The 56,690-nt window shown below is 67.9% G+C and carries 52 protein-coding genes and 3 tRNA genes (1 of these 55 running past the window's edge); 21 read left to right on the forward strand and 34 right to left on the reverse strand.

The window, feature by feature from the left end; translation table 11 throughout:
- The 14 genes from GZ67_RS0116510 to GZ67_RS0116575 all read right to left on the reverse strand — a co-directional run.
- Positions 1-1,686 (reverse strand): PH domain-containing protein (locus GZ67_RS0116510; protein WP_036330451.1); only part of this gene is annotated, 1,686 nt, incomplete at its 3' end.
- On the reverse strand, positions 1,683-2,264 hold the full coding sequence (locus GZ67_RS0116515) for a PH domain-containing protein (RefSeq protein ID WP_029262837.1): 582 nt from the start codon (positions 2,262-2,264) through the stop codon (positions 1,683-1,685). The genes GZ67_RS0116510 and GZ67_RS0116515, both read right to left, overlap by 4 nt.
- The gene (locus tag GZ67_RS0116520) at positions 2,215-2,697 is read right to left on the reverse strand and encodes a DUF3180 domain-containing protein (protein ID WP_029262838.1); all 483 of its coding nucleotides are present in this window, start codon (positions 2,695-2,697) and stop codon (positions 2,215-2,217) included. The genes GZ67_RS0116515 and GZ67_RS0116520 overlap by 50 nt, the downstream gene beginning before the upstream one ends.
- Positions 2,694-3,233: a 2-amino-4-hydroxy-6-hydroxymethyldihydropteridine diphosphokinase gene (folK, locus tag GZ67_RS0116525; RefSeq protein ID WP_029262839.1), complete on the reverse strand. Its 540-nt coding sequence runs from the start codon at positions 3,231-3,233 to the stop codon at positions 2,694-2,696. Before folK ends, GZ67_RS0116520 begins: the two co-directional genes overlap by 4 nt.
- Positions 3,230-3,625, reverse strand: coding sequence for a dihydroneopterin aldolase (gene folB, locus GZ67_RS0116530; protein WP_029262840.1), 396 nt, complete (start codon positions 3,623-3,625; stop codon positions 3,230-3,232). The genes folK and folB overlap by 4 nt, the downstream gene beginning before the upstream one ends.
- 44 nt (positions 3,626-3,669) lie before the next feature.
- Positions 3,670-4,479: a dihydropteroate synthase gene (gene folP, locus GZ67_RS0116535; RefSeq protein ID WP_029262841.1), complete on the reverse strand. Its 810-nt coding sequence runs from the start codon at positions 4,477-4,479 to the stop codon at positions 3,670-3,672.
- Positions 4,479-5,084 (reverse strand): GTP cyclohydrolase I, encoded by a 606-nt coding sequence (folE, locus tag GZ67_RS0116540; protein WP_029262842.1) that lies wholly within the window; start codon positions 5,082-5,084, stop codon positions 4,479-4,481. The genes folP and folE overlap by 1 nt, the downstream gene beginning before the upstream one ends.
- Position 5,085: 1 nt before the next feature.
- Positions 5,086-7,086 carry an ATP-dependent zinc metalloprotease FtsH gene (gene ftsH, locus GZ67_RS0116545; protein ID WP_029262843.1) on the reverse strand — a complete coding sequence of 667 codons (2,001 nt, stop codon included), beginning with the start codon at positions 7,084-7,086 and terminating at the stop codon, positions 5,086-5,088.
- Between the two features lie 71 nt (positions 7,087-7,157).
- Positions 7,158-7,709 carry a hypoxanthine phosphoribosyltransferase gene (gene hpt, locus GZ67_RS0116550; protein ID WP_029262844.1) on the reverse strand — a complete coding sequence of 184 codons (552 nt, stop codon included), beginning with the start codon at positions 7,707-7,709 and terminating at the stop codon, positions 7,158-7,160.
- Between the two features lie 56 nt (positions 7,710-7,765).
- Positions 7,766-8,149: a hypothetical protein gene (locus GZ67_RS0116555; protein WP_136044118.1), complete on the reverse strand. Its 384-nt coding sequence runs from the start codon at positions 8,147-8,149 to the stop codon at positions 7,766-7,768.
- A gap of 217 nt (positions 8,150-8,366) precedes the next feature.
- Positions 8,367-8,870, reverse strand: coding sequence for a hypothetical protein (locus GZ67_RS0116560; protein WP_231481839.1), 504 nt, complete (start codon positions 8,868-8,870; stop codon positions 8,367-8,369).
- A gap of 26 nt (positions 8,871-8,896) precedes the next feature.
- Entirely contained in the window at positions 8,897-9,340 is a 444-nt protein-coding gene (locus tag GZ67_RS0116565) for a hypothetical protein (protein ID WP_136025628.1), read from the reverse strand.
- A gap of 62 nt (positions 9,341-9,402) precedes the next feature.
- Positions 9,403-11,298, reverse strand: a complete 1,896-nt coding sequence (locus tag GZ67_RS0116570) for an alpha/beta hydrolase (protein ID WP_029262848.1) — start codon at positions 11,296-11,298, stop codon at positions 9,403-9,405.
- Entirely contained in the window at positions 11,295-11,564 is a 270-nt protein-coding gene (locus GZ67_RS0116575; RefSeq protein WP_029262849.1) for a hypothetical protein, read from the reverse strand. Before GZ67_RS0116575 ends, GZ67_RS0116570 begins: the two co-directional genes overlap by 4 nt.
- Before the next feature lie 138 nt (positions 11,565-11,702).
- On the opposite strand from GZ67_RS0116575, the gene GZ67_RS0116580 reads away from it, so the two are divergent.
- Positions 11,703-12,305: a DUF937 domain-containing protein gene (locus tag GZ67_RS0116580; RefSeq protein ID WP_029262850.1), complete on the forward strand. Its 603-nt coding sequence runs from the start codon at positions 11,703-11,705 to the stop codon at positions 12,303-12,305.
- A 51-nt stretch (positions 12,306-12,356) separates the two neighbouring features.
- Here GZ67_RS0116580 and tilS read toward each other — a convergent pair whose 3' ends face one another.
- Positions 12,357-13,349: a tRNA lysidine(34) synthetase TilS gene (tilS, locus tag GZ67_RS0116585; RefSeq protein ID WP_029262851.1), complete on the reverse strand. Its 993-nt coding sequence runs from the start codon at positions 13,347-13,349 to the stop codon at positions 12,357-12,359.
- Between the two features lie 65 nt (positions 13,350-13,414).
- Here tilS and GZ67_RS0116590 point away from each other — a divergent pair, with 65 nt between their 5' ends.
- Together GZ67_RS0116590 and GZ67_RS0116595 are read left to right on the forward strand one after the other, a co-directional pair.
- Positions 13,415-14,062, forward strand: coding sequence for a TMEM175 family protein (locus GZ67_RS0116590; RefSeq protein ID WP_231481840.1), 648 nt, complete (start codon positions 13,415-13,417; stop codon positions 14,060-14,062).
- A gap of 40 nt (positions 14,063-14,102) precedes the next feature.
- Positions 14,103-14,594, forward strand: coding sequence for an inorganic diphosphatase (locus tag GZ67_RS0116595; protein WP_029262853.1), 492 nt, complete (start codon positions 14,103-14,105; stop codon positions 14,592-14,594).
- Between the two features lie 81 nt (positions 14,595-14,675).
- On the opposite strand, the gene GZ67_RS0116600 is transcribed toward GZ67_RS0116595, so the two are convergent.
- Positions 14,676-16,052, reverse strand: a complete 1,377-nt coding sequence (locus GZ67_RS0116600; RefSeq protein ID WP_051662600.1) for a M23 family metallopeptidase — start codon at positions 16,050-16,052, stop codon at positions 14,676-14,678.
- Between the two features lie 210 nt (positions 16,053-16,262).
- Here GZ67_RS0116600 and GZ67_RS0116605 point away from each other — a divergent pair.
- From GZ67_RS0116605 to GZ67_RS0116620, 4 genes are all read left to right on the forward strand, one after another.
- Positions 16,263-16,335, forward strand: a tRNA-Glu gene (locus GZ67_RS0116605).
- Positions 16,336-16,364: 29 nt separating this feature from the next.
- A tRNA-Asp gene (locus GZ67_RS0116610) sits at positions 16,365-16,438 on the forward strand.
- A gap of 72 nt (positions 16,439-16,510) precedes the next feature.
- A tRNA-Phe gene (locus GZ67_RS0116615) sits at positions 16,511-16,583 on the forward strand.
- A gap of 88 nt (positions 16,584-16,671) precedes the next feature.
- Positions 16,672-17,004, forward strand: coding sequence for a hypothetical protein (locus GZ67_RS0116620; RefSeq protein ID WP_231481841.1), 333 nt, complete (start codon positions 16,672-16,674; stop codon positions 17,002-17,004).
- Positions 17,005-17,022: 18 nt separating this feature from the next.
- On the opposite strand, the gene GZ67_RS0116625 is transcribed toward GZ67_RS0116620, so the two are convergent.
- Together GZ67_RS0116625 and GZ67_RS0116630 are read right to left on the reverse strand one after the other, a co-directional pair.
- Positions 17,023-17,868 carry a hypothetical protein gene (locus GZ67_RS0116625; protein WP_029262856.1) on the reverse strand — a complete coding sequence of 282 codons (846 nt, stop codon included), beginning with the start codon at positions 17,866-17,868 and terminating at the stop codon, positions 17,023-17,025.
- 51 nt (positions 17,869-17,919) lie between these two features.
- Entirely contained in the window at positions 17,920-19,245 is a 1,326-nt protein-coding gene (locus GZ67_RS0116630) for a VCBS repeat domain-containing M23 family metallopeptidase (RefSeq protein WP_029262857.1), read from the reverse strand.
- Between the two features lie 330 nt (positions 19,246-19,575).
- Here GZ67_RS0116630 and GZ67_RS0116635 point away from each other — a divergent pair, with 330 nt between their 5' ends.
- Positions 19,576-20,967 (forward strand): hypothetical protein, encoded by a 1,392-nt coding sequence (locus GZ67_RS0116635; RefSeq protein ID WP_029262858.1) that lies wholly within the window; start codon positions 19,576-19,578, stop codon positions 20,965-20,967.
- A gap of 86 nt (positions 20,968-21,053) precedes the next feature.
- On the opposite strand, the gene GZ67_RS0116640 is transcribed toward GZ67_RS0116635, so the two are convergent.
- The 4 genes from GZ67_RS0116640 to GZ67_RS0116655 form a co-directional block, all read right to left on the reverse strand.
- Positions 21,054-22,172, reverse strand: a complete 1,119-nt coding sequence (locus tag GZ67_RS0116640) for a fatty acid desaturase family protein (protein WP_231481849.1) — start codon at positions 22,170-22,172, stop codon at positions 21,054-21,056.
- Positions 22,173-22,320: 148 nt separating this feature from the next.
- Positions 22,321-22,605 carry a hypothetical protein gene (locus GZ67_RS0116645; RefSeq protein WP_136025630.1) on the reverse strand — a complete coding sequence of 95 codons (285 nt, stop codon included), beginning with the start codon at positions 22,603-22,605 and terminating at the stop codon, positions 22,321-22,323.
- Positions 22,606-22,806: 201 nt separating this feature from the next.
- Positions 22,807-23,775 (reverse strand): dioxygenase family protein, encoded by a 969-nt coding sequence (locus GZ67_RS0116650; RefSeq protein ID WP_029262861.1) that lies wholly within the window; start codon positions 23,773-23,775, stop codon positions 22,807-22,809.
- A 79-nt stretch (positions 23,776-23,854) separates the two neighbouring features.
- Positions 23,855-24,997: a low temperature requirement protein A gene (locus tag GZ67_RS0116655; protein ID WP_029262862.1), complete on the reverse strand. Its 1,143-nt coding sequence runs from the start codon at positions 24,995-24,997 to the stop codon at positions 23,855-23,857.
- Between the two features lie 351 nt (positions 24,998-25,348).
- Here GZ67_RS0116655 and GZ67_RS0116660 point away from each other — a divergent pair, with 351 nt between their 5' ends.
- From GZ67_RS0116660 to GZ67_RS0116670, 3 genes are read left to right on the forward strand one after another with little or no spacing between them, the layout of a single operon-like run.
- Entirely contained in the window at positions 25,349-26,875 is a 1,527-nt protein-coding gene (locus GZ67_RS0116660; RefSeq protein ID WP_029262863.1) for a sugar transferase, read from the forward strand.
- A gap of 4 nt (positions 26,876-26,879) precedes the next feature.
- Positions 26,880-28,076 carry a DUF1972 domain-containing protein gene (locus GZ67_RS0116665; protein WP_036303775.1) on the forward strand — a complete coding sequence of 399 codons (1,197 nt, stop codon included), beginning with the start codon at positions 26,880-26,882 and terminating at the stop codon, positions 28,074-28,076.
- On the forward strand, positions 28,073-29,209 hold the full coding sequence (locus tag GZ67_RS0116670) for a glycosyltransferase family 4 protein (protein ID WP_029262865.1): 1,137 nt from the start codon (positions 28,073-28,075) through the stop codon (positions 29,207-29,209). The genes GZ67_RS0116665 and GZ67_RS0116670 overlap by 4 nt, the downstream gene beginning before the upstream one ends.
- Before the next feature lie 28 nt (positions 29,210-29,237).
- On the opposite strand, the gene GZ67_RS0116675 is transcribed toward GZ67_RS0116670, so the two are convergent.
- From GZ67_RS0116675 to GZ67_RS0116720, 9 genes are all read right to left on the reverse strand, one after another.
- The gene (locus tag GZ67_RS0116675) at positions 29,238-30,572 is read right to left on the reverse strand and encodes a lipopolysaccharide biosynthesis protein (protein ID WP_029262866.1); all 1,335 of its coding nucleotides are present in this window, start codon (positions 30,570-30,572) and stop codon (positions 29,238-29,240) included.
- 10 nt (positions 30,573-30,582) lie between these two features.
- Positions 30,583-33,120 carry a right-handed parallel beta-helix repeat-containing protein gene (locus GZ67_RS0116680; protein WP_231481844.1) on the reverse strand — a complete coding sequence of 846 codons (2,538 nt, stop codon included), beginning with the start codon at positions 33,118-33,120 and terminating at the stop codon, positions 30,583-30,585.
- A 281-nt stretch (positions 33,121-33,401) separates the two neighbouring features.
- Positions 33,402-34,754, reverse strand: a complete 1,353-nt coding sequence (locus tag GZ67_RS0116685; RefSeq protein ID WP_029262868.1) for a polysaccharide biosynthesis tyrosine autokinase — start codon at positions 34,752-34,754, stop codon at positions 33,402-33,404.
- 55 nt (positions 34,755-34,809) lie between these two features.
- Positions 34,810-36,120, reverse strand: coding sequence for a hypothetical protein (locus GZ67_RS0116690; RefSeq protein WP_051662601.1), 1,311 nt, complete (start codon positions 36,118-36,120; stop codon positions 34,810-34,812).
- Between the two features lie 207 nt (positions 36,121-36,327).
- Positions 36,328-41,037 (reverse strand): PKD domain-containing protein, encoded by a 4,710-nt coding sequence (locus GZ67_RS0116695; protein WP_051662602.1) that lies wholly within the window; start codon positions 41,035-41,037, stop codon positions 36,328-36,330.
- 85 nt (positions 41,038-41,122) lie between these two features.
- Positions 41,123-41,674 (reverse strand): DUF4352 domain-containing protein, encoded by a 552-nt coding sequence (locus GZ67_RS0116700; protein WP_231481846.1) that lies wholly within the window; start codon positions 41,672-41,674, stop codon positions 41,123-41,125.
- Positions 41,675-41,847: 173 nt separating this feature from the next.
- Positions 41,848-42,465 (reverse strand): arsenate reductase/protein-tyrosine-phosphatase family protein, encoded by a 618-nt coding sequence (locus tag GZ67_RS20270; protein WP_051662603.1) that lies wholly within the window; start codon positions 42,463-42,465, stop codon positions 41,848-41,850.
- Entirely contained in the window at positions 42,462-43,181 is a 720-nt protein-coding gene (locus GZ67_RS0116715) for a CDP-alcohol phosphatidyltransferase family protein (RefSeq protein ID WP_029262873.1), read from the reverse strand. Before GZ67_RS0116715 ends, GZ67_RS20270 begins: the two co-directional genes overlap by 4 nt.
- Positions 43,172-44,125 carry a glycosyltransferase family 2 protein gene (locus GZ67_RS0116720; protein WP_036303781.1) on the reverse strand — a complete coding sequence of 318 codons (954 nt, stop codon included), beginning with the start codon at positions 44,123-44,125 and terminating at the stop codon, positions 43,172-43,174. Before GZ67_RS0116720 ends, GZ67_RS0116715 begins: the two co-directional genes overlap by 10 nt.
- 196 nt (positions 44,126-44,321) lie before the next feature.
- On the opposite strand from GZ67_RS0116720, the gene GZ67_RS21055 reads away from it, so the two are divergent.
- A complete protein-coding gene (locus tag GZ67_RS21055) occupies positions 44,322-46,313 on the forward strand; it encodes a glycosyltransferase (protein ID WP_231481847.1) in 1,992 nt (663 codons plus the stop codon).
- Between the two features lie 44 nt (positions 46,314-46,357).
- Positions 46,358-47,698: a phenylacetate--CoA ligase family protein gene (locus GZ67_RS0116735; protein ID WP_136025631.1), complete on the forward strand. Its 1,341-nt coding sequence runs from the start codon at positions 46,358-46,360 to the stop codon at positions 47,696-47,698.
- Positions 47,699-47,742: 44 nt separating this feature from the next.
- Here GZ67_RS0116735 and GZ67_RS0116740 read toward each other — a convergent pair whose 3' ends face one another.
- Complete coding sequence (locus tag GZ67_RS0116740; RefSeq protein WP_036303783.1) at positions 47,743-48,765, reverse strand: glycosyltransferase family 4 protein; 1,023 nt, start codon at positions 48,763-48,765, stop codon at positions 47,743-47,745.
- 212 nt (positions 48,766-48,977) lie between these two features.
- Here GZ67_RS0116740 and rfbA point away from each other — a divergent pair, with 212 nt between their 5' ends.
- Genes rfbA through GZ67_RS0116755 form a run of 3 tightly spaced genes read left to right on the forward strand, consistent with a single transcriptional unit; the run spans position 48,978 to position 52,260 of the window.
- A complete protein-coding gene (gene rfbA / locus GZ67_RS0116745; protein ID WP_029262877.1) occupies positions 48,978-49,850 on the forward strand; it encodes a glucose-1-phosphate thymidylyltransferase RfbA in 873 nt (290 codons plus the stop codon).
- Positions 49,847-50,845 (forward strand): dTDP-glucose 4,6-dehydratase, encoded by a 999-nt coding sequence (gene rfbB / locus GZ67_RS0116750; RefSeq protein WP_029262878.1) that lies wholly within the window; start codon positions 49,847-49,849, stop codon positions 50,843-50,845. Before rfbA ends, rfbB begins: the two co-directional genes overlap by 4 nt.
- Entirely contained in the window at positions 50,845-52,260 is a 1,416-nt protein-coding gene (locus GZ67_RS0116755; protein WP_029262879.1) for a sugar nucleotide-binding protein, read from the forward strand. Before rfbB ends, GZ67_RS0116755 begins: the two co-directional genes overlap by 1 nt.
- On the opposite strand, the gene GZ67_RS0116760 is transcribed toward GZ67_RS0116755, so the two are convergent.
- The gene (locus tag GZ67_RS0116760; RefSeq protein ID WP_029262880.1) at positions 52,257-53,477 is read right to left on the reverse strand and encodes a glycosyltransferase; all 1,221 of its coding nucleotides are present in this window, start codon (positions 53,475-53,477) and stop codon (positions 52,257-52,259) included. The two genes, GZ67_RS0116755 and GZ67_RS0116760, sit on opposite strands and share 4 nt — an antisense overlap.
- Before the next feature lie 120 nt (positions 53,478-53,597).
- On the opposite strand from GZ67_RS0116760, the gene GZ67_RS0116765 reads away from it, so the two are divergent.
- Positions 53,598-54,053, forward strand: a complete 456-nt coding sequence (locus GZ67_RS0116765) for an adenylyltransferase/cytidyltransferase family protein (RefSeq protein WP_029262881.1) — start codon at positions 53,598-53,600, stop codon at positions 54,051-54,053.
- A 35-nt stretch (positions 54,054-54,088) separates the two neighbouring features.
- On the opposite strand, the gene GZ67_RS0116770 is transcribed toward GZ67_RS0116765, so the two are convergent.
- Positions 54,089-54,481: an SIP domain-containing protein gene (locus GZ67_RS0116770; protein WP_029262882.1), complete on the reverse strand. Its 393-nt coding sequence runs from the start codon at positions 54,479-54,481 to the stop codon at positions 54,089-54,091.
- Positions 54,482-54,608: 127 nt separating this feature from the next.
- Here GZ67_RS0116770 and GZ67_RS0116775 point away from each other — a divergent pair, with 127 nt between their 5' ends.
- The 4 genes in view from GZ67_RS0116775 to GZ67_RS0116790 are tightly spaced (at most 41 nt apart) and all read left to right on the forward strand, a layout consistent with a single transcriptional unit that may run on beyond the window.
- The gene (locus GZ67_RS0116775; protein WP_331280467.1) at positions 54,609-55,109 is read left to right on the forward strand and encodes a transporter substrate-binding domain-containing protein; all 501 of its coding nucleotides are present in this window, start codon (positions 54,609-54,611) and stop codon (positions 55,107-55,109) included.
- Positions 55,106-56,095, forward strand: coding sequence for a cation transporter (locus GZ67_RS0116780; protein WP_029262884.1), 990 nt, complete (start codon positions 55,106-55,108; stop codon positions 56,093-56,095). Before GZ67_RS0116775 ends, GZ67_RS0116780 begins: the two co-directional genes overlap by 4 nt.
- 41 nt (positions 56,096-56,136) lie before the next feature.
- A complete protein-coding gene (locus tag GZ67_RS0116785) occupies positions 56,137-56,400 on the forward strand; it encodes a glutaredoxin family protein (protein ID WP_029262885.1) in 264 nt (87 codons plus the stop codon).
- Between the two features lie 31 nt (positions 56,401-56,431).
- Positions 56,432-56,690: the start of an MFS transporter gene (locus GZ67_RS0116790; RefSeq protein ID WP_029262886.1), read on the forward strand. Its footprint extends 1,136 nt past the window's final position; only the first 259 of its 1,395 coding nucleotides appear in the window; its start codon is at positions 56,432-56,434; its stop codon lies beyond the right edge, outside the window.

Genomic DNA, 56,690 nt, shown 5'->3' on the forward strand with positions numbered 1-56,690 from the left:
CTCGGATGCGGCGGCCGCATGCTCGCTCCAGCGGTGGGTCGTGTCGCGCGATGCGGCCTCGGCGGCCGCCCGGCTGACGTCGTCGAGCAGCGCCAGGGCATCGGCGCGCTCGAGGCCGGAGAGGTAGCCGGTGATGGGTCCCGGAACCGAATGCACTTGTGCGCCCGAGACCCGCTGCGACCGGTCGATCGGCCCCTGACTGAGCGAGACGCCCTGCAGGCGCGCGAGCGGGAACACGGCGAGCTTGCGCCAGACGATGCCCCGACGCAGCAGCAGGCCGAACTCCTCGACGAGGTAGCCGTGGCGCTTCCACGAGAACGGACGCCGCCACCACGCGCGCCGCGGCATCGTGCGGTACGTGTCGCCTTCGACCGGGCCGACGACACCCTGCTCCCAGAGGGAGTGGATGCTCTCGGCGGGAACGTTCGGCAGCACCAGCGCGAGCACGCGCTCGACGTCGGCGCGCTTGCCGACCGGCAGCACCACGTTGAACTGCTGTCCACTGCCGGAGGACTGCTGAGCGGCGCTCTTGCCGCTCATCCGGTTGATCTTGATCGTCCACCAGCCGAACGGGCGCCACAGCAGCGACTGCGTCACCTCGACGGCGAAGATGCGCCCCGGCGGGAGCGTCTCGGTCACGGTCGTGAGGAGCCCGTACGTGATGCGCACGCCGTCGGGGGTGGGGGCGATCGAGTAGCGCAACGACTTCGAGATCTGCGCCCAGGTGATACCGACCACGGCGATCACCAGCGGTACTCCCATGCCGAAGCCCAGGCCGAGCAACACGACGCCACCGTCGGTGTCGCCATCGATCAACAGGCCGATCAGCGCGCTGCCGAACGCGATCGCGAAGATCGCGCCGAAGAACACGACCCACAGCAGACCCGAGATCAACTGCGATCCGACGAGGCGCCCGGTCGGGATCTTGACGACGCTCTCGGGGACGACGTCGGCGAGGTCGACGCCCGCGAGGAGGTCGTTGACTCCGGCGTTCACCGATCCGACCAGCTGCGCACGCGCGGATCCCGGCGCGGTCGCAGCCGGGGCCGAGACGGAACCCGGGTTCAGCGCGGCGTTGCGGGCCGCTCTGGCGCCCGATGCCAGGCGCAGGATGTCGGAGCGCACCGACTCGGCGCGCGACGTCGCAAGGTACTCGAGCTCGACGTTCGCATCGTTTCCGGCGCCCACGACCTCCAGCTTCGCGAGTCCGATGATGCGCGCCGGGAACGGACGGGTCAGGTTGACGCCCTGCACGCGATCGAGCGGAGCCCGGCGGTGCGAGCGGAAGATGAACCCCTTGCGCACTTCGACGTGGTCGCCGGTGATCCGGAACTGATGGAAGCGCCAGACGAACCAGAAGATCAGCACGAGAACGATGACGAGTCCCAGCACACTGAGCAGCGCGACGAGGATCAGGTTGTTGGAGAGCACCCAGTCGACGGGATCGCCGCCGGAGTAGTCACCGACGTGCGCCTCTTCCGGCGCGAAGAGCGCGACGGCCCAGGTGATGAGACGATCGCGCATGTTCGTGATCACGATGCCGGCGACGATGATCAGCACCAGCCCGCCCTTGAAGAGCGGCGTGAGCGGATGCATGCGGTGCCACTCGCCGTTGGCGAGGGTGGTCGACGAGTCGACGCCGGTCGCCCGCGTGCTCGGGGCGGGCGGGAGCTGCGGCTCGCTCACAGGCCGGTCCGGCGGGTCTCGGCGACGTGGATGAGGGTGTCGCGCAGCGCCTCCGCCGCCTCCTGGGTGAGGCCGGGGATCTGCACGCCGGTCGTCGCGGCGGCCGTCACCATCTTGAGCTGCGCGATGCCGAAGCCGCGGTCGAGCGGACCCTGGGTGATGTCCACCAGCTGCATACGGCCGTAAGGCACGGCGATCATGCGCTGCCAGAGGATGCCCTTGCGGAACACGATGTCGTCAGCGCGCAGCATGTAGCCGATCGCCTTCGCCTGCCGCGGGAGGATGATGAGCGCGATCACCGTGATGAGGAGGACGACTCCGGCGGGGATCCACACCCACTGCTGGTCCAGCACGAGGCTGAGCACGAGCGCCGCGGCGGCGACGATCACGAGGAAGATCACGTTCTGCACGATCTGCGACACCACGTAGCGCGGCGAGATCTGGTGCCACGCACCGTCGAGCTCCAGCCGGGCCTCGTTCCGAGCCGTCCGCAGCTCGGAGTACGTGCCCTGGTCGAGGGCGTCGAGGTCAGTGCCCTCCGCCGGGTTCAGGGGCGCGGTCTCTGGGTTCTGAGTCATCAGGATCCTTCGGCAGGGTGCAGAACTGTTCGGCGACGAGCGCGGCGATCGTGAGGACGATCGCGCTACCGATGAGGGCCAGCATGGCCACAGTCGACCCTACCTGTGGATCGACCGGCCGCGAGAGGAGGAACACCAGCAGCCCCGCTCCGAAGCCCGCCATGATGGCACCGAGCAGGCTCGAGGCACGGGCGAGCGTCGCCGCTCTCAGCGCGCGGAACGGATCGATACGCACGCCCGAGCGCACGCTGCGGCGCACCGGCCAGGCGACGCCCAGGGAGGCAGCGGCGATGAGCAGAAGCAGCACCGGGAGCAGCAGCGACGGCGTGAACGTGACCCGGCCGGACGCCGTGAGCAGATGATCGAGCAGGAAACCGCCACCGGCCGCGAGCAGTGCGAGCAGAAGCAGGAGCCCCGCAGAGGTGCGCCTCATCGTTCGCCCCGGCCGCGCAGATCGGCCGCGAGGTCGGCCACGCGCCCTCGTCCGAGAAGCTCCGCATCCGGGTCGACGTCGAGCCAGGGGTCGAGCACGAAGAGGCGTTCCGCGGCGCGCGGGTGCGGCAGCTGCAGACGCGGTTCGTCCGAGACGACGTCCCCGTAGGCGATGAGGTCGAGGTCGAGCGTGCGGTCGCCCCACCGCTCGCGGCGCTCCCGACCGTTCTCGTCCTCGATGGCGTGCAGCATCCCGAGGAGGATCTCCGGGGCGAGACGCGTGGTGACCAGGGCGACCGCGTTCACGTACCCCGGCGCCTCGGGATCCGGTCCGTCGAGGCGGAGTGCGACGGTCTCGAACAGGTCGGAGAGTCGCACATCGCTCACGAGCGGCAGGCGGGCGATCCGTTGCGCCGCGGCGCGGATCGTCTCGTGCCGGTCACCGAGGTTCGCGCCGAGGGCGACGACGGCCACGGTCTCCGGGCGTGCCGGGCGGGGGTCGGGCAGCTCGGGCGCTTTCGCGAGGTCCCGGCTCATATCGTGATGTCCTCGAGCGCCTGCGGCGGGCGGCTGCGGTTCACAGTGACCGCCACATCGGCGAAGTTCAGCGGGATCGGGGCGTGCGGCTTGTGCACGGTCACCGTCACGTTCTGCACCCGCTCGTCCTCGAGCGCCGCCGACGCGATGCGTTCCGCGAGCGTCTCGATCAGATTCACCGGCTCGCCCGCGACGATCGCCGCCACCTTCTCGGCGAGCTCGCCGTAGTGCACGGTGTCGGTCACGTCGTCAGAGGCCGCGGCCTGATCCAGCGACAAGCGCAGGCGGAGGTCGATCGTGAAGTCCTGGCCCTCTTCCCGCTCGTGCGTGTAGACGCCGTGGCGGCCGAAGACGGTCAGACCGGTGAGGACGATCTCATCGAGGAAATCCATGACTCTAGCGTACGGGGGACCCACCCCCTCGGCTGGGTGGGGGTTCAGCCTGCCCAGGCGTGCGTGATCGCGAGCGCATCGCGGGTGCCGGCCACGTCGTGCACGCGCACCGCCCACACCCCGGCGCGGGCCGCCAGGGCGCTGGTGACGGCCGTCGCGAGATCGCGGCGCGACTCGGAGACCTCGTCGTCCGCGCCGGCTTGCTGACGCAGCGCCTCCGCCAGGAAGCGCTTGCGCGAGGTGCCGATGAGCACGCGAGGACCCAGAGCGACGATCTCGTCGAGTCCGCGCAGCACGTCCCAGTTCTGCGCGCCGGCTTTCGCGAACCCGATACCCGGATCGAGGATCAGTCGCGACGGTGCGATCCCGGATGCGGCGGCTTCGCCCATGCGCTCCTGCAGCTCTCCCGCCACCTCGCGCGCGACGCGACGGTACTCGGCGTTCGCATACATGTCGGAGGAGAATCCGCGCCAGTGGCCGATCGCGTAGTCTGCCCCGGATTCCGCGACGGCTGCCCGCATGTCGGGATCCGCAAGCCCTCCGGAGACGTCGTTCACGATCCGCGCGCCGGCCCGCACGGCCGCGGCGGCGGTGGCCGCATTGAGTGTGTCGATGCTGACGGGCACGCCCGCCGCGGCGAGCTGCTCGATCACCGGGATCACGCGCTGCTGTTCGATATCGGCACCGATGCGGTCGGCGCCGGGCCGGGTCGACTCACCGCCGACGTCGAGCACCGCGGCGCCTTCGGCCCGCAGGCGCAGACCGTGGGCGACCGCCCGATCGACGTCGAGGTAACGACCGCCGTCGCTGAAGGAGTCGGGGGTCACATTGACGATGCCCCAGATGCTCGTCATCAGCGCACTGCTCCGGATCCCGCCGACGCGCCGATCAGCGTGATGAGCTCGGCCCTGGCGACGGCATCCGTGTACTCTCCGCGCGCCGCGATCGTGAGGGTGGACGCCTCACTCTGGCGTCCGCCGCGCATCGTGACGCAGCCGTGCGAGGCGTCGAGCACGACGAGCACTCCCCGGGTGTCGAGATGCTCCGCGATCGTGTCGGCGATCTGCTCGCCGAGGCGTTCCTGCACCTGCGGACGGGCGGCGAGGATCTCGACCACGCGAACGAGCGCCCCGAGACCGACGACCTGCTCGCCCGGGAGATACGCGATGTGAGCGTGCCCAGCAAACGGCAGCAGGTGGTGCTCGCAGACCGAACGGAAGCGGATGTCGCGCAGCAGCACGGCCCCGGAAGGCAGGGTGCCGGGCGCGGGTCCGCGCGAGACGCTGATGGTGCGTGCGAGCGGTTCGGCGGGATCCTCCCCGACCCCCGCGAAGAACTCGGAGTACAGCTCGGCCATGCGCGACGGCGTCTGCTTCAGCCCCGGTCGATCAGGATCTTCGCCGATGGCCTCGAGCAGCTCGCGGGTGAGTCGCTCGACACGGTGCCTGTCGACGGTCACGTCACGCCGTCGCGGGTCGCGGGTTCCCGGCTCCCGCCGAGCCCTGCTGCGCGCGGGGTGCGGCGGCGGGTGCCTCGACGGATGCCGCGAGCGAGACGTCCTTCTTGGGCACCTCGATCGGGGGTCGCTCCGACACCGGACGGTCTTCACTCGACAGCCACAGCGGACGCTCCGGAAGCTTCTTCACTTCGGTGAAGATCTCGGCGATCTGGTTGTGGTCGAGGGTCTCCTCCTCGAGGAGCGCCAGGGCGAGCTTGTCGAGGATGTCACGGTTCGCGCTGATGACCTCGTACGCCTCGTTGTGCGCCTGCTCGATGAGCGCGCGCACTTCGGCATCCACCCGCTCGGCGACGCGCTCGGAGTATTCGCGGCCACGGCCCATGTCACGACCGGCGAAGGGTTCGCCGCCCTCGCTGCCGAGCTTGACCGGTCCGACCTGTGTGGTCATGCCGTACTCGAGCACCATCTTGCGGGCGATCGACGTCGCCTTCTCGATGTCGTTCGATGCACCGGTGGTGGGGTCGTGGAAGATGATCTCCTCGGCGACGCGACCGCCCATGGCGTAGGTCAGTTGGTCCTGGAGCTCGTTGCGGGTGACCGAGTACTTGTCGTCCAGCGGCAGCACCATCGTGTATCCGAGGGCCTTGCCGCGGGGCAGGATCGTGATCTTGGTGACCGGGTCGGTGTAGTTCATCGCCGCCGCCGCGAGGGCGTGTCCACCCTCGTGGTACGCGGTGATCAGCTTCTCCTTGTCGCGCATCACACGGGTGCGGCGCTGCGGTCCGGCGATCACGCGGTCGATGGCCTCGTCGAGGGCGCGGTTGTCGACCAACTGCGCGTTCGAGCGGGCGGTGAGCAGCGCGGCCTCGTTGAGGACGTTGGCCAGGTCGGCACCGGTGAACCCGGGAGTCTTGCGGGCGACGACCTCGAGGTCGACGTTCTTCGAGAGCGGCTTGCCCTTGCTGTGCACCTCGAGGATCCGCTGGCGGCCCTTGAGGTCGGGGGCGTCGACGCCGATCTGGCGGTCGAAGCGGCCGGGGCGCAGCAGTGCCGGGTCGAGGATGTCGGGGCGGTTGGTCGCGGCGATCACGATGACGTTCGCGTTCGGGTCGAAGCCGTCCATCTCGACCAGCATCTGGTTGAGGGTCTGCTCGCGCTCGTCGTTTCCGCCGCCCATGCCGGCACCGCGGTGGCGGCCGACGGCGTCGATCTCGTCGATGAAGATGATGGCGGGGGCGTTCTCCTTGGCCTGGCCGAAGAGGTCGCGCACACGGGAGGCACCGACACCGACGAACATCTCGACGAAGTCCGATCCGGAGATCGAGTAGAACGGGGCGCCTGCCTCGCCGGCGACGGCGCGGGCGAGGAGCGTCTTGCCGGTTCCGGGAGGGCCGTACAGGAGCACGCCCTTCGGGATGCGGGCGCCGATGGCCTGGAACTTCGCGGGATCCTGCAGGAACTCCTTGATCTCGTGGAGCTCTTCGATGGCCTCGTCGGCACCGGCGACGTCGGCGAAGGTGACGGTCGGCGTCTCCTTGTTGACGAGCTTGGCCTTGGACTTGCCGAACTGCATGACCTTGCCGCCGCCGCCCTGCATCGACGACAGCAGCCACCAGAACAGGAGGCCCAGCAGCACGAGCGGGAGGAGGAGCGAGAGGAAGCCGTCGAACCAGGTCGCACGCGGCACGGCGTCGTTGAAGCCGTCCTTGGGAGCAGCCTCGTTGATCGCGGTGACGACCTCGTCGGCGCGGGCGTCGACGTAGTAGAACTGCACGTTCTCGGAGCCCTCGAACGCCTTGGAGAGGGTCATGTCGACGCGCTGGTCGCCGTCGGTGTTGACGACCTCGGTGACCGTGGTGCCGGAGAGGAGCTTGAGCCCCTCCTGCGTCGTGATCTGCTTGGGCGCACCCAGATTCGAGATCAGCAGGAAGCCGCCGAACAGCAGCAGGCCGATCAGCGCGACGTAGATCAGCGGATTCCGGGTGAGCTTCTTCACATCCATGATCGGATCAGCGTATCGCGCGCGCCCTAGGGGGTCGCTGTGCGTTCACCCACGGCGTAGCGTGCCGCCCGTCAGGAGTAGACGTGCGGGGCGAGCACCGCGACGTCGCGCAGGTTGCGGTAGCGCTCGTCGTAGTCGAGGCCGTATCCGACGACGAAGTCGGTGGGGATGTCGAAGCCGACGTACTTGCAGTCGATGTGGACCTTCGCGGCCTCGGGCTTGCGCAGCAGGGCGAGCACCTCGATCGACTCGGCGCCGCGGGATCCGAAGTTCTCGAGCAGCCAGCTGAGGGTCAGACCCGAGTCGATGATGTCTTCGACGATCAGGACGTGCTTGCCGTTGAGGTCGGTGTCGAGGTCTTTGCGGATCTGCACGACACCGCTCGACTTGGTGCTGGCGCCGTAGCTCGACACCGCCATCCAGTCCATCGGGGCGTGGAACGGCAGGGCGCGGGCGAAGTCGGCCATGACCATGACGGCCCCCTTGAGGACGCCGACGAGCACGAGGTCCTTGCCCTCGTAGTCCTGGGCGACCTGCGTCGCCAGCTCATCGAGCTTGGCGAGGATCTCCTCCTCTGTGACGAGGATCTGAGCAAGGTCGTCCTGGATCTCCGCGGCGCGCATGGATCGATTTTAGGTGACGGAACCGGGTGCTCCGGTTCAGGAGTTCCGCGCGGGGATCAGGAATGGATCTCGTCATGGTCGCCGCGGGTGGTCTTCGGGCTGAGCACGCCGATCTCGATGGTCTCGTACTTGCCCTCCTCGGAGCGCACCCACGTTACCTCGACATACCAGTCGTCCTTGCCGTAGGCGTCGGCGGTGCGTCGCCCCTCCGACGTCTCACGAGCGTCCGTGTGCTCCCACCCGTCTGCGAGCAGCTGGGTGGCGATCGCCTTCGCGGCCTCTTCAGAAGCCCCGTCGCGCTGAACCGGCTCAACATAGGTGTCGACCTGCCACCAGACAGAGTCCTCGGCAGACGGTTCGGCAGATACCGGGTTCTGGAGCATCCGCCCTCGGGACTCCACATCAGGCGGCGTCGACGGCGCGAGGTCCGCCGGGATCATCCCTACGATCTCCTCCGCCAGCGCCTCCGCCTTCACCTGATACTCATCGAGGCGACTCTCGGCCGTCAGCGCACACCCTCCCACGATGCATGCCGCAGCAAGCACCGCCAACGCACCCCAGAGACGCCTCATGCGTCAGGACGACAGCTCGTCGCTGTCGACGCGCACCATCTCCGGGCTCACCATGAGGACGCGCTGGCTCCCTGTTCGGCCTCGGTCAAGAGGAGATGTCATCATGGTCTCCGCGCACCGTCGTGGGGCTGACAACCGAGATGTCGAACCGTTCGACCTTGCCTGGTTCAGACTTCACCCACGCGATCTCCACGTACCAATCGTCCTGTCGGAAGCCGTCCGTGATCGTGCGGCCTTCGCCTGTCTCGCGGACGCGCTCCACCGTCCAACCATCCGACTTCATGGCCTCCGTGACGGCGGCAATCGCCTCAGCCGCTGCACCCTCCCACTCCACAAGGCTGACGTAGGCCCGAGCCTGCCACCAGGCGGGATCGCCCGGACGTTTCTCGGCGGTGACACCGTTCTGCGGCGCCTGCCCCCGCGACTCCAGCTCAGTATCGAGCGCCGGCTCCAGGTGAACGGGGATGAGCTCGACGACACTCATCGCGAGCGTCTCACTCTCCGCCTTGTACTCGTCGAGTCGACTCTCCGGTGTCGGTGGCACCGCGCATCCTCCCAGAATCAGCACGCAGACGAGCGCGATCATCATTCCCGTCAGTCTTCGCACCATTCGGCTCAGGAATGGATCTCGTCGTGATCGCCACGGATCGTGTCAGGGCTCACCACGAGGACCCTCAAGCTCTCGATCGTTTTCGGAGTAGAGCGTACCCATGCGACACGCACATACCATCCGTCCCGTCGGTACTCATCCGTCTTGTAGACCGGATCCGGGGAGCCCGACTCTTCAGCCTTCTTCCATCCGTCGTCAACGAGCGCGGTTTCGATTGCTGTGGCCGCGGTCTCGGACGCCGCAGGCTCGTCGAGCATGACCACCGAGGTCTTCACTTCCCACCAGGCGGGCGTTTGAGGGGTGTCTCCCATGCTCTGCGCCAGCCGCCCGGCGGAGGCACTATCCGGGGCTTCATCCGCAATCACTGCTGCGGGAATGGACTCCACGACCTGCTGCGAGATCGCCTCGCCTTCAGCTCGAAACTCATCCAACCGACTGTCAGCCGACACGGCACACCCTCCGATCAAGCCCACCGACGCGAGCAGTGCAACGATTCCCCACCATCTCCGCATCAGTCGATCCTCACATAGTGCGGCTCATAGTCCGAAGCATCGATCCCATCGATCGCAATGCTGGAGTATCCACCCGTGACGTACTCATTCGGAGCCCAACTGATCGCCTCGCCGCCGGTGATGACCTCGACGATGTTGTGAAACGCGGTCGACCGCGGATTGAGCACGGAGCTGTGACTCTCAATCCCATTCGGGAAGCCGTAGTCCTCGAGGTCGGCGCTATCGGGATCTGCATGGTCGATCCATCCAGTCTCCAGACGCGTAACGTCGTCGGCCAACAACGGGGACTGGCCGTGGATCGCATACCAATCGTCGTGATCACCCTGAATCATCCCCACCACGGCGTCGTTCCTAGCCATCATCGAGTAGTGCGGAACGCCGGATGTGTACGGGAAATCTTCGACGCCGGCCACCCCAGCCCCCATGCCGGCCGCAGAGACGTAGAGAATACGGTCGGCCTTCAAACCGGCCTGCTCCGCCAACCCCACGGTCGCGCCGCCGTAACTGTGTCCCATAACGGTGAGAGTGGAATCGGCCGGGCGTTCGATGCCCGCGACGAAATCGACCAGCTTCGGAGCGAGATCATGGGAGTACGAAGCATCCGTGGGGCCGGGGACTTCCAGCTGCGGAAAGCTACCGCCAGCCCATTGGAACACTGCGCTCCCCGGGCCGTTCGCATCGATAGCCGCGGAATAGAGACTTGCTCCGGTTCCGTGACCGAATTCACTGATTGTGGTCGTCGTTCCCGGCACGGAGACCGCCACGTTCTGCACCCAGACCGGGATGTCGCCGGTGACGGGGTCGATTGCTCCGTGATAGGTCGCAATGGCATTCGCATCAGCATTGAAGACGACGACCTGAGCTCCACTGTGCTTGTGTTCGCGGCCGGACTCGTCGTACCAGACTGGCTGCTCATCGAGCAGATCCTTCCACGCACCGATCGGCTCCCGCAGCTCGGCGATCTCGTCGCTCAGGCTCTTCCGTCGCTGGGCGCTCCAGTGGTTCCGCGCCGTCATCCCGTCGAGCTTCTCCTGGAGCCGGGCGATCTCGGCTTCCCTGCGTGCGATCTCGTCGCGGATGTTGGTGTGGTTCGCGGTGACCCGGTCACGGATCGGGATGCCGTTGAGGTTCCCGAGGATCATCGGGGATGCGGCAAGCAGCGCATCCCGCGTCGCCTGATCCATCGTGTTCCACGTCTCACGGATGATGTCCGGATCCCCGAGACCGGCCAGGGACTCGGCCGTGATCGCATTGACGTTCCCCGCCCACGCGAGGCTCGCCGCAGCGAACCCTGCACCGCCGACCTTCCCGCCCTGGGTGACGGCGGAGATGAGCGGCACGGCGGCGATGGCGTTCACCGCACGCCGGTCGATCTCCGCCCGCTCGTCGCCGAGCGCGTTGTACGACGCCCGCGCCGTGTAATAGTCGTCGATCGCATCCTGCCAGCGACGCAGGTAGCTCGGGTCGTCGACGTACATCCACGACGGCAGCACCGCGTCCCACGGCAGCGCCCAGCCCGTGACGAACTCGCTCGCCGCGCTCAACGCCTCGGCCCGACGCACGAAGATGTGGTCGTACGCATTCTGCGCGGCACGCAGCCGACGCGCAGCATCGCTCTTCAGCCCCTCAAGGTCGGTCGCATACGCCGACACCGCCGTCGAGATGCCGTCGAGCCCCTCAGCCGCCTCGCCCATGCGCTGCGACAGGAGCACGATCCGTGCACCGAGGGCATCCGCGGCAGATGCCGTCATCGACGTGATGCTCGCCAGCGCCGCATCCGCATCGCCCTTGCGCTCTCGCGACGACGCCGCCCGCGTGGAGAACGTGGTCGCATACCCACTCACGGCGCCCGCATCACCGCGAGCCGGATCGTCGATCAGCCCCGGCAGATTCATTGCGCCGCCTGCTGCGCGAGCGCCTCGTCGTTGGCGGTGAAGGTCGATGCCACGGATGCCGCATCGGTCGCAGAGTTGGTCGCCGTCTGCGCGAGGGCCGACAGGATCTGCGTCACCAGCGACTCGGCCTCGCCCAGCGCACCTTCGACCGAAGACGACCCGGTGCCTCCGAACGACAGGCACGACGTGATGATCGGCGCGGCCCCCGCAGTGAGCCGTGCCTGCGCTGCATCGAGCGCTTCTTTCTGAACATCGAGATCGGTCACCGATGCCCCTTTCCCCCCGGACCCGTCTACCCTACGTCACGCGTCCGACGCCGCCGATGGGCAGATCTCCCCATGCCCAGCGATCCGCACTACTGTGAGCGGTGATGCGGGCGGACGCCCCGGACGGAAGGATTCACCATGGCTCTTGACGACATCCTCAAGCAGGTTCCGATCGACGACATCGCCGAGAAACTGGGTGTCTCGCGAGACGAGGCGAAGGTCGCTGTCGAGCAGGGCGGCGCCGTGCTGCTGGGCGGGCTCGCGAAGAACGCAGAGACCGACGAGGGCTCCGCGGCCATCCAGAACGCGCTGAAGAAGCACGAGGGCACGGCCGGCGCTTCGAAGGTCGACGACATCGATCAGGCCGACGGCGACAAGATCGTCGCGCACATCCTCGGCTCCAAGAAGACGGAGGTCACGAAGGAGCTCACCGAGTCGAAGGCGACTCCCGGCATCGACTTCGGCAAGCTCCTCCCGATCCTCGCCCCCATCGTGATGGGCCTCATCGCGAACGCGACGAAGGACAAGACCGCGAAGGCGGATGCCGGAGCCGAGAGCTCGGGCGGCATCGGCGACGTCATCGGTGGGATCCTCGGCGGTGGCAACAGCGGCGGCTCGGCCGGCGGAGGCGGAATCGGCGACGTGATCGGCGGACTGCTCGGCGGTGGCAAGAGCGGCGGCTCCGGCGGAGGCATCGACCTCGGCGGCATCCTCGGCGGACTCTTCGGCGGCAAGAAGTAGTCACACCCCGCACTTCCGGTCGCGAGGCGAATGCGCTTCGGCGGAGGGTTCTCAGCGACCGGATGCGGTGAAGACGATGCGGCCGCCCTGGCGCACAGCCGCGCACCCGGGCAGATCGATCGGCCCCTGACCGCGCCAATGGGTGACGAGCCGCGCGACCTCGATGGTCTGCGTCCTCGTGAGACTCACCCCGAACTCGCTGTCGACGACGAGGCGGATGATGCGGTTGCGCAGTGCTGCGGGGTTGGCGGCGAGAGCTGCGACACTCACCGAGATCCCCGCCTCCGCATGCTCGACGATGTCCTCGATCGTCTCGTGGATCATCTCGTCGAAGGCCTCGGCGTCCTCCCGCAGCTGCTCCGCGGTGCGGACGAGCGCCTCGGCGATGCCCGGGCCGAGCTCGGCCTCGAGCACCGGCAACACGCGCTCCCGCGCCCGCACCCGCGCGTAGCGGTCATCGACATTGTGAGGGTCGTCCCAGACCTCGAGATCGGATGCGGCGCAGAACCCCCGTGTCGTCTCCCGCCGCACCCCGAGCAGCGGACGCAGCCAACGGAGCCCGTCGTCGTCTTCCCGCGAGGGTGCCATGCCCTGCAGGCTGGTGGCGCCCGAGCCGCGGGCGAGTCCGAGGAGCACGGTCTCGGCCTGGTCGTCGAGGGTGTGGCCGAGCAGAACGGCAGCGGCGCGGACATCCGCCGCCGCGTCACGGAGCACACGGTACCGCGCGTCGCGCGCTGCGGCCTCAGGTCCGCCTTCGCCATCCACCTGCACGCGCACGATCAGCGGGTCGAGTCCGAGCGCCGCTGCCGCCTGTGCCGCCGTCGACGCGACCTCGGCGGAGTCGTCCTGCAGGCCGTGGTCGACGGTCAGTGATGCCGCACGGAGACCGAGCTTCGACGCTTCGAACACCGTCGCCGCGGCGAGCGCGAGAGAATCGGCGCCCCCGGAGAGCGCGACGATCACAGTCGAACCTTCGGGAAGGTCGACGAGCGCGGTGCGCACGGCCAGGCGGATCTCGGCGATGGCGGGAGAGAGTGATGGCACGGTTCCACGGTAGGGCACGGTCGCACCCCATGCGGGCGGCACGAGCACGGGTCTATCCTGACGCCGTGAACGATCACCCGCGCACTCAGCCTTTCCGGACCGAACGCTTCAAGGCCTTCGTCGATGCCGTGGTCGCGATCGCCATGACGCTGCTCATCCTTCCCCTCATGGAGTCGGTGTCCGAGGCCGCATCCGACCATACGAGCACGGCCGAGTTCTTCGACGAGCACTCGGGTCAGCTGCTGAGCTTCGGGCTGAGCTTCCTCCTGATCGCGACGTTCTGGATGGGACACCATCGCCAGTACCGGGACGTGGAGTTCGTGACCGGGCCCCTGCTGTGGATCAACGTCGCGTGGATGGCGACGATCGTGTGGCTCCCGGTTCCGACCGCGATGATCGGGCAGATGGACACCGACCCGCTGCAGGCCGTGGTGTACATCGGCACGCTGATCATGACGCAGGTGACCACCCTCGCCGGATGGCTCTACCTGGCGCGCCATCGCGACCTCGGCGCCGTGTCGACCGAGACCATCCGCCTGGGGGCGATCGGCGACGTCGCCGCGATCATCCTGTTCGCCGCTGCACTCGCGATCGCCGTCGCGGCTTCGCCGAACGGATACACGGGTCTGTTCCTGCTGCTCCTGAGCGACCCGATGAGCCGTCTGCTGAATCGTCTCCTCCGAAAGCGCCGGAGCGAGCCGCAGGTAGGCTAGTCCGCGGCATCCAACCGAACTTTTCCTGAGGAGCACACGCATGGGCGCACACGACGCCGTCATCGAGATCCCGCGCGGCAGCCGCGTGAAGTACGAGGTCGACCACGAGACCGGACGAGTGCACCTCGACCGCGTGCTCTACACGACCTTCGGCTACCCCGCCGACTACGGCTACTTCGACAACACGCTCGGCGAGGACGGCGACCCGCTCGACGTGCTCGTGCTCCTCGACCACGCCGTCTACCCGGGCGTCGTCGTCGAGGTCCGTCCCGTCGCCGTGCTGAAGATGAGCGATGAGGCCGGCGGAGACGACAAGCTCGTCGCCGTCCTGTCGAAGGACCCGCGCTGGGCACACATCCAGGACATCGACGACATCGCCGACTACACGAAGAAGGAGATCTCGCACTTCTTCGAGCACTACAAGGACCTCGAGCCCAACAAGTGGGTCAAGGTCGACGAGTGGGGGAACGCCGCCGAGGCGCAGCGCATCCTCGACGAGGCGATCGTCCGTTTCGGCGAGCAGGATCACTGACCCCCTGAGTCACCAGACACGAAAAGACCCCCGGTCCCGCAGAAGCGGCCGGGGGTCTTTTCGGTTGCTGTGAGCCTGCGATCAGGCGGAGACGCCGTGCCGGGCCAGGAACTGCACCGGGTTGATGGCGTTGCCGCGGTCATAGACCTCGAAGTGCAGGTGGCATCCGAACGAGCGACCCGTGTTGCCGGCGTAGGCGATGACCTGCCCGGAGCGCACCCACTGGCCGGACCTGACGATGATGCCGCCGTTGCGGATGTGTGCGTAGCCGGTGCCGATCCCGCCGCCGTGCTGGATGCGGATGTAGTTGCCGTAACCGCCGTTGTAGCCCGCGTAGTCGACGGTGCCGGACTGCGCGGCGTAGATCGCGGCGCCGCAGCCGTTCGCGAAGTCGGTGCCGTAGTGGAAGCTCGACGAGCAGCCCTGCGGACCGCACTGCTGCGATCGCGGACCGTAGCCCGAGCTCTTGCCCCCACCGTGCGGACGGCACCAGCCGCCGCTGCCCTGGGATCCTCCACCGCCTCCACCGCCACCGCCTCCGCCGCCGTTACCGGCGGCAGCCGCTGCGGCCTCGCGGGCCTCGCGTTCCTTGCGCTTCTTCTCCTCGAGGGCGACGCCGGCCTTGTAGCCTTCGACGGTCTTCGCCGTCGCGTCCTTGAGGGCTGCGAGCTGCGCCTGCATGGTGGCGAGGTTGGCGGACTGCTCGTCGAGCGCGGCCTGAGCGGCGTCGGCAGCCTGCTGCGCCACGACCATCTTCTCTTCGGCGATCTTCTGCAGCCGATCGCGCTCGTCGCGAGCGACCACGGCCTGGTCGCTCATCGACTGCGCGGAGTTCCGGGCGGCGACCGCATCGTCGTACACCGACTGGTTGTACTCGAAGAGCTTGTCCATCGTGCCGAGCCGCGCGAGCAACTCGTCTGCGTTGTCGGCAGAACCGGTGAAGAGGAGTTCGAGCGAGGTGTCGTCACCGCCGTTGCGGTACAGCTGCGCGGCAACCTGCCCGGCCTTCTTCGCGGACTCGGCGGCCTTCGCCGACTGCTCGTCGGCCTTTGCCTGCAGGGAATCGGCTTCGGTGGCTGCAGCGAAGTACTTCTGCTGCGCATCGTAGAACTCGTCTGCGGTGGCCTTCGCGACTGCCTGCGTCTCGGCGACCTTCTGGGTCAGCGACTGGATGAGTCCCTCGATGCGGGTGACCTCGGCGGCCTTGGCGGCTTCGCTGTTCTTCGCGCGCTGCACGTCGTCCCAGCTCGGGTACGAGGCGGCATAGGCGGCGGAGACCCCGTTCGAGATGCCGAAGGCGCTGAGCGCCACGACGCTGAGCACGCCGAGACCGAGTGCACCACGGCGGCTGAGGCCGTCTTTGCTGAACGCACGGCGTTCGGTCGGGCTGGGCGCGCAGCCGCAATCATCTGAAGCCGCGGCAACCGCAGCGTCCAGAGTGTTCTGGTCGTCGTTCACACGGCCCCTTCCGCCGGTTTCACAAATGCCACACTAACAACAACCGTCACATCTGCACCAGGCCGAGCATGCGGTCGCCAGCGCACGCCTAACGGGTCCATCGTCCTCCTGAAACACGCCCGGGGGAAGGCGCCGCGCCCTCGATTCGCGATTTGCCCAGAACATCCCTTATGCTTGAGCGTCGGCAAGGAAGTCCCCCGGGACTGACTCGGCCCCATCGTTTAGCGGCCTAGGACGCCGCCCTTTCACGGCGGTAGCACGGGTTCGAATCCCGTTGGGGTCACACCTTCCGATACAATTGAAAACAAGTATGGCCCTGTAGCGCAGTTGGTTAGCGTGCCGCCCTGTCACGGCGGAGGTCGCGGGTTCAAGTCCCGTCAGGGTCGCTCCGTGCGTTGAGCTCTTTCTTCGGAGAGGGCTCTTCGTCTAGGACGCGACAGGTTCGCCGGTCGCACCACGGCTCTGTAGCTCAGTTGGTAGAGCGCACGACTGAAAATCGTGAGGTCACGGGATCGACGCCCGTCGGAGCCACAGGGTGATCATTACAATCACCTTAGAAACCCTCGCCTAGCTTCTACATGGCGGGGGTTTTGCTTTTCCCAGCTAGGCTTCGGTCATCATGGATGACTCCGCCCGACCTGCGCCCGAGCGACAGACCGGGATGAACAGCCGCCGGATCGAGCTCACGATGCGACGCCCGCGGTTCACGCTCTATGCGGGGATCAAGCCGACTCTCGTCATCGGCGAGCGTGGGCAGCCCACGCAGTGGGGTCGAGGTACGTGGCAGGTTCCGTCCGACCAGCCGGTCGCCATCGGCGTCTACCTCTTCAACCGCGTGTGGCGCTTCGGCCGAGCGGAGGCCACCCTCGATCCGGAGGATGGCGCCGCGTGGGAGTACCGGGCGCCGATGCTGCCCTTCCTGCCCGGGCGCCTCGGCCACAGCCGCGGCTGATCGGGCCGCCCGATCGCCCTACAGCTCCTCCAGCGCTTTCTGGGCGCGCATGACGGCGCCCGACGCAGCCTCCGACTGCTGCCTCGCATCGGACTGTCGGTCCTTCGCCTGCTGCAGGTCCTTATCCACGCGCTCCGCCTCCGCGCGGGTGCGCGCGAGCTGACCCTCGAGCTCCGCCACGCCCTTGGCGAGCTCCGTCGCTCTGCTCTGCAGATCCTCCAGAGCCGCGTCTTGCTTGGCGAGCGCGCGCTCCGCAGCCTTGTGCTCCTTCTCCGCGCTCGCAAGCAGACGCTCCGCGTCGCGGCGGAGGCGTCGCGCCTGCAGCTCATCCGGCGGACGCTGCGGCACCGACTCCAGCTCCGGGATCTCCCCCACCACGGCATCCCGGATGTCGTCGGACGATGCCGAGGCCTCGATCGCCCGTATCAGCCGCCCGGAGGCGACGGCGCCCGCCGCTGCGGGGTCGAAGAAGGCGGCCGAGATGCTGCCCTCCACTGCCTCCCGTGTCGCAGACGTGATCTTCTCACCACGGGATCCCGCCAACTCGGCCGCCATCTCCGCGAGGCGTCTCGTGAGCGCACGGCGCTCCCTGCCGAGCTTCGCCAGCGCCGGCGCATCCAGGTCCTCCTGCGCTTCGCGAAGCTCTGCGGCCAGTTGCAGCGCCTCCCCCAGCTGCCCGGCGCGCTCCTGGGCGAACAGGTTCACCACCCAGGCGGCGACCGACGGCTTTCGCAACGCGCGGATACGTGCCGCGAGCACGCGGTCCTCGACACTCTCCGCGTGGGTCTTTCGCGACGATACGAACGACTCCGGCGGACCGGCGTACAGGGCTGCGGCGATCTCTTCGAACGTCGGGCCGGCCATGCGCCCACGATACGCCGTGCGCCGTCCGGCGGGGCTGCGGGAGGGTCGTCGCTACTCGATGGCGAGGTGGTCCGCCCAGTCGGCGCTGATCAGGGTGCGTCCGCCGAACGTGCCGTTTCCGAGGCCGGGGTACAGATAGAGCTGTCCGGAGGCGGTTCGCGCCAGCAGATCGGCATGACCGTCGCCGTTGTAGTCGACCCCTCCGGTGAGGGCGGTGAACTCACCCCATCCGGACCCGACCACGCGCATCGCGCGGAAGCCTCCGGGCACTCCCGAATAGAACCGGAGAGCGCCGTCGGTATCGATCGCCATGATGTCGCCACTGCCGTCGTTGTCGAAGTCGCCGCCGACGAGGAAGTGGAACCCTTGCCATCCGCCGCCGAGGGTGATGTGCGGTCCACTGAAGGCACCGGCACCGTTTCCCCGGTAGATCGTCAGAAGACCGGTCGCGGAGACGCCGATCACGTCCTGTTTGCCGTCTCCGGTGTAGTCGGCGCCCGACGTCACGTGGAGCAGGTCGTACCAGACCTTGCCGATGCTGACGGCCGGCGCGAATCCCCCTGCGCCGTTGCCGGCGTAGAACTCCAGATCACCATCGGATCTGGTCACGAGGATGTCGGCCTTGCCGTCGTTGTTGAAATCCGAGTGGGTGAGGTGTCTGCGGGTCCCACCCCAGCCGCCGAAGAGCGTCTTCGCCGCCGAGAAGCCGCCCGAACCGGTGCCGGTGCGCAACCGAAGATCACCGTTCCCGGCGATCGTCAGCAGATCGGCCTTCTTGTCGCCGGAGTAGTCGGCCGAAGCGACGCCCGGCGCCTGTCCGGAACCGAGCCCGGGGAAATACAGCGGGAGAACGCCGCCGCGGGCGACGTTCGACAGGCAGGTGAACCCGTTGTTGATCGCGGTGTACACCGCACCGTTCAGCCGCACCTCGAAGTGCAGGTGGTACGCGGGAGAATTCCCGGTGTTGCCGACGACACCGATCTGCTGCCCGCGGGCGACTCTGGTACCCGGCGCGTACTTGCCGGGCGCGGCCATGTGTGCATATCGCGTGACGTAACCGCCGGGATGCTCGACATCGGTGTAGTTGCCGTAGCCGCTGTTGGCGGTGCGGGACTTGATCACTCCGCCGTAGGAGGCCACGATCGGCGTGCCGCCCCCGCCGCCGATGTCGATGCCGTCGTGCGCACGGTAGTTTCCTCGACAGCCGTCGCCGACCTTCGATTGGATGTTGCCCGAGGACGGATACACCATCTGATCGTTGACGGCAGCAGTCGCGGAGGTAGTCGCCGACAGGGACGGTGCCACTGCTCCGATCACGACCGCGAGCACGGTGGCGATCCCGATGCGGGCGAGGCGCACGCGGGACGGTCGCTTCATCTCGAAGTTCTCTCTTGCTCGGCGGCCCCAAGGACGTGATGCCCTCCGTCGTCACCGTACCAGGGCTGCGCGATCCTTCCGCGAACGCCGCCGAGGAACCGGCGGATCCGTCTTCACCCACGGTGCACCGTGCAGCTGCCCGCTGAAACCGCACACCCAACATTCGACCTCCGCAACTAGGCTGGGAGGCACGCCCCGCCCTGCCGGACCTCCGCCGGGTCACGGTCGTGGCGTGAGCCCAGACGACCTCCTCCTCCGGTCGCACGATCCCGTCCATCGGGATGGAGCCGCAGCTCCGCCGTGTGGCCACGCCAGAAAGGCATGAACCTCATGAGCGAATCCTCCGGAACCGCCGACCGCGACGGCGAGCGCTCGCCGGACTTCTTCGATCAGCTGATCGAGACCCCGCCCCGTGACCAGCAGGGCGCGTTCACCGTGGGCTTCCGCGGCTACGACAAGGGAGAGGTCGACGCCGCGCTCGCGGCCCTTCGCAACCAGCTCAAGCAGGCCGCCGCCGACGTCGCCGAGGCGCAGGCCCGCGAAGAGGAAGCCGTCGAAGCGGTGCGCGAAGAGGAGCGCAAGGCCCGCGAAGCGCTCGAGAGCGAGCTGACGGCGGCGAACGCAAAGGCATCCGATGCCGAGCAGCAGGTCGCGACTCTCACCTCCGAACTCGTCGACGCTCCGCAGCCCGACGGCGAAGAGGCTCCGTCGCGCCAGCAGTTCGAGGCGATCCTGCGGGTCGCCGAGGAGCAGGCGAACGTGCTCATCCAGAACGCCGCCGTGCAGGCCGACCGTCTGATGACCTCCGCCCGCGAGGAGGTGACCGCGCAGCGTGCCGAGGCCGAGGCCGACGCCGAGCGGATCACCGCCCAGGCGCAGCGCGACGCCGACCAGGTGCGCCTGAAGATGGACACCGAGTACACGGCACACGAGGCCCGCATCGAACGCGAAGCCGCCCATGCCGCAGAAAAGGTCAACCAGGCCGCTCAGGAGGCCACCGCGATCCGTACCGAGGCCGAGAAGGGCGCAGCAGCCCTGCGCTCCCTCGTCACCCGCGAGACCACTCAGCTGCGCGCCGACGCCGAGCGCGACGTCCGCGACATGAACGCCCGCGTGCTGGAGTTCGAGGAGACGCTCACCCGCCGCCAGGACGACGCGCAGCAGGAGTTCCTCGTGCTGCACAACCAGGCCGTGGCGCACGCCGAGCGGATCACCAACGACGCGAACGAGCAGGTCTCGGCATCGCTCGAGCACGCCCAGCGCATCTCCGCTCGCGCCGAGGACTACGAGCGCCTGACCCGCTCGCAGGCACAGGCCATCGAAGCCGAAGCCCAGGTGCGTGCCCGCGAGACCCTCGAGCGCGCTCGTGCGAAGGCTCAGAAGATCGTCGATTCGGTCACCGGTCACACCACCGCGGTGCTGCACGACGCGGAAGACCGCACCCGTCAGCTGCGGTGGCAGCAGCAGCAGCTGTCGAGCTTCATGGCTGAAGTCAAGGAGCTCATCCGTCCCGACGGGATCTTCTCGGACGACTCGCTGCCCACGGAGATCACCGGAGCGGACGCACCCGCCGCCCCGGCGCCCGCGTACACCGGCGCAGACGAGGCGCCGGAGGAGACCTTCCTCGGCGACGAAGTCCTCGAAGACGAACTCGACGACGACCGCCCGCTCGAGAAGATCACGATCGACGTGGTGGAGACCAAGAAGAAGTCCTCCAAGTAGGCGCACGAACGACAGAGGCGCGAGCAGGGATTCCTGCTCGCGCCTCTGTCGTTGCCGGACTGATCAGGCCCGGTGATGTCTGGGGTTTACGGTCGACCGAACTGCGCCACTGCGGGGCAGTCGAAGGGGTCGGCGCCGGCGGAGAGTCCGACGCGGTTCAGGTACTCGATCACGATCATGTACGAGCGGCCGAGGCTGGTCTCCGTGTACGGCACGTCGTTCGCCGCGCAGTAGTCACGCACGATCTCGCGCGCCTTCGCCAGGTGCGGTCGCGGCATGCTCGGGAAGAGGTGGTGCTCCACCTGGTAGTTGAGGCCGCCCATGAGCCAGGTCGTCCACCATCCACCGCTGATGTTGCGGGAGGTGCGGACCTGCTTGGTGAAGAAGTCGAGACGGGCACCGGGCTCGATGATCGGCATGCCCTTGTGGTTCGGTGCGAACGCGGCTCCCATGTAGACGCCGAACACCGCGAACTGCACGCCCATGAAGGCGAATGCCATACCGAGCGGAAGCATCATGAACACGGGAACGAGGATGAGGGCGAATCGCAGCGTGATGATGCTGAGCTCGGTCCAGCGACCCTTCACGTTCTTCGTGGTGAGGAGGTACTTCAGCCCGAGGAAGTGGAGGTTCAGTCCCTCGAGCGTGAGCAGCGGGAAGAAGAGCCAGCCCTGCTTGCGGGTGATCAGCTTGATCAGGCCCTTCGCCTTCGCGGCGTCCTCTTCGAGGAACGAGATCGTGTCGACCTCGATGTCGGGGTCCTTGCCGACCTGGTTCGGGTTTCCGTGGTGCTTGGTGTGCTTCGAGTCCCACCACGAGTAGCTCATGCCGATGCTGGCGATGACGATGCGGGCGAGCTTGAAGTTCGCCGGCCCTGTGGTGAGGATCTGACGGTGCGCGGCCTCATGTCCGAGGAACGCGATCTGCGTCAGGACGATGCCGAGTCCCGCGGCGATGAGCAGCTGGAACCAGCTGTCGCCGAGCAGGATGAAGCCCGTGATGAGGCCACCGAGGGCGACAGCGATACCGGCGGCCACGAAGACGTAGAACCACTGGGTGCGCTGCAGCAGGCCGGTCTCCTTGACCACCTGCGACACCTGCTTGTAAGCCTTGGCCATGGGCGGGAAGTCCGCGTTGCCGGAATACGTCTGACGAATCGGACCCAGCGTTGCCGCGGTCGGTTCGATCTGTGTGATGGAGATGATCTTCTCCTGACGATCGGAGCCCTTGAGCTGTGGAAGCCCAAGGCAGCTGCCCAACGCTTACCTCACAGTAGCCCTGCCCGCATGCGCCTTCGGGAATACATCCGCACCCCTTGACGGACCGCGTTCAGTGTGCGTGAAGCCCTTGATTTCAGGCGCGAGCGCGGCGCGTCTTGCGCCGCCATGCCCGCGGAAGGATCGGGGAGAAGGCGGATCCATTCCGCGTGGGCGCGTGCGCGTCCTCGAGTGCGCGGAACGCATCCTCGAGGGCCTCGAAGGCACCGAGATCGGCACCGTGGTTGTCGCGTACGAGGTGCGTGGTGCCGTCGAACTCGACGAAGCCGGCGAATTCGCCGGCACGCGTCGCGACGTGCACATCGGTGTCGGCCTGCTTCCAGGTCAACGGATCTGATGGGGGAAAGGTGGTCGTGCTCATGGTGATGCTCATTGCTGTGTGGCGGACACGCGTCGGCGCTCCGCAAGATGTGAGATCGAGGCGGATACCGCACGCATCGATGTGCGCGGTCCTTTACGGCCCTGATCAGTGGCGACGTGGCGGCCGAGAGGGGCGAAGCACACACGTTGCATGATCAGCATAGCAGACCATCCTCCGGCCTCGAAACTGCCCGTGTCGCGGTCAGTTCGCCGGGGGCTCCCCGCCGCCTCCCGGTCCTCCCTCGCTGCCGCCGGGCGCGGCGCCGGCAGTGGGTGTCGTCGTCGTGTCGACGCCGACCAGCAGGGAGGCGGCGTAGCCCGCCGAAACGCTCCCGCTGACCGTCGCGACCTGGAGGGCACCGGAGTCGTCACCGAACACGTTGTCGCTCGCGAGCGTGATCTGAGAGAGGTTCCGCGCAGAGCCGTCGTACGCCGCCTCGGCGTACACGGCCGCGCAGGCATCCTGCGGAAGGGCCAACTGCGACGTGGCGATCGCCGTCGTCGAGTCGGTGATCGACGCGACGTCCGGGTAGATCTCGAAGTGGATGTGCGGCCAGCGACCGGAGTAGCAGCCGGGGAAGACGGAGGTGAACGACACCGTGCCGTCGGCGTCGGCCACCTGCACACCACGCAGGTACGTGACGTCTTCCAGGCCGGAGGAGTACATCGAGTATTCGCCCTGAGCAGTGCAGTGCCACGCGTAGACCGCAACCCCGGCGAAGGGAACGCCGCCGTTCGCGAGATCGAGGATCTGCAGCTCGAAGACGAGCGGCACGCCGTCGGCGGTCGCCGCTCCGTCGATCGACGAGCTGATGTCCTGCCGTACGATGCCCGAGTCCTCGAGCACGTCGGGGCCGTTCGACCCGTCGCCCGGATAGGGTCCCGCTGTCTCGTCGGGGATCTCGGTCACGCTCGCCGAGCCCGCATCACCGCCGGGGGAAGCAGTCGGTGCGGGGGTGCTCGACGCGCCGCCAGAGGCCGCCGGCGCGCAGGCCGCGAGCACGACGGCCCCCAGGCCGAGACCGGCGAGCCCCAGGACGCCCCGCCTGCTCATCAGCGTGCGGATGTCGAATGCGGCGCCCTGGTCGACGACCTCTTCATCGACGCGGTCGAGCAGTCGCCCCTCGTATGCGGGGCCGTCGGGGGTCTGGGTGGGTTCGGGAATGCTCATTATCTGGCTCCTCTCGGGCGGACCGGTGTTGGTGGGTCACCATGGTCCCCGAGCACCTGATCAGAGCCCTTTGCTCGGCCTATGCCTTGTCTATGCGCTCCCGCGCCACCGGCGGACGGACCACGAGCACCACGACGATGCCGACGAGGATCAAGGCGGTCAGCGTCACCGGGACCGGGAGCACGGGGTCGAGCAGCACCAGGACCGCCCCCAGAGGGACGACGGTGTTCACGACGCGGTCCGCGTTCTCTCGAATCGCGATCCACCAGATGCCGATGAGGAAGATCGCGATCGGAATAGTGACCGTGAAGGAAGCGGCCAGGTTGGACAGATGGCTCTCCCCCGTCAGCACGTCGATCTCCACTTCGATCCCCGCGGAGAAGGCCGCGGCAGCCGCGAACACGAAGTAGTGCGTGTAGCCGTAGCGGAGCGACCGGCGGAAGGTCGTGATCGCGCGGTGATGAGGAGGCCAGAAGTAGATCCACCAAAGCGACGCCGTGACCACGAGGGTGAGCACCGCGATCGCGATCAGCGGGCCGAGGGACTCGACCTCGTCGAGCGCATCGATGATGGCATTCGCCGACGCGAGCAGGCTCTCGCCGAGGACGATCAGCGTGAACAGCCCGTACCGCTCCGTGATGTGATGCGGATGCCACGGAGTCTGCCGGCGGTACTCGGCGAACACCGGGACACCGATCTCGATGAGAGCGATAACCACGAATGCGGTCAACTGCAGGGGTCCGGTCGGGATGAGAAGGAAGAGGATCCACAGCACTTGCACCGCCGCGATACCGAACGCGTAGCGTCGCGTCGCCGAACGCAGTGTTCCGGCGGAGCGCGAGGCACGCAGCCACTGCGCGACCATCGCGACCCGCATCACGACGTAGCCGAGCACCGGAACCGTGAAGTCCCCCTCGACGAACGCGCCGGGGATGCCGGCGGCGAGAACGAGGACTCCTCCCATCTGGACGAACGTCGTCACACGGTAGAGCCAGTCATCGGTGTCGAACGAGGTGGCGAACCACGTGAAGTTCATCCACGCCCACCAGATCGCGAAGAACACCATCGCGTAGGACGTGACGCCGTGCAGGAAGTCCCCGTGACCGAGCGAGTGATGCAGCTGCGCGGAGGCGATGCTCACCGCCACGACGAACACCAGATCGAAGAACAGCTCGAGGGTGCTCGCGGTGCGATGCGGCTGTGCGGGATCGCGTGGCGACATCGTGCGGAGCCGGAAGCGCGAGGCGGTGGATTCGGCGGTCACCGCCACAGAATAGCGCTCGCCCGACACCCGTTCGGAGGCCGGTTTCATCCATTCGTAAGAAATACTTCCGATTCATAGGGAGGTTCCGCTACAGTAAGAAAGTCTGCAGTGCCTGCTGTCAGCGATCACCGTGTGGGACGGTGAAAACGCCCTCCGTGATGTGGGAATCACAGAGAGTTTCAGCAGGACCCGAGGGGTCGGGACGCAGACGAATGCCGTGAACGTGGGGTTCATGGTCTGGGGAAATCTGGGGAATCAAATGACGCACTGGGGAATTCTGCGTACATTCACGGCTCAAGGGGCCTCGGCATGACTTCCGTCGAGGATGCTCTGAGCATCGCTCGTACGGGCTTCGTGCCGGTCGCTGCTCCGCGAGCCACCAAGTCGGTGACGCGCACGGTGGTCACACCGCGCACTTCGGCGACCTTGGAGAGGCGCCGACAGTGGGAACGTCGCTACCGGATCCGGCTGCGGCTGACGGATGCAGCCGTCATCCTGTTCGCCGTCGGTCTGGCGGCAGCAGTCCAGCTGTCCATCGGTGTCTCGGCGATCGAGGTGCTGAGCGGCGCCGTTCCGCTCGCCGCTCTGTGGTACCTCATGCTGAGCGGGCTGCACACGCGGGACGCCGCGCTGTTCCGCGCGAGTGCCACCGAGTACCGAGGCGTGGTCCACGCCAGCGGGCTCGCCTTCGGGATCATCGCCATCGTGGCGGTGCTGCTCGCATGGGAGTCGATGCAACCGATGCTGCTGCTGGGGCTGCCCATCGGTGTGTTGACTCTTCTCGTGACCCGGTGGATGTGGCGCCACTGGCTGCAGACGCAGCGTTCGCACGGGCGGTTCGCCTCCCGGACGCTCGTCGTGGGCAACCGGGACGACGTCGAATACGTGGTGCGCACGCTGCACCCGATCGGCGCCTCCGGTTACCAGGTGGTGGGCGCGACGCTGCTCGACGGCAACGCGCGTGACATCGAGGTCGGCGACACGAGGTTCCCGGTTCTGGGGAACGTGAACTCCGTGTCGTCGGTTGCCGCCGAGGTCGGTGCGGACACGATCATCGTGGCGAGCCGCCCCGAAGGCGAGCCCGAGTTCGTGAAGCAGCTGAGCTGGCAGCTCGAAGGGACCGCTGCCGAACTCGTGCTGTCGAGCCGACTCACCGATGTGGCAGGTCCGCGCATCTCCTTCGCCCCCGTCGAAGGACTGCCCCTCATCCAGGTGCAGATCCCGCGGTACGAAGGAGGCCAGCACCTGCTCAAGCGCGCGCTGGACGCCGCAGTGGCGACTGTGGCGCTCATCCCGATCGCTCTGCTCGCCCCGGTGCTGGCGCTGCTGATCAAGCTCGATTCGCCGGGACCGGTCTTCTTCTTCCAGGAGCGGGTCGGCCGCGACGGACGCCGCTTCAAGATAGTCAAGTTCCGCTCGATGAAGACCGACGCCGAGCAGCAGCTCGCCGCGCTCAAGGCACAGAACGAGGGCGCCGGCCTTCTCTTCAAGATGAAGGACGACCCGCGCGTCACCCGTGTAGGACGAGTGCTGCGCAAGCTCTCGCTCGACGAACTGCCGCAGTTCTGGAACGTCCTCGTGGGCGACATGAGCGTCGTCGGGCCCCGCCCGCCGCTGCCGAGCGAGGTCACCGCATACGACGGCACGGTCTTCCGCCGCCTCTACATCAAGCCCGGGATCACCGGTCTGTGGCAGGTCTCCGGGCGCAGCGATCTCTCCTGGGACGAGAGCGTGCGACTCGATCTGCGGTATGTCGAGAACTGGTCCGTGATGAACGATCTGCAGATCATGTGGCGCACCGCCAAGGTCATGGTGCAGCCCAGCGGGGCATACTGATCGGATGAGCAATTCGAACCGCCTCACCATCGCGATGGTGGGGACCCGAGGAGTGCCCGCGGCTTACGGCGGATTCGAGACGGCGGTCGAGGAAGTCGGCCGCCGTCTCGCGGACCGCGGTCACGACGTCGTCGTCTACACCCGCGGATCGGAGCGACGGGAGAAGGAGTACCTCGGCATGAGGGTCGTACACCTTCCTGCCGTTCCCGTGAAGCAGATCGAGACGCTCAGCCACACCGGGCTCTCGGCGCTGCACCTCGTCTTTCGGCGCCGTCCTGATGCGACCTTCGTTTTCAATGCCGCCAACTCGCCCTTTCTCCCGCTCCTCCGCCTGCGTCGCGCCCCCGTCGCCCTGCACATGGACGGACTCGAGTGGAGGCGGTCGAAATGGGGTCCGCGCGGCAGGGCCTACTATCGCTGGGCAGAGCAGTTCGGCGTCCGCACCGCCGACGCCCTGATCGCGGATGCGCCGGGGATCGCCGACTACTATCGCCATCAGTTCGACGTCCCGACGGAGATGATCCGCTACGGCGCCCCGATCCTCGAAGAGCTACCCGAACGCGGTGTCGCCGAGATGGGAGTCACGCCGGGCGGCTATCACCTGGTCGTTGCCAGGTTCGAGCCCGAGAACCACGTGCTGGAGATCGTCGAAGGCTATCGTGACAGCGACGCGACGCTGCCGCTCGTCGTCGTCGGGTCGGCACCGTACAGCGCCGGATACACCCAGGAGATCCAGCGCGTGGCGGACGGCGACGACCGGATCCGGCTCGTCGGCGGCGTATACGACCAGGAGTTGCTCGACGCCCTGTACGCGAATGCGCTGACGTACCTGCACGGCCACTCGGTGGGTGGCACGAACCCTTCCCTCCTGCGCGCCATGGGTGCCGGAACGGCAGTGATCGGCTTCGATGTTCCCTTCAACCGCGAAGTGCTCGACGGCAACGGGTGGTTCTTCACCGACGCCGCCGACGTCGCAGCTCAGGTCGTCGCGGCGGAGGCCGCCCCGGACCTGACCGCCTCACACGGGAAGACCGTGCAGGAGATCGCGCGCACCCGGTTCCGTTGGGACGATGTCGCGGACGAATACGAAGCGCTCGCGCGCAGGCTCGCGGAGGGATCGAGCATCCACTCCTCAGCTCGACAGGCACGTCGGCGCACCACCGATTGGTCGCCCACTCCAGCGGATCCGGCGACGCGATGAGCGGCGACGGAGACCAGCGCACGGTCCTTCTCGTACACCCCGGCGCCGAGCTGTTCGGCTCGGACCGCATGTTGCTCGAGAGCGCGATCGGCCTCGTCGCGGCGGGCGCACGGGTCGTGGTCGCACTGCCGAGCTCGGGGCTTCTCGTCCCGGAACTGCGCGCGGCCGGTGCCGAAGTCGTCATCCTCCCGATGCTCGTTCTGCGCAAGGTCCTGCTGACCCCGCGCGGACTGCCCCGCCTCTTCCGCGACACCTTCCGGGGTCTCGGAGCAGCCTGGCGCCTGATCGGCCGGCTGCGCCCCGACGTCGTGTACGTCTCGACGATCATCATCCCCCAGTGGCCGCTGGTCGCCCGGCTGAGGCGGACCCGCTCGGTGAGCCATGTACACGAGGCCGAGGCGTCGGGCAACAAGCTGGTGAACGGCATCCTCTACTCCCCCCACCTGGCCTCTGAGCGCACGATCGTGAACAGCCGGTTCAGTCTCGACACGATCCGCACCGCGCTGCCCGCTCTCGCCCGCCGCTCACACGTGGTCTACAACGGCGTCGCCTCGCCTCCGCAACCGATCTCACCCCGTCCACGCATCGAGCGGGCCCTCCGTGTGCTCTACATCGGTCGGCTGTCTCCGCGTAAGGGTCCGGACCTCGTCATCGAGGCAGCCTCGGCGCTGCACACCACGGGTCGCGAGGTCGAGGTCACGCTCCTCGGTGCGGTCTTCGAAGGATACGAGTGGTTCGAGCGCGACCTTCGCGAACAGGCCGCAGCGGCGGGCGTCTCCGTCGACTTCGCCGGCTTCCACTCCACGATCTGGCCGTTCCTCGCCGAAGCGGATGTGCTCGTCGTCCCGTCCCGCGTCGACGAGCCGTTCGGGAACACCGCGGTCGAGGGCATCCTTGCTCTGCGCCCCGTGATCGCGAGTGACAGCAGCGGGCTCCGAGAGGCAGCGGGCGGCTACGCGACCGCTCAACTGGTCACCCCAGGCGATGCGGAATCGATCGCCGCCGCGCTGACCGACATCCACGCGCGGTGGAACGAGATCGTGTCGACCGTCGCGGACAGCCGCGCGGAGGCACTCCGCCGCCACGCGCCTGACGTGTATCGCGCGAGCATCACGGCACACGTCCTGCCCTGACCGGCTGCGGCAGCGCGCGGACCCCCGTCTACGCGACGTCGTCGCTCGGCTGCGGCACCGATTCCTGGCTGCCGACGGTGAGCCGGGTCTTGTGCCGCACGATGTAGATCGAGAACGGGATCAGCTGGCACACCAGCAACGCGAACGCGACGCCGATCAGAGGTCCGGCGATTCCGAGCACGGGCGTCAGGACGAAGGAGAGTCCGATTCCCACAGCGGCCATGCTCAGGGTGGGGATCACCTGGAAGCGGATGCCGGGCTTGTCCATGATGAACATTCCCAGCGGGTACACCGCCGCGGTCATCATGATCATGAGGCCGAAGGCGAAGATGGTGCTCGGACGCACCGTCAACTCGCCCTGCGTGATGAATCCGAAGAGCCACGGTCCGACCAGCCAGACCATGACTGTCGCGGCAGCGATGGCGGCGGCGAACAAGGCGGAGAGCAGGAACGGGCCACGCCGGAGACCGCCGTCGTGCCGCATTCGAGCGAAATGCGGCCACAGAGCCAGACCACCGGCCATCACCAGCCCGTTCAGCGCGAAGAAGACCTGTCCGGCCACGCCGTATTCGGCGACATCGGTCGGTCCGCCGAGCTGAGCTATGACGTATCGCTGGGATCCCACGGCGATGGGATACGTCACCATCTGGGCGAGCATCGGCCAACCGACGTCCATCACGCGCACGCCGGGAAAACGTCGCGGACGCAGAACCATCCGCACGGCCGACGGGATCAGCGGTGACGTCGTGCGCGCCGTGATCAGGAGGCCCAGCACGGAAACGAGGAAGGACGCAGCGAACGAGGCGATCGCGACGAACGAATGGAGGTTCTCCCCGCCGAACGTGAGGATCAGCCACACCCCGGCCATCGTGAGCGGCGAGATCAAGCCTTGGAGCAGGATCACGACGTGGTTGCGACGCTGTCCGAGCATGATGCGCACCCAGACGCCGAGCGGGATCCCCAGGCAGAAGATCGTCACGCAGTAGAACGCCGCCAGCGACGCGCCGGGGCGTCCCCCGGCCTCTCCGAAGACCAGCTCCCAAGCGCCGGTGAGGACGAGGACGGTGTTGATCGCCATCGCGCTGGCCGCGAACATGAGCAGCACGCGTCCGACGGAGGTGAGCTGGTACCTCAGCTTCTCGTCGGTGCGCACGTCGTCGCTCGTCGCGACGGCGTTGACCAGGACCGCCCCGCTGCCGAGGTCGGTGAACGTCAGCAGCGAGGGGATCGTGGTGAGCAGTGTGTAGAGGGCGAAGCTGTCGACGCCCGCGCCTCCGATGATCATGCGCGTCGTGAGAACGCCACAGACAAGCGCGATGACCATCGTCAGCGCGCGGGCGCCGACAGCGAGAAGTGAACCCATACCTACATCGTCACCGCTGCCGGGCTCCCAGCGACGCGCCGTTGACGGGGAGTCGCGATACCGAGGCGATATCCGCCGGCACCGGGACCCCTGCGGACGCCCGGGTGGCGAGCAGCGTGAACCCACCGTTGACGACGCTCGCGCCCTCGACGAACTGCGATCGACGGTCCTGCCCGGTCGCGGCGGTGAAGGCCGCGAGCGTGTCGGCGACCGCGGGGTCCTTCGACGCCGCACCCCGGGACCATGCCGAGAACCATCTCGGTGTGCCCGGCGCCGTGCGGTGATACAGGTTGCCGTCGATGCTCGACACCATCTGCGCGCCGGTGAATCTCAGCGAGTAGTCCTGCACGCACACGAGACAGTTGCCGGCGCTCTCCGCGATGACATTGTTCGACACCACGGTGTTGCGCACGGTCCACGGCGCCAGCGGCGCGTATCTCGTCCGGGGGTCGTGGCCCGCCGCGTTCGGATCGGAGGCGCTGCGCGCGTCCTGTCCGATGCTGATGTTGCGGTTCGCGTTACCGACGAAGGTGTTGTTCCAGATCTTCACGTTCCCGGAGTTGAGTACGAAGAGCCCGAAGTCGCCGTTGCGCGCGATGATGTTGTCGGCGACGACCGCACGCTCGGACAGCTCGACCATGACACCATGACCCGTGTTGCCGATCACGTCGTTGCCCGTGAAGGCGATGTCGACGACGGACTCGTCGAACCACGGGCCTCGCCCGTTGTTGGCGGTGAACGCACTGTCGGCCACCGTCACCTTCTGAGTTCGCGTGACCTTGAAGGCGCCCGACACCGGAGAGTGATTGAAGCCCTCGGAGTTGTTCCCCGTCGAGAGCATCTGCGTCACCTTGAGCCCGTCGGCCTGCGAGGCTCCTCCGCCGAGCAGTCCGTTGCCGATCAACGACACCCGGGTCAATTTGGTGCGCGGAGACCACGAGTAGAAACCGGTGGTGGAGTTGTCGCGGATCGTCACATCGGTGAGCGACACGTCGGCCGCCGCCGCGATCACCGTGCCCATCTCGGGAACGGAGGTGGCATATCGACGCACGCCGATCCCGCGGATCTCCGACCCGGCCGAGCGGATCGAGAGGGCCTGCGAGAGCACGCTCGCCTCGACCGCCTTACCCGTGGGGTTCGTGCCGATCACGAGTCGCTTCGCCGCGTCGTCGACGAAGAAGGTCCCCGCCTTCACCTGCGCCGCGGTGCCGACCTCGCGCAACTGCGCGCCTGCCACCCAGACCTGGTCCGGATGAGCAGCCATCGGATGCGCGGGGTCGATGAAGCGCCAGTCGGCCTGGGTGTAGTCGGGGGCGCCCTTGGTGTAGGTCGGGCTCGAGTCGAGCTTCGTCGTCCAGCCGTCGACCACCCAGGTGCTTCCCGAGGGCTTCCACCCGGTGACGGGCTTCGCTCCGTCGAGCCAGACCGCCTCGTTCGACGCCGGCTGGATGGTGACCTTCTTCTGCGGCGGGATCACGATCTGCTCGTGGTAGATACCTCCGCGCAGAACGATGGTCCCCCCGTTCGGGACCAGGCGCAGCGCGGCTTCGATCGTCCTGACCGGCGAGTTCTTGGTGCCGGCAGCGCCATCCGAGCCCGTGGGAGCGGCATAGATCGCCGTCGCCGGGGCGTCGTAGGAGAGCGAGCCCGGGATTCGTGCACCCGGCTCACCGCGCACGCCTGCCGGCGTCGCGGGAGTGACGGGAACGGGCGCCGGCACAGGGGTCGGGGCAGGCGCGGGGGTCGGCGCAGGGGTGGGGGCCGGAGTCGGAGCCGGTGCCGGCGGACGGGTAGGGGCCGGCGCAGGCGCCGGAGCAGGCGTCGGAGCAGCGATGGCGGTGGCGCGGATGTCGTCGATGCCGACGGGCACTGCCGACTTCGCCCCGGAAGAGGTGTAGAGCGCGAAGGCGTATCCACCCGGCTTCTGCAGGCGTGCGGATGATGCATCCGAGTGCGAGACCTGCCAGGCCGACGGCTCTGCGGCACCCGAGACCCAGGCTTTCGCCGAGAGGGCGACGGGGTTGGTGCCGGTCACTCGGAACGCGACGTCCAGCGAGGTTCCACTCTTCACGGTCACCGGAAGGCGACGCTCGGCGAGGCTCTGGACCCCGGTGAGGTCAGTGAGTCGAACGACGGACACGTAAGCCGAGCCATCGGGGTGCACACGCACCCGCACGCCGTAGGAGTCCTTCCCGGAGACGCGCACCGCCTGCGCGAGGTAGATCGGACCGCCGACGGGCAGCTTCGGGATCGAGAGCGAGAACTTGCTGTCGACGTCGGCTGCCGAGACGCCGGTCACGGTCGCCCGCGCGGTGATCCCCGGCTTACGGCTCGCCAGCAGAGCCACGTCTCCCGTGACGCTGGAGGCGCCCTCGATTACGCGCCACGCGCCGACGGCCGATGATCCCCATCCGGAGCCGACGGTGCGGTCCATGTCGTCGTCGATGACCGGGGCGGGAGCAGCCGCTGCAGGTCGCGTCGCTCCCTGCGACACATCGGCCGATGCGGCTACCGGTACAGACGTCAGCGCGGCTGTGACTCCCAGCACGGCGGCGAGAGCGCCGGCGACCGCTCGCCGGCGGTGTTGTGGAGGTCGTCGGGAGTTCTTTGGGGATGAGGCGAGCTCAAGGAACGGAAAGGACATGATGTCACCGTTTTCTGGGGCAGGTTCAACGATCAACCAGCACCACGCCGCTGTTTACACCCCGGCGGTGAAGTGCGAGTCCCCCTCGCAACTCATGAAGAGTAACCGGCTCAGGAGGCAAAGACAAACGGGCACCGCCTTCCGGCCGATATACACGCCATGATGGCGTGAACCCGGGTCGGCGGTCAATCGCTGTAGTACTCACTACGATGACGGTCGGGGCGGGCCCTGTTCAGCACGGTCCCGAGGATGCGTGCGCCACCCGACTCGAGCGACCTGATGCTCTTCGTCAGCGCGGCACGGCGCGTCTTGGTCGCGTCGACGACGAGGATGACGCCGTCGGTCTGCGTGGCGAAGAGATTCGCGTCCGCGACGCTCAGCGTCGGGGGAGAGTCGATCACGACGTAGTCGTACTCCGCTGCGGCGAAATCGAGCAGCTGCGCCATGCGCGACGACGTGAGAAGTTCGGCGGGGTTGGGAGGCACGGTGCCGGCGGGCAGGATGTCCAGCGTGCTGTCGGCGACGCTGTGCTTGGCCACCTCGAACTCGACCTCGTCGAGCAGCACGCTCGTGAGACCGATCGAGCCGTCGATGCCGGCGTGCTCGTGCGCACGCGGGCGGCGCATGTCGGCGTCGATCAGCAGCACGGAGTTGCGGAGACCCGCGAGCGTCATGGCCAGGTTCACCGACACCGTCGACTTGCCCTCGGCCGGCATGCCCGACGTGACCAGGAGCACCTTCACGCGCGACGACACATTCGCATAGGCGAGCGCGGAGCGGATGCGACGGAACTCCTCCGAGGTGTGCCCCAGCGGCTCCTGTGCCACGGCGATGCCGCGCGTGACCAGCAGCGGGGACTTCGACACGACACCGAGCACGGGGTCGCCCCCCGCCTGTGTGAGCGTCTCCTCGTTGCGCACCCGGGTGTCGAGCACCCCGATCAGGATGGCGACGGCCAGGCCGAGCACCCCGCCGAGGAAGCCGCCGAGAAGGGCGTCACGAGGCTTGCTCGGGGTGAACTGGAACTCCGGCACGACCGCGTCGTCGATCACCTGCGCGGTGATCGTGGACTCCCCCTGCGGATCCTTGGGAGCCACGTCCTTGACGGCCACGATGAGCTGGTCGGCGACGGCGTTCGCCAGGTCGGCCGATGCTTCTGCGTCGTCCGCGATTCCGGTGACCCGGAGCGTGACAGTGCTCTGCGGGATCGACACCTCGATGTCCCGGGCCAGAGCACGCGCAGTGGTGTCGAGGTCGAGCTCTTCGATGACGGGATCGAGCACGCGCGAGCTGGTGGCGAGCTGAGCGAACGACAGCATCTGGCTCTGCGTGTACACCGATCCCTGGTTGAGGTCGGAGGCGCTGGTTCCCTGGTTGAGAGCGAAATACAGGGAGGTCGTCGCCTGGAAGAGCGGCGTCTGCAGCGACGCGTATCCGTAGGACCCCGCTGCACCGAGAACGGCGGACAGCACGATCAGCCACCAGAACTTGCGCAACGAACTCGCGATGACACGCAGACTGACCCGGCTCTCGCCCATGGTTCCCCATTCCCCCTGAGATTTCGATTCTAGATGAGTCAACGTTTCCGCACCCTCACGCTCGTGGGTACGACGGCGGGGCGCTGCTCGGCAGCCGCAGCCCCTCCGGTGCGCCGATATCGACGCGCGTGGCCGGTTCGTCGGACCCTCGGAGCACGGCAGAGTCTCTGGCCCAGGTGATGGCCAGGCCGACGCAGAACCAGAGGAACATGCTGTACTGCGTGATGAGGGCGACCACCACGAGGCTCGGAAGTTGTCCGACGACCGCGAGCGCTGCGGGGCTTCGCGTCGAACGTCTCAGCGCCATCCACGCGGCGCAGACGACGGCAGCCATGATGAGGAAGGTCGGCACATATCCGTACCTCAGCAGGGTGAGGACCAGCGCATTGTCGACGGATCTGGCGAAGTAGCCGAGGTAGTAGTCGCCCGAGACCAGGGAGTGCCAGTCGCCCGGGTTGCCGAAGACCTGCACCTGTTCGAGGAGCACGAGCAGGTCCGTTCGATAGTCCGCACTGCCGCCCGCTTCCTCCCCCGCTGCCCCGAAGACCGTATCGATGATGGGGATCACGATGGCCGTTCCGATCACACCGGCCACGGCGACGGTCGCCCGGAAACGGGTGGAGACGCCGACGATCAGGAACGTGGACAGGATGAGCGTGAGGACGAGTGTCAGGAGACCCACACGGCTGAAGGTGAGGACCGTGGCCACCGCGATGATCACCACCCCGCTGATCTTCGGAACGAGCCGCCACCTGGTCGCGACGACGAACGCCGAAGACATGGCCAGGGCCGCACCGAGCGCGATCGAATGCCCGAAAGCACCCTCCGCCCTCAGGACCCCTCCGCGCTCCTGCAGCGGGCTCCAGGTGTCGTAGATGACCCCCGACCCCGGTATGAGCACGAACGGGTTGAACGACGTGAAGAACTCGACGACGGCGAGTGCCGCGGCGACCACGGCAACGATCGCGATGGTCGAGGTCACCCACGCGGTGCCGACCCGGGCGAGCACCACGCGGCCCCAGATGTAGGGGATCACCCATTCGAGTAGCGCAGCGACGAGAGACGCGAGGTCCACGGAGCCGAAGGCGTACAGGCCGACGATGACGATGATGAACACCGCCACCCACGCATCGGCCGCCCGCAGCGGGACGATCGACCAGTTGACGAGGATCAGCAGTGCCGTGAGGAGCGTGATCGCGGCCCAGTAGAAGCCGATGTTCACCCCCACCCAGAGGGGGACGAAGAAGAGCACGCACGCCCAGACGACGAATGCCGCGCGGGGCATCATCCGGAGCACGAGAACGACGAGGGCCAGTGCGGCGAGACCTCCGACTGCGAGGAGCACGATCGGAACAGCAGTGGCCATGCGTCAGGATCCTACTCGGAGGTGGTGGCGCGGAACGAATCTCATGGGACTGCCCTCCCCGCCGGTGTCACCGTGCGCTGTGCGCTCGGGCCGCAGTCAATGTGTAACACGTCAGCACCCTCGAACAAGTGAGGCGCGCCCTCATCCGCCGGCGCGTGAGCACCGACGGACGGGAGCGCACCTCACGTGCGGCGCGTCACTCCGCCGCTACGGGGCGGTCACCCGGAACGAGTCGAAGGAGACACCAAGTGCCGCGGTCGCGTTCCCCGAGCGGTTGCCGCTCAGCCCGACCGATCCCGCCCCCTGCAACGGCGTCGCATCCGTCGTGTTGAGCTGCCAGTTCGCCGGCTCTGTGCCGCCCGTCGCCCAGATCTTCGCCGAGATCGCGGTCGGCGACCCACCGGTGACAGAGACCTTCAGCGTGTAGGAGGTGTCCGCCGTGAAGGCGAGCCCCGCTACGGGCTGCGCGAGCAGCACGGTGCCATCGCGGTGAGCCACGAGCCAGATGGTTCCGTCAGGACGCAGCCACGCACGGACCAGGTACTTACCTGCGGCCGACTGACGCGCGATGACTCCGATGTAGGCGCCGCCCGCTGCCGGGGCCTGATCGACGCGGAACTGCGTCTGCAGGACGGCGTCGGTGATCGAGGTCGTGTTGAGCGTCGCGTGGCGGGTATCCCCGGCGATCAGGGCCATCTTGCCCTGGCCGTCCGCCACGGTAGCCGCTGCCTGCGAGCCGCCGGCGATCGTCCAGGCGCCGCCCACGACCGCGCTGCCCCAGCCGGGACCGGAGGTCCGGTCGAACTCGTCGCCGGCCAGCGGGGCGGGCTCGGGCTCGGGCTCCGGATCCGGATCGACAGGAGCCGCAGCCACCGTGACCTGCTTGGTCGCGGTGTGCGTCGCCCCCTTGTCGTCGGTCACGGTGAGCGTCACGGTGTAGGTTCCGGCCGCGGCGTAGGTTCGGGAGCTGGTCGCACCCGTGCCCGTGGAGCCGTCGCCGAAGTTCCAGGCGTAGGAGGCGATGGTGCCATCCGAATCCGTCGACGCGGTGCCGTCTACGCTGGCCGTCAACGCCGTCGCGGTCGCCGAGAAGACGGCCACCGGTGCGACGTTGGTGGGCTCGGGCTCGGGCTCGGGCTCCGGCTCCGGCGCCACGGCGCCGAGGTTCTTCAGCGTGAAGTCGTCGAAGCTGGCGAGGTTGCTCCCGGTTCCCGTACCGGAACGGTACGAGTACACGGTGGGTGCTCCCGCGACCTGGAGGGCCGCCGTCGCGTCCGTCGTCGACAGCTGCCAGCTGGCGGGTTCTGCGGCTCCGCCTGCCCACAGCTTGGCGCGGATGGTGGTAGTCGTGGAACCGGTCGTCTCCATCGCCAGGTTGAACGTGCTGCCCGCTGTCCAGGTGAGACCCGCGACAGCGGTGCTGGCGATCGCCGTGCCGTTGCGCTGGATCACGATCCACGTGCTGCCATCGGCGCGGTGCCATGCAAGTGCACGATAGCCGTTGGAACCGGACCGACGCGCACCGAGCCCTTCATAGGCGATGCCCGTCGACGGCCCCGAGGACAGCGTGTAGTTGATCCGTGCCGAGGTGTCGAGCAGAGACGTGCCCTGCAGAAGCATCTCGCGGGTATCCCCGGGTGCGAGATTGAGCTTGCCCACTCCGTCTGCGACGGAGGCGATGGCGGCAGAACCGCTCATGGGTGCCCACGTGCCACCGACGTCAGCTGCACCCCAACCGCTCGAGACCACGCGACCGAACGAATCGGATGCCGCGAAGACCTGAGACTGCACCGTCACGGAATTCGTGACGCTCGCCGACCCGCCGAGGCTGTCGGTCACCGTCAGGGTGATGTCGTGTGCACCCGCCTGGCCGTAGGTGTGACCGGCGGTGGCTCCCGAACCGGCGGGAGTACCGTCGCCCCAGTTCCAGGAGTAAGACAGCGTCGCCCCGTCGGAGGCACTCGACCCGGCCGCCGAGACGTTCACGGTCATGCCCGAAGCCGTCGACGTGAACGTCGCGACCGGATCTGCGTGAGTGGTGACCGCTTGACGCGTGGTCGACGCGGTGCCACCGCGGTTGTCCGTGACGGTCAGGGTCACCGTGCGCGTTCCCGCCGTGGCGTACACGTGGCTGGCGACCTGGCCGGTCGACGTCGTTCCGTCACCCCAGTTCCATGCGTACGAGGAGATGGTGCCATCGGAATCGGTGGATGCGGACGCATCGGCCGAGACCGAGAGTCCCGTTCCGGTGACCTCGAAGGACGCTGTCGGCAGCACGTTCGCCGCCTGGACCACGACCGGCTTCTCCGTCGTCGCGGCCAGCCCGTTGCTGTCGGTGACCGTGAGCTTCGCCGTGTACGTTCCGGAGGCCGTGTAGGTGTGCGAAGTCGTCGCGCCCGTGCCCGCCGGAGAATCGTCGCCGAAGTCCCACCGGTAGCCGGTGATCGTCGCAGAGCCCGCCGGAGCGGACGCGCTGGCGTCGAAGGCCACGTCGAGGTCCGTCGCGGTCGCCGTGAAGGAGGCGGTCGGCGCCTCGAAGCCCTTGCCGACGCCGTAGTGCGTCTGCACCTGGGTCGACGTCAGCGCGTACGGGTAGACAGCGGCCTCATCGAGGGCTCCCTTGAAGTACTTGGAGCTCGGCGCCGAAGGCCAACTGCTGAGGTTGTCCCCGCCGATGCGCCAGTATCCGAGGTAGTTCTCCGCGGTGGTGCCGGAAGCGTCGGATGCGACGAGCGTGCCGTCGACGTACAGCTTCATCCCCGCAGAGCTCTGCGTCGCCACGGCATGGTGCCAGGCGTTGTCGTTCAAGGCGGTGCTGTTCTGGATCGTCCGTGTGCTCCCGTCATAGGCGCCGAAGACGAGCCGACCGTTGTTCGTCATGTAGAGGTGACGGTCATAGCTGGTGGAGTCACCCGAGGCGGCGCTCCCGTAGCCGATCAGCTTTCCCCCGGTGGTGGAGTTGGTCTTGAACCACACCTCGGTCGAGTACTCGGAGGGTGCGGCGACCTTGTTCGTCGTCGCGACGCGTCCGGTGGAGGAACCGGTGAACGTCGATGCTCCCGTCGCGGTGTTCGCAACGCCGGACGTGGATGTCGAGACGCCCGAGCCGAAGACGGGCGTGTTCGCACCGGCCCAATCCTGCCTGGAGTCTCCCAGGGGGTAGTAGAGCTGCGGCGCGTCGGCCGTCACGGCGTCCACGTACGTGGAGGCAGCTCCTGCCGTCACCGTCGCACTGACGGCCTGGCTGCTCACCGCGTTCCCGTTGCCGTCCTTCGCGACGACGGTGTACTCCTGCTGTGTTCCGGGAGGCGCCGTCTTGTCTTCGAGGCTGATCGTGGGGCGGTTCCACCAGGTCGCGTCGGCCGTCAGCGTGGCGACCGGCGTCGCGGTGCCCGTGCGCCGCAGCTCGTACGTGAGCGTCAGATCGTCGCGATCCCAATTCGAGGGGATCGAGACGCGCACGCGCCCGGGGATGAAGGACTGCGCCGTGGCGGTCCAGTTCGCTCCGGAGACACGCGGACCGTCCTTCGCCCCGGCCGGCGGCGTCGTCGAGAAGCGCACGAGGCCCTCGAAACGGCCGTTGTTGACCGAGCGGAACTCTCCGCCGATCGAGATCATGTTGCCGGCACCGGTAATGGAGAGGCCGGCCTGCCCCATGCCCGTCGTCACGCCGACCGCCCAGTCGGGGGTCCAGGCGTATGCGGACGGCGCCGGAGTGCCGGCCCAGTTCTTGTAGGTGCTGCCTGCCGCGGGCTGATTGCCCAGCGTTCCGCGGGCATCCGCCGTGTACGCCTCGGAGTAGCGATGAGTGCGCGGGTTCTGCTCCGGGTGCATGCCCTGCGTGCTGCAGGCGTGAGTGTGGCTCGTCGTGTAGACGACCTTGCCCGTGGAGTAGACGCCGTAGTGGTCGCCGAGGCAGTCCGAGATCCAACGCACCTGGCCGGTCCCGGCCTCAGCCGCAAAAGTACCTTCCAGGTTGCCGACGTCGGCGCTGGCGTAGACCCAGCCGGTCCCGAATACGGCGGTGGAGTCGGCCGCCAGCCCGAAGATACCGGCCTTGCCCGAACTCGCGCCGGTGTTGTAGCCGTTCTTGACGGTCTGCGGAAGCGCCCAGGAAGTGTCCACAGCGCCGGTCGACTTGTCGAGGGCGACAGCGCCGCGCATCGTCAGGTCGCCGTTGACCTGAGAGAAGCGGCCGGCGGCGATGACGTTCTGCCCTGCGGGGTCCATGACCATCGCATCGACCTGCAGGTCGGTCTGCGGCGCCCAGCCCAGCAGTGCACCATTGGCAGCGTTGAACGCCGCGAGGTTCTTGCGCGCCGTGCCGTTGCCCTGCGTGAACAAGCCTCCGACGTACACACTCGACCCGGACGTGGCCATCGCGTAGACGCCGCTTCCGCCGATCGACGGATTGAAGCCGGGAACCAGCTGGCCGGTCACCGCGTCGAGCGCCGCGAAGTTCCAGCGCGCCTGCCCGTTGACCGAGTTGAACGACCCACCGATGTAGATGCGGCTGCCGTCGGGTGAGGCCGCGACCGCCTTGATCACGCCGTTCACCTGCGGGGCGAACGACAGCAGCTGGCCCGTGTTGATGTCATATGCGAGCACGTTCGACCGCGCCGTCAGACTCGTCCCCGGCACCGCCAGTGGCGCGCGCGCATTGTCGAATTTGCCCACCGCGTACACGGTCGAGCCGATCGTCGTCTGCGACCAGACGTAGCCGTTGTCGATCTGCACCGTCGGAATAGGATCCGACGTCACGACGTTGTCGTCCCGCTGCAGCAGCGGCGGCGGTGACACGTCGGCAGCCGAAGCGGCCTGTGCTCCCAGCGTCGTCATCCCCGCGACCAGCAACGCTGCTGTCACGACAGAAGCCAGCGCTCCCAGCGCCCGCTTCGTGATTGTTGTGTTCCCCATTAGTGACTCCCCAGCCGCAGAACGTTCTTGAGTATGAAATTGCGAAAGTGCGATGAAAGATCGGTGCGCGGCAGCGCACCCATTGTCAGGACAGCGTGCCGGCGAATGTGGCCACCGGCTCGCCCGCAGCGTAGTTGACGCTGATCTTGACCGAGCGCCCCTTCGTCGGATCGAGCATGAAGACGTAGGTTCCGGTGGCCTCGGCGCCCGCGGCCAGATCGCCCGTCAGCGGCTTGTTCGGCCCCGCGGTCGTGGCCACGCCGATGTCTCCGTCGTCCGTCGTCAGACTGACGACCGCGGATTCGACGCTCTGCGCCCGCTTCGAGTCATTGGACACGGAGACGTCGACCACCACGGCCGGACCGGCGTATTCGCCCGGCGTCTCCGGCTCGACGGTCATGGTGGAGATCTTGTCGATCGTGACGACCATGTCGGTCGACAGGGCGATCGGCTCGTCGAGCGCTCCGCTCTGCTCCGTCAGCGACGGCGCCTCGGTGGGCCCTGCGGCCTCATCCTCGGCAGGCGGTGTCCAGTCGGTGGTGCTGGTGCCCTCGGGCGTCGGCTCCTCGGAGGCGTCGGGGGCTGCTGTGCAGCCTGCCGTCACGAGTGCGAGCGCCACCAGAGGCGCGATGAACATCGCGCGTCTCGAGCGCGAAGGGCCGTCCCCAGAACGGCATGATGAAACATTGAACACTGCAGCTCCCCAGAACCCAGATCCCCATCCGAAGCCCCCTCGGCTTCGGTCCCCACCGCGCAGAACGCGGCATCGGCTAATGATAGTGCGGGGAGCGGGAAAGCACAAGGGTTCGCTCAGGATGAGTGCCGTCGGTGCCCGCCGAGCTGGGCGAGGATCGTCGCCGTCGACGACTGTACCTCGGCGAGAGTCTCGCGGTGGCCTCGGCTGCCGTGCCGGTCGGCGATGCTCGCCGGATCGACGGCGCCCCGGCTGCCGAAGAGCCGTCGGATCCTGCTCCCGACTCCGTCGCTACCGGCGAGCGGCACCGCCCGCGAACGGGCGCGATCCAGATACGCGACGTAGTCCGCCACGCGGTCGGGCCCCGTGGAGGAGAAGCCCGCTCCGAGGTGGGCGGCTTCCTTGAGGGTGAACATCCAATCGCGCGAGCGCGGAGCGAGCCGCACCAGCTCGCCACGGATGTCCCGTGACGCCGTGAGGATCAGGGTGGACTGCTCGATGAGTTCGATGGTCACCGGCCGCGCGTGGTGGGACTGCGCCTGTTCGCGCCATCCCTCGTCATCGTGGAGCGACGAGACCAGCTCGCAGATCGCATCACCCTCGGTCGCGCGGACGCCCGCGCTGCTGACCGATATAGATGAGTCCGCACCGAATCCCCGCCGCAGGCCGAGCTCCGCCAACGGCGACCGGCAGACGTTCGCGGCGCACACGACCAGGATCTTCTCACCGGTCATGCGTCGGCACCGAGCTTCCCGATCTCGCGGAACCACTTGACCGCGGCGAGCGCGAGGAACAGGACCGCGGCGGCACACAGCAGGCCGTAGCCGATGAGGAACGCCGGCGTCCACCCCCACAGCACGAAGACGAGGCAGACGAGGCCGAAGTCGGTGGGCAGCAGGACGAGCGATCGCACGAGCGTGCCTCCGCCGCGCTCGTGGGTCGACGCCACGGCGTGCTTCCCTTTGAGGAGGTCGTTGAGGAGCATCCCGGAGAAGGTCGTCGAGGCGACGATGCTGAACACGATCGGGATCAGCAGCAGTACCGGTGTCTCCGGGAGGACCCGGTAGAGCCCGATCAGTACCCCGAGGTGGAGGGACGCGATCTTGAGCGTGTCGATGAAATGGTCGAGCCACTCGCCCTGCGGACTGCCCCCGCCGCGGAGACGCGCGACCTGGCCGTCGGCGGAATCCCAGGCATAGCCGAGCACGAGCAGCACGGCGATCAGGAAGCCCATGGGCACGTTCACCGGTCCGAAGGCGATCAGCCCGATCGCGACGAAGGAGTGCACCGCACTGATGATCGAGACCTGGTTCGGCGTGAGCCCGATGCGGTAGGCGACGGCGGCGAGGACTCGTCCGATACGACGATTCACGTACACGGAGTACGCGGGGGCGCCACGCGCATGGCCCTTCTGCGCGCGCGCGAGACGTCGGTATGCGTCTACGACCATTTCCTGCCCTTCCGATCGGTCTCCGGGGTGCGTGCGATCCGCCGAGCCTCTCGCACCCCGCGAAGGTAGGCGCGGATCGGAGCGGCCGACTGGATCAGCTGACGGCGTCCGCCGCGGAGGATCACCTCGCGAGCTGTCCTCGGGATCGAGCGGCGCCAGCGCCGCACGCCCGCCTCGTCGAGGTGACGTACGGCGAAGAGCATGCGGTTTCGGATGTTGTAGTAGTAGTAGGTCTCCGATTTCGCTCGCGAGACCCCGGGGTCGGCGCGCTGCGTGCCGCCCTCGTCGTGGACCGCACTCGCGTCTTCAACGAGCGCCAGCGATCCGCCGGCCGACACGACCTTCCGCGAGAAGTCGACATCCTCCCAGTACAGGAAGTAGTCGTCATCGAATCCGCCCGCGAGCTCCCAGACCTCGCGCGTGATCCACAGGCATGCGCCGCTCAGCCAGGGTTCGAACGGCTGCGGGTCGCCCGCCACGCGTTTACGTCGCGCGCGCATCGTTCCGTCGTCGAGCAGGAGATCGATACCGGCGAACCACGTACGCCCATCCGAGTCGGAGATGACCGGTGAGGCGAGTGTCGTCCGGGAAGCCGCAGTGGTGGATTCCAGCAGGCGCAGCGACTCGCGGTCGATGTGCGCATCCGGGTTGATGACGAGGACGTCGGTCGCCCCATCGGCGAGCGCGCGCTCCACGCCGATGTTCACACCGCCGCCGAAGCCCGTGTTGGACTCGGGCGCGATCAGCGTCCACTCGTTCGCCCGCGCGACGTCTTTCGCGGCTCGACGCTCGTCAGCGGAGGACCAGTTGTCGACCACGATCACCGTCGCGTCGGCGTCGATCGCCCGCGCCGCGCGCGCGACGACCACCAGATTGCGCTGCAGAAGCTTCGCCGAGGCGTAGTTCACGACCACCACGGCGAGCCGACCGTGCTCGGTTGACACGCGATTCTCTCCCCCCGGATCCGCATCGCGGATCGCCTCGGGTCGCCGGTCGAATTCCCCAGAGTCGCGACCGACGTCGACTCCCAGGAGAATGACTATACGCGAGAGGCGTCTCCGCGTAACGGCTTCGGAGGATCACGGTACGATGAGCCGCGCGCCGGAGTGAAGGCGCAAGACTGCCATGGGGATGGTGCGGATGACCAGGGGACCGGAATCGAGCGACATGATCGCGGTGACGATCGGCATACCTACCTACCGGAGGCCGGAGCTCCTGGAGGCGCTGCTCCTCGCGCTCCCTCCGCGCATCGCGGAATGTGCTGCGCTCGGGGTCGAGATCGATGTGCTGGTCGTCGACAACGACGGCACTGGGTCCGCGCGCGAGGTCGCGGAGCGCGCAGATCTGCCGATGCGCTACGTCGTCGAACCGACCCCGGGTATCGCGGCAGCCCGCAACCGAATCCTGGATGAATGCGACGGACGCGATCTGGTCGCCTTCATCGACGACGACGAGATCCCGCGGGAGCACTGGCTCTCGTCTCTCCTCACCGTCTGGCGCGACCACAACGCTGATGCGGTGATGGGACGCGTGATCTCGGTCTTCGAGGAGGACGTCGATCCCTGGCTGCTCACCTCCGGCACTTTTCGACGACCGATACGAAAGACCGGCACCGTCCTCGAAGTCGCGGCGGCAGGAAACCTCCTGCTCGATCTGCGCTGCATCCGCCGGCTCGGCCTCCGCTTCGATCAGACGCTCGGGCTCGGCGGCGGCGAAGACACCCTCTTCTCGCGGCAGCTGGCGCGCCAGGGCGGCCTGATCGTGTGGTGCAACGAGTCCGAGACCGAGGACCTCGTCGTCGCCGCGAGACTCAGCCGGGCCTGGGCCGCGCAGCGCGCGTTCAGCTCTGCGAACGCGAACACGAGGATCGAGCTGCAGCTGACCGACGGTGCGCTGCGCCGAGGCGTGCTGCGCGTACGCGCATTGCTGGGCGGTGTCATCCGCATCGTCGCCGGCATCCTTCGACGGGGTTTCGGCGCGGTCACCTCGAACATCGACCATCACGCCAGAGGCACCCGCATCGCGCACCGCGGCCGCGGGATGGTCGCAGCCGCCTTCGGCCGCCGTTACGACGAGTACCGCCGCCCATCGGAGGATGACACGACCATGACAGACCCCGCATCGACCATCCGCGTGATGCAGTCCCTCGGAGCACCGCGTCCGACGACGAACCCGTACAACAAGATGCTCGACGAGGCGCTCGGGTCCACTGAGGGGCTCGAGCGACTGCGATTCTCGTGGGGAACGGCGCTCTTCGGGCGCTACGACGCCTTCCACTGGCACTGGCCGGAGGCCAAGCTGCACGGCTCGACCTGGTGGAAGTCCACCGGTAAGTTCCTCCTCACCACCGCGCTCGTCTTCCGGCACCGCCTCTCGAGGCGGATCGCCGTGGTGCGGACGGTGCACAACATCGAGCTCCCCGACGACAACGCGCCACGGTTGTGGCTGCTGCGCTTCATCGATCGCCACACCGACTACCGGATCGTCATCAACGAGACGACGCCGCTCCCGCCAGGGACGCCGCACAGCCTGATCCTGCACGGGCACTACCGCGACTGGTACGCGAAGTTCCCGGCGGCCGAGCGGGTGCCCGGTCGACTCGGATCGTTCGGCGGGGTCCGCCGCTACAAGGGCCTGGAAGGGTTCATCGACGCCTATGCGGAGGCCGTCACGACCGAGCCGACGCTGAGCCTGAAGATCGGCGGGCGCCCGTCCACCCCCGAACTCGGCGACGACTTGAGGGCGCGGACCGCGGGCCTTCCGGGTGTCGAGCTGCACCTCGACTTCCTGAGCGACGCCGAGCTCGTCCAGCTCGCGACCTCGTCCGAGCTCATCGTGCTGGCGTACCGGTTCATGCACAACTCGGGTAGCGTGCTCGCCGCCCTGTCGATGGCGCGCCCGGTACTGGTGCCGCGCAACGAGGCGAACGAGGCGCTGGCGCGCGAAGTGGGCGCCGCGTGGGTGCTCATGTACGACGGCGACCTCGACGCGCCGACCGTCGTGGAGGCGTGGCGTGCCGCGTCGACGCTGACGGGCTCGCCTGACCTGTCGCGCCGTGACTGGGCGGATGCCGGCCGTGCGCACCGGGATGCATTCCGCGAGGGCGTCGCCCACAAAAGACGGCTCCGCTGAGCCGTATCCCCGAGCGCATCCTTCGACGACGAGAGGCTGTATTGATGTCCACACCCATGAGACGCGCGTTCTTCCGCGCGAAGGCGGCGACCGTGCGCGCGAAAGCGGGCTCCTTTCACCGCGAACTCCTCGCGAACGAGCGGCTGGCCCCGGACGAGTTCGCTCAGATGCAGAACCGGCTCGCACGCGACATCGCCGCGTTCGCCATGGACTCCTCGCCGTTCTACGGCAGGCACTACGGTGAGCTCGGTATCCACCCGGACTCCCTGACCGATCCGGAGGCATGGGCGGCGCTGCCGATCCTCGATCGTGCCACGGTGAAACAGCACGCGGCGGAGTTCCGCACCGCCGAGGCGACCGACGCCAATGCTCGTCCCGCGCTGACCGGCGGGAGCACCGGGGAACCGCTGGCCACGTTCCACGACGCACGAGTGCCGTCTCTCGCGCTGAGCTGGCGGATGTACTCCTGGTGGGGAGTGGAGCCGTCCGACGACCTCGCCCGCGTGGGTCGCTGGAACTTCGGCCGCCTGGCGACACTCAAGAACGACGTGGCGTGGTGGCCGACCAAGCAGGTCTACCTCGATGCCGGTCTCATCTCGGCGCAGACCATGGAGACGTTCCATCGCCAGCTCATGGCGACACGACCGCGCCTGATCGAGGGCTACGTGGGAGCGATGCTGGAGTTCGCCGACTTCCTGGAACGCCGAAAACTGAGCGTCCCCGCGCCGACCGCGATCGCGACGACAGCTGCGCCGCTCACCGCATCCGTCCGCACCCGCCTCGAGTCCGTCTTCGGCGCTCCCGTCTACGACGAATACCGTGGTTCCGAGTTCGGCTGGATCGCCGGCGAATGCGGCCACCGCGACGGTCTCCACGTGTTCGCGGATGTCCGACGCGTCGAGGTGGTGGACGAAGACGGCGCCCCCGCAGCGCCCGGTCAGCTGGGCGACCTCGTCATCACGGACCTTCGCAACCGGGTGTTTCCCATGATCCGGTACCGCACGGGCGACAAGGGCATCCTGCGGGCGGAACCCTGCCGCTGCGGCCGTGCGCTCCCGCTCATGGAGCAGCCGCAGGGCCGGACGACGGACCTGATCCGCCTGCCCAGCGGCACCGTGCTCGCGCATCGCCTCATGGGGATGTTCGCGGCACACCCGGAAGCAGTCCGGCTTTTCCAGATCCACCAGCTCTCCGACTACTCGATCGTGATCCGCGTCGTCGTCGGCGAGGGTGCGCAGGCGCGGGACCAGATCGAGAGCGCGGTCACCTCGCTGCGCGAGCGGATCGCGAACGAGGTACCGGTGAGCGTCGAATACGTCGATGCCCTGCCGTACACGGGCGGCAAGACAAAGTACATCATCAGCGACGTCGCCACGTCGAGCTGACCCCTTCTCCGGTCGGCCCGGGTGGCGTCGCCCGTCCACCACGATCACACCCGCTGCAGCAGCCCCTGCACGAGGGCCGCGACCATGATCTGCGTCGTGAAGCTGCGTTCCACCTCGATCCGGCCGTTGCGCCCGAGTTCGGCCGCGCGCTGCGGATCATCGAGCAGGCCCAGCACCGCCCTCCCGAGTTGCTCCGCGTCCCCCGGCGGCACGAGGTGGCCGGTCCGCCCCTCGCTCACGTACTGACTCATGCCGGGCGTATCCGAGACGACGACCGGGCGGGCGGTCGCCAGCGCTTCCAGAGCCACCGTCATCCCCGAGCCGTGCAGGTTCGGCCTGGTCGGGACGACGATGACGCTGGCGGTCGCATAGAGATCCCGAAGCTCCGCGTGCGGCATGTGCCGCACCACCCGAACCCCCTCGGGTGGCGAGAGGTCAGAACCCGTCTGCACCACGACGTCCGTGTCCGGCCGCGCGGCGAGCACGCGCGCGAGCGCCGCGTAGAGCGTCGCCGGATCGCGGTCACGGTCGTTGCCGACACTGACGATCCGCGGCTGCGTCGGAGAGGGCTGCGCGCCGAAGAAGTCGCTGTCGATGCCGAACGGGATCGGGAAGACCCGCGGACCCCGGCTCCCCAGCAGGCGCCGGAGCGGGTCGATCTGCCCTTCGCTGAGCACCCACGCGGATTCGGCCCCGCCCAGCATCGAGAGCAGACGGGCCGGAGCGGGACCTGCCTGCGCCATGTCGGTGAGCCAGATCACCCCGGTGGCGTAGCGGACGCGGGGATGCAGGATCTGCAGGCGATACGCGGTGTTCTCGTCCCACGTCACGGCCAGGCCCTCGACGGGGCGAGGTTCGATGCCCAGCCGCGCTCGCACACGAGCGACCCGACCGGGCGGCGGGAGATCGACCACCTCCACGGCCGCATGATCACGCAGCGCATCCAGTCCGTAGGGCCAGACGCTCGGGACCTCTCCCCTGGCATGGCTCCGCTCCCAGGCCGGCACCGACTGTTCGGCACGATGAGCCCAAGTGAGAGACAGCGAGGCACCACCCTCGGATTCCACGAGCCAACTATGGACCTCCCCGGGCACCCTGGCAAGAGCCGATTCCGGGACGGACACGGAGATCCCGCACCGGAGGTCACAGCATCCACTCACCCGCCGGCGAGGTGACCCGCTAGAGTCGGACGTACGACTGTGGGGGTCGTCGGACGGCAGGGGATGGCCGTCCCTTCTGTGACGCCACCATGGACATCGACGTTTTCACGAGGGGGATCATGAAGGGCATCATTCTGGCGGGCGGTTCGGGCACGCGACTGCATCCGATCACACTGGGAGTCTCGAAGCAGCTCATCCCGGTCTACGACAAGCCGATGGTCTACTACCCGCTGTCGACGCTGATGCTCGCCGGGATCCGGGACATCCTCGTCATCACCACGCCCCATGACGCCGCCCACTTCGAACGACTCCTCGGAGACGGCTCGCAGTTCGGCATCTCGCTGACGTTCGCCCAGCAGGAGTCGCCGGACGGGCTCGCGCAGGCGTTCACGATCGGTGCGGACTTCATCGGCGACGACAGCGTCGCCCTCGTCCTCGGCGACAACCTGCTCTACGGCCCCGGCCTCGGCACCCAGCTCAAGCGCTTCGCCGACATCGACGGCGGCGCGGTCTTCGCCTACTGGGTCGCCGAGCCCGAGGCGTACGGCGTCGTCGCGTTCGACGACGCCGGCCAGGCGATCTCGCTCGAGGAGAAGCCGAAGAATCCGCAGAGCAACTACGCCGTGCCCGGCCTGTACTTCTACGACAACGATGTGATCGAGATCGCCCGCAACCTGGCTCCCAGCGCTCGCGGCGAGTACGAGATCACCGACGTCAACCGCGAGTACCTCGAACGCGGCAAGCTCCAGGTCGAGGTGCTGCCCCGCGGCACCGCCTGGCTCGACACCGGGACGTTCGACCAGATGACGGATGCCGCCGACTACGTGCGCACGATGGAGCGCCGCACCGGCATGAAGATCGGCGTGCCCGAAGAAGTGGCCTGGCGCCAGGGCTTCCTCGACGACGACGAACTGCGCGTGCGCGCCGAAGCCCTCGTGAAATCCGGGTACGGTTCCTACCTGCTCGAGCTCCTGGAACGAGGCAAGCGATGACCCGGCTGCTCGTGACCGGCGGCGCCGGTTTCATCGGATCGAACTTCGTGCACCATGTCGTGGCGCACACCGACGCGCACGTGACCGTGCTCGACAAGCTGACCTATGCCGGAAACCGGGCATCGCTCGCAGGCCTCCCCGCCGACCGCGTGGAGCTCGTCGAGGGGGACATCGCCGACGCCGAGCTCGTCGACGGGCTGTTCGCGAAAGCCGACGCGGTCGTGCACTATGCGGCGGAGTCGCACAACGACAACTCGCTGCACGACCCGCGGCCGTTCCTCGACACGAACATCATCGGCACCTACACGCTGCTCGAGGCCGCACGTCGGCACGAGCGGCGTTTCCACCACATCTCGACCGACGAGGTATACGGCGACCTGGAGCTCGACGATCCGCAGCGGTTCACCGAGAACACCCCGTACAACCCCTCGTCGCCGTACTCGTCGACGAAGGCGGGCAGCGATCTGCTGGTGCGCGCGTGGGTGCGGTCGTTCGGAGTGCAGGCGACGATCTCGAACTGCTCGAACAACTACGGGCCGTACCAGCACGTCGAGAAGTTCATCCCGCGTCAGATCACCAACGTGCTGCGCGGCATCCGCCCGAAGCTCTACGGCGCAGGTCAGAACGTGCGCGACTGGATCCACGCCGACGATCATTCGTCGGCCGTCCTGACGATCCTCGACAAGGGCGAGATCGGTGAGACGTACCTGATCGGCGCCGACGGCGAGAAGGACAACAAGTCGGTGGTCGAGCTCATCCTCACTCAGATGGGACAGCCCGCGGACGCCTACGATCACGTGACCGATCGCGCGGGCCACGATCTGCGCTACGCGATCGACTCCACGAAACTCCGCACCGAGCTGGGCTGGGCGCCGCAGTTCTCCGACTTCGAGTCGGGGCTCGCCTCGACCATCGACTGGTACCGGGAGAACGAGGGCTGGTGGGCGCCGGCGAAGGATGCGACCGAGTCGTTCTACGCGGCGAAGGGCCAGTGATGACGGAGTTCGGCAAGGCGCTCACGGTCACCGAGACGCCGATCCCCGGTCTGCTCGTCGTCGACCTGCCGGTGCACGGGGATTCGCGTGGGTGGTTCAAGGAGAACTGGCAGCGCGAGAAGATGGTCGCCGCCGGTCTCCCCGACTTCGGCCCCGTGCAGAACAACATCTCGTTCAACGACGCGGTCGGCACCACGCGCGGCATCCACGCGGAGCCCTGGGACAAATGGGTGTCGGTCGCCACCGGGAAGATCTTCGGCGCCTGGGTTGACCTGCGTGCGGGCGACACGTTCGGCACGGTCTTCACGACGGAGATCGATCCGTCGCGCGCGATCCTGGTGCCCCGCGGCGTGGGCAACTCGTACCAGACGCTCGAGGCGGACACGGCCTACACGTACCTCGTCAACGATCACTGGTCGCCCGACGCGGAGTACTCGTTCCTCAACCTCGCTGATGAGACCGCGGCCATCGCGTGGCCGATCCCGCTCGCCGACGTCGAGGTGTCGGCCAAGGACCTCGCGCACCCGCGCCTCGCCGATGTGACGCCGATCGGACCGAAGAAGATCCTCGTCCTCGGCGGCGCGGGCCAGCTCGGACTCGCCCTGCGCGCCGCGCTCGGCGACACCGAGCACGTGGAGTACACGACGCGGGAGACCCTCGACCTGCGTGCCGACGACCTCGCCACGGCGCGGCGATGGCGCGACTATCGCGCGATCATCAACGCCGCCGCCTACACGGCGGTCGATCTCGCCGAGACCGACGACGGCCGCGGTGACGCCTGGTCGTCGAACGTCACCGGCGTGACCGCATTGGCACGCATCGCCGCCGAGAACGGCATCACGCTCGTGCACGTCTCCAGCGACTACGTGTTCGACGGCAGGAAGGCGGGCCCGTACACGGAGTCCGACCCGGTGCGCCCGCTCGGCGTCTACGGCCAGACGAAGGCCGCGGGCGACGCCGTCGTCGCGACGGTGCCGCGGCACTACATCGTCCGCACGTCGTGGGTCATCGGCGAGGGGCGCAACTTCGTGCGCACGATGGCCTCGCTCGCCGAGCGGGGTATCGCACCGCGGGTCGTCGGCGACCAGATCGGGCGCCTGACCTTCACCGAAGATCTGGCCTCGGCGATCCTGCACCTGCTGTCGACCGCCGCTCCTTACGGCGTCTACAACGTGACCGGCGCGGGAGAGCCGCGCTCGTGGGCCGACATCGCGCGCGCCGTGTACCGCCTGACCGGGCATGATCCCTCCGGCGTGACCGACGTGACCACCACGGAGTACTTCGCCGACCAGGCCGGCCCGATCGCCCCGCGTCCGCTCAACAGCGTGCTGGACCTCGGCCGCATCGAGGCGACGGGATGGACGCCGCGGGATGCGGATGCCGCCCTCGAGACGTACCTCGGCGCGAGCAGCTAGAGCTCGCCCGGCTTCATCGCCTCGGCATCGATCGCGCGGATGACCCGCAGGGCGGCGGTGTCCGTCGGCGGCTCGGCCCCCGCGGCATCGCCCCTGCGCCGCCGCTGCGGCGCGTAGACGACGAGCGAGTGGAACAGGAACCGGGCGAAGAACGCCACGATCAACGAGAGTGCCGTCGCGAGCACGCTCGAGATGTGCCAGGACTCGACCATCAGCGCCATCACCGGGATGCGCAGCGCGGCCTCGACGTTGTTGAACGCGAAGGAGCTGGCGAAGCGGATGCCGAGGGCGCGGGCATCCGTGCGCATGTCGGCGAACACGAACCGCTCCTGCAGCAGGAAGTTGCCGATGATGGTGACCTCGGCGCCGATGATGGCCGCCCAGACGTAGGGCACGCCGGCGGCGGTGAGCGCCCACATGATCCCGAGGTTCGCGGCCGCGCCGATCACGCCGATGAGCGCGAACAGCGACATCTTCCCGAAGCGCAGGCGGGCGAGGTGCGCGATGAAGGTCGCCCCCTGACGCAGGCTCGCCTTCGAGGTGCCGTGCCGGCGCTCCGCGAACTCCATCGGCACCTCGGCGATGCGCAGATCGTTGCGCGCAAGGATCTCGAGAAGGATCTTGAAGCCCTGCGGCTGGAGCGCCGTGAGGTCGAGCTGACGCCGGTCGACCAGGAAGAAGCCGGTCATCGGGTCGGTGCTGCGCGCGAGACGGATCGGGAACATCGCCCTCGTCAGCCAGGTCGCCGCGCGTGAGACGCCGAAGCGCACCGCCGTGCCGAGCCCACTGGTGTCGCCTCCGCCGATGTAGCGCGACGCCGCCACGACGTCGGCATCCCCTTCGGCGTGACGTTCGAGCAGCACGGGCAGCAGTTCCGGTGGATGCTGCAGATCCCCGTCCATCACGATGCAGACGTCGGCTGCCGCGGCTTCGAGTCCCACGACCACGGCCCCGCCCAGACCGCCGGTGTTCTCGGTACGGTGGATGACCCGCACGGGGATCGGGGCGGCGACCGCGACCCGTTCGACCTCGGCCGCGGTGTCGTCGGTGCTGTCGTCGACGAACAGGATCTCGGCTTCCCACCCGGCGAGCGCGGCGGCGGTGCGGGCGACCAGCTCAGCGACGTTCTCGCGTTCGTTGAACGTCGGCACGATGACCGTGACCGGTGTCCCCACGTCAGCCCCCTGTTCCGCGCACGCACCGCGTGCGGCCTCCATCGTTCCATGGGTTGCTGTGGGGAACGAAACCCAGACCTGCTAGACTGTCGAACCGCGGCTGTGGGAGTCGCGAAGCGGATGGGGATCCGCTTACTGGGGAATTACTGATCTGGGGAGATCATGGGGACGCGTATCGGCTATGCCGTTGGTGCTTTCGACCTGTTTCACGTCGGGCATCTGAATCTACTTCGTCACGCCAAGCAGCACTGCGACATTCTGATCGCAGGCGTCGTCAGCGACGAGATGCTGCGTCAGGTGAAGGGCATCGAGCCCGTCATCCCGACGGCGGAGCGTGCGGAGATCGTGAAGCACATCTCGTTCGTCGACGACGTCTACGTCGAGACGACGCCGTCGAAGATGGACTCGTGGCGCGACGTGCAGTTCACGCACTTCTTCAAGGGCGACGACTGGCGAGGCACCGACAAGGGGCTGCGCCTGGAGAGCGAGTTCGCCGAGGTCGGGGTCGAGGTCGTGTACTTCCCGTACACGGCGCACACGTCGAGCTCATCGCTGCGCCGCGCCCTCGACGCGATCACCGCGGGCGCGAACGCTCCCGCGGTGGCCTCGGTGCGCTGAGCGTCTGAGCGCCTGAGCGGATCGTCGCCGAGCGGTCAGTTCGCGACGCCGAGCAGGCTGCGCGCCATCCGCGCGACATGCGGCGGCGTGTGCGGCCCGAGCCAGACGGTCCACTGCGACGGCGGCTCGGAGCAGGTCCACTCGACGCACCACGCGTGCACCGCGTTCGCCAGTCGCTCGCCACGCGTGTGCGCACGGATACCGTCACCGCGCACCAACCAGCGCACCGACACCCCCTCGGGCACGTCGATGTGGCGGAACTGGATGCGCGCCGCCGCCTCGAGGATGATCACGCCCTGCGCGTCCCACGGCAACCGCGCGGCGATGCTCGCGATGATGCCGGCATCGGCCGCGTCACCGGCGATGAGCACGGCACCTTCGATGTCGTCCCAGTCGGGATCCTGCAGGTGCTCGCATGCGCTGCTCATGGTTTCGAGTATAGGTAAGGGTACCCTTACTCACAAGAGATGGGTCCCGATCCCGTGGTGCTAGCGCTCAGCCGTGCCACTCGTCAACGGCTTTGCGGGACGACGCCGCGCGGAGCACTCTCGGGGCGTGGACAGATCTGCGATGCCGCAGCGACGGCGCATCCGGCGCCCGGTCGCCTCCCTCGTCGCGCTTGCCGCCGTCGCCCTTCTCGCGGGGTGCGGCCTCTCGATCCCCACCGACCCCGACGGCACCCTGGACTCCGTCTCGGGAGGAGTGCTGCGCGTCGGCACGTCCCCGGATGGCGAGCTGGTGGAGGTGAGCCAGGGCGACCCCACCGGGACGATCGTCGATCTCGTGGACCGCTTCGCCGACAGCATCGACGCCGACACGGAGTGGACCGTCGCGTCGGAGGAGACCCTCGTGACCGAGCTCGAGGCAGGCGACCTCGACCTCATCGCCGGTGGCATCACCCCCGACACCCCGTGGATCGACAAGGCGGGTGTCACCCGGGGCTATCGCGGGATCGAGGGCTCCGACGGGCGTGAGCTCGTGATGCTGGTTCCACTCGGCGAGAACGCCTTCCTGTCGACACTGGAGACCTTCCTCGACGAGGAGGTCGGCGGATGACCGAGACCCAGCAGTTCGGCCGCACCACGCTGCCGCCGGCGCAGGCGCGGGCGGTTCGTCGCGCGGTGAAGTGGGAGATCTTCACGATCGTCTACACGTCGATCACGATCGCGGTGATCGCGCTCGTGGTGGGCGAGTCGCAGGCCATGCGGACGGCCTGGATCGAGGACATGCTCTCCTTGATCCCGCAGTTCGCGTTCCTGACGGCGCTCATCTTCGTGCGCCGTCGCCCCACGAGGAAGCACCCCTACGGACTGCATCGCGCGATGGGCGTCGGGCATCTCGTGGCCGGAGTGGCGCTGCTCGCCGTGGGCCTGAACCTCGCCGTCGAGGCCGTCACCGGGCTGATCGCGGCCGAGCACGCCACGATCGGCACGGTGCAGTTGTTCGGACAGACGATCTGGCTCGGATGGCTCATGGTGGGCGTCATGGTGGTCGTGATCATCGGGCCCGTGTTCTTCTACGGCCCGGCGAAGTCGAAGCTCGCCCCTGTGCTGCACAACAAGCTGCTGTACGCCGACGCCGACATGGCGAAGGCGGACTGGCAGACCACGGTGGCGTCGGTGGTCGGCGTGCTCGGCATCGGCGTCGGCGCGTGGTGGCTGGACGGCGCGGCGGCCCTCTTCATCTCGCTGGGCATCATCTGGGACGGCTTTCGCAACACCAAGACGGCCGTGGTCGACCTCATGGATCAGCGCGCGCGCACCTATGACAGCAAGCATCCGCATCCGCTGGCCGCCGACATCGTGTCGTACCTGCGGAGTCGACCCTGGGTCGCGCAGGCCGGAGTGCGGATGCGCGATCAGGGTCAGGTGTTCCACATCGAGGCGTTCGTCGTGCCGCATCGCCGAAAGGTGACGCTCGACGATCTCACCGCCGCCGCAGAGGGGATCGCCGACATCGACTGGAAGATGCAGGACGTGGTCGTGATCCCCGTCGAGCATCTGCCCCGCGAGGTGGACACCGGTCGCCGAGCACCCGGCTGATGCTCAGCGCCACTCCATCCGGGCGGCCGTAGGCTGGAGACATGACTTCTCCTGCCTCCGACACCATCACGATGTTCGGCGCCGACTGGTGCCGCGACTGCATCCGCACCAAGAAGCAGCTCGATGCGCTCGGGGTCGAGTACACCTACGTCGATCTCGTCGCCGAGCCCGCCGCCGCGGACGTCGCGAAGGAGATCTCCGGTCGCACGAACATCCCGGTCGTCGTGTACCCCGACGCCTCACACCACGTCGAGCCGTCGAACGCCGACGTCGAGTCGAAGCTGCGCGAGCTCGCACTGATCTGAGTGGCTCGCATCGCGCCGCTACACTGGCGCGATGAGCACTGAGGCTCGGCCCGAACGAGCATCCGTCCGTCTCTCCCCGCGCACGATCGTGCTGTACGCGATCGGGTCACTGGGGACCGGCGGCTACGCCACCCTGCCCGGGCTGGTGCTGACGTACTTCCTCACCGACAACCTCGGCGTCGCCGCGCTCGCGGCCGGACTCATCGTCACGGCCGCGAAGATCTGGGACGTCCTGATCGATCCGTTGATCGGCGCCGCGTCGGACCGCCAGCTCGCTCGCACCGGTTCCC

Source organism: Microbacterium sp. Cr-K20 (assembly GCF_000708325.1).
GTDB lineage: Bacteria > Actinomycetota > Actinomycetes > Actinomycetales > Microbacteriaceae > Microbacterium.

Bases quoted from the DNA above. Each gene is read 5' to 3' on its own strand.
- GZ67_RS0116515 (WP_029262837.1), bottom strand. From the start codon at position 2,264: ATGACTCAGAACCCAGAGACCGCGCCCCTGAACCCGGCGGAGGGCACT.
- GZ67_RS0116520 (WP_029262838.1), bottom strand. From the start codon at position 2,697: ATGAGGCGCACCTCTGCGGGGCTCCTGCTTCTGCTCGCACTGCTCGCG.
- folK (WP_029262839.1), bottom strand. From the start codon at position 3,233: ATGAGCCGGGACCTCGCGAAAGCGCCCGAGCTGCCCGACCCCCGCCCG.
- folB (WP_029262840.1), bottom strand. From the start codon at position 3,625: ATGGATTTCCTCGATGAGATCGTCCTCACCGGTCTGACCGTCTTCGGC.
- folP (WP_029262841.1), bottom strand. From the start codon at position 4,479: ATGACGAGCATCTGGGGCATCGTCAATGTGACCCCCGACTCCTTCAGC.
- ftsH (WP_029262843.1), bottom strand. From the start codon at position 7,086: ATGGATGTGAAGAAGCTCACCCGGAATCCGCTGATCTACGTCGCGCTG.
- hpt (WP_029262844.1), bottom strand. From the start codon at position 7,709: ATGCGCGCCGCGGAGATCCAGGACGACCTTGCTCAGATCCTCGTCACA.
- GZ67_RS0116555 (WP_136044118.1), bottom strand. From the start codon at position 8,149: ATGATCCCGGCGGACCTCGCGCCGTCGACGCCGCCTGATGTGGAGTCC.
- GZ67_RS0116560 (WP_231481839.1), bottom strand. From the start codon at position 8,870: ATGATGATCGCGCTCGTCTGCGTGCTGATTCTGGGAGGATGCGCGGTG.
- GZ67_RS0116570 (WP_029262848.1), bottom strand. From the start codon at position 11,298: ATGAATCTGCCGGGGCTGATCGACGATCCGGCTCGCGGTGATGCGGGC.
- GZ67_RS0116580 (WP_029262850.1), top strand. From the start codon at position 11,703: ATGGCTCTTGACGACATCCTCAAGCAGGTTCCGATCGACGACATCGCC.
- GZ67_RS0116595 (WP_029262853.1), top strand. From the start codon at position 14,103: ATGGGCGCACACGACGCCGTCATCGAGATCCCGCGCGGCAGCCGCGTG.
- GZ67_RS0116620 (WP_231481841.1), top strand. From the start codon at position 16,672: ATGGATGACTCCGCCCGACCTGCGCCCGAGCGACAGACCGGGATGAAC.
- GZ67_RS0116625 (WP_029262856.1), bottom strand. From the start codon at position 17,868: ATGGCCGGCCCGACGTTCGAAGAGATCGCCGCAGCCCTGTACGCCGGT.
- GZ67_RS0116630 (WP_029262857.1), bottom strand. From the start codon at position 19,245: ATGAAGCGACCGTCCCGCGTGCGCCTCGCCCGCATCGGGATCGCCACC.
- GZ67_RS0116635 (WP_029262858.1), top strand. From the start codon at position 19,576: ATGAGCGAATCCTCCGGAACCGCCGACCGCGACGGCGAGCGCTCGCCG.
- GZ67_RS0116645 (WP_136025630.1), bottom strand. From the start codon at position 22,605: ATGAGCACGACCACCTTTCCCCCATCAGATCCGTTGACCTGGAAGCAG.
- GZ67_RS0116650 (WP_029262861.1), bottom strand. From the start codon at position 23,775: ATGAGCATTCCCGAACCCACCCAGACCCCCGACGGCCCCGCATACGAG.
- GZ67_RS0116655 (WP_029262862.1), bottom strand. From the start codon at position 24,997: ATGTCGCCACGCGATCCCGCACAGCCGCATCGCACCGCGAGCACCCTC.
- GZ67_RS0116660 (WP_029262863.1), top strand. From the start codon at position 25,349: ATGACTTCCGTCGAGGATGCTCTGAGCATCGCTCGTACGGGCTTCGTG.
- GZ67_RS0116665 (WP_036303775.1), top strand. From the start codon at position 26,880: ATGAGCAATTCGAACCGCCTCACCATCGCGATGGTGGGGACCCGAGGA.
- GZ67_RS0116670 (WP_029262865.1), top strand. From the start codon at position 28,073: ATGAGCGGCGACGGAGACCAGCGCACGGTCCTTCTCGTACACCCCGGC.
- GZ67_RS0116675 (WP_029262866.1), bottom strand. From the start codon at position 30,572: ATGGGTTCACTTCTCGCTGTCGGCGCCCGCGCGCTGACGATGGTCATC.
- GZ67_RS0116685 (WP_029262868.1), bottom strand. From the start codon at position 34,754: ATGGGCGAGAGCCGGGTCAGTCTGCGTGTCATCGCGAGTTCGTTGCGC.
- GZ67_RS0116690 (WP_051662601.1), bottom strand. From the start codon at position 36,120: ATGGCCACTGCTGTTCCGATCGTGCTCCTCGCAGTCGGAGGTCTCGCC.
- GZ67_RS0116695 (WP_051662602.1), bottom strand. From the start codon at position 41,037: ATGGGGAACACAACAATCACGAAGCGGGCGCTGGGAGCGCTGGCTTCT.
- GZ67_RS0116700 (WP_231481846.1), bottom strand. From the start codon at position 41,674: ATGTTCATCGCGCCTCTGGTGGCGCTCGCACTCGTGACGGCAGGCTGC.
- GZ67_RS20270 (WP_051662603.1), bottom strand. From the start codon at position 42,465: ATGACCGGTGAGAAGATCCTGGTCGTGTGCGCCGCGAACGTCTGCCGG.
- GZ67_RS0116715 (WP_029262873.1), bottom strand. From the start codon at position 43,181: ATGGTCGTAGACGCATACCGACGTCTCGCGCGCGCGCAGAAGGGCCAT.
- GZ67_RS21055 (WP_231481847.1), top strand. From the start codon at position 44,322: ATGACCAGGGGACCGGAATCGAGCGACATGATCGCGGTGACGATCGGC.
- GZ67_RS0116735 (WP_136025631.1), top strand. From the start codon at position 46,358: ATGTCCACACCCATGAGACGCGCGTTCTTCCGCGCGAAGGCGGCGACC.
- rfbA (WP_029262877.1), top strand. From the start codon at position 48,978: ATGAAGGGCATCATTCTGGCGGGCGGTTCGGGCACGCGACTGCATCCG.
- rfbB (WP_029262878.1), top strand. From the start codon at position 49,847: ATGACCCGGCTGCTCGTGACCGGCGGCGCCGGTTTCATCGGATCGAAC.
- GZ67_RS0116755 (WP_029262879.1), top strand. From the start codon at position 50,845: ATGACGGAGTTCGGCAAGGCGCTCACGGTCACCGAGACGCCGATCCCC.
- GZ67_RS0116760 (WP_029262880.1), bottom strand. From the start codon at position 53,477: ATGGAGGCCGCACGCGGTGCGTGCGCGGAACAGGGGGCTGACGTGGGG.
- GZ67_RS0116765 (WP_029262881.1), top strand. From the start codon at position 53,598: ATGGGGACGCGTATCGGCTATGCCGTTGGTGCTTTCGACCTGTTTCAC.
- GZ67_RS0116770 (WP_029262882.1), bottom strand. From the start codon at position 54,481: ATGAGCAGCGCATGCGAGCACCTGCAGGATCCCGACTGGGACGACATC.
- GZ67_RS0116780 (WP_029262884.1), top strand. From the start codon at position 55,106: ATGACCGAGACCCAGCAGTTCGGCCGCACCACGCTGCCGCCGGCGCAG.
- GZ67_RS0116785 (WP_029262885.1), top strand. From the start codon at position 56,137: ATGACTTCTCCTGCCTCCGACACCATCACGATGTTCGGCGCCGACTGG.